The sequence below is a fragment of the Enterobacter sp. Sphag1F genome, assembly GCF_014193275.1.
In the GTDB taxonomy this organism is placed as follows: Bacteria; Pseudomonadota; Gammaproteobacteria; order Enterobacterales; family Enterobacteriaceae; genus Pantoea; species Pantoea symbiotica.
Window position 1 is genome coordinate 57348 of the sequence record NZ_JACHZD010000010.1, and the last position, 57671, is coordinate 115018.

55 protein-coding genes and 1 riboswitch (2 of these 56 cut by a window edge) are annotated in these 57671 nt (G+C 54.7%); of the genes, 27 read left to right on the forward strand and 28 right to left on the reverse strand.

From position 1 onward, the window contains the following. Positions 1–202: the 5' end (the start) of a glycosyltransferase family 9 protein gene (locus tag FHW71_RS22915; protein WP_179453175.1), read on the reverse strand. 908 nt of this gene lie to the left of the window's left edge; 202 of the gene's 1110 nt are visible here — the first part of the coding sequence; its start codon is at positions 200–202; its stop codon lies beyond the left edge, outside the window. Positions 203–244: 42 nt separating this feature from the next. After that, on the reverse strand, positions 245–1369 hold the full coding sequence (locus FHW71_RS22920) for a glycosyltransferase (RefSeq protein ID WP_179453195.1): 1125 nt from the start codon (positions 1367–1369) through the stop codon (positions 245–247). Between the two features lie 319 nt (positions 1370–1688). Between FHW71_RS22920 and FHW71_RS22925 the strand changes: the two genes are divergently transcribed. Then, a complete protein-coding gene (locus tag FHW71_RS22925) occupies positions 1689–2657 on the forward strand; it encodes a deacetylase (RefSeq protein ID WP_179453176.1) in 969 nt (322 codons plus the stop codon). Between the two features lie 15 nt (positions 2658–2672). Here the strand turns inward: FHW71_RS22925 and rfaC are convergent, their stop codons facing one another. From rfaC to rfaD, 3 genes are read right to left on the reverse strand one after another with little or no spacing between them, the layout of a single operon-like run. Next, positions 2673–3641 (reverse strand): lipopolysaccharide heptosyltransferase RfaC, encoded by a 969-nt coding sequence (gene rfaC, locus FHW71_RS22930; RefSeq protein WP_179453177.1) that lies wholly within the window; start codon positions 3639–3641, stop codon positions 2673–2675. Positions 3642–3643: 2 nt separating this feature from the next. Next, the gene (gene rfaF / locus FHW71_RS22935) at positions 3644–4687 is read right to left on the reverse strand and encodes an ADP-heptose--LPS heptosyltransferase RfaF (protein ID WP_179453178.1); all 1044 of its coding nucleotides are present in this window, start codon (positions 4685–4687) and stop codon (positions 3644–3646) included. Between the two features lie 17 nt (positions 4688–4704). Then, the gene (gene rfaD, locus FHW71_RS22940; protein WP_008109718.1) at positions 4705–5637 is read right to left on the reverse strand and encodes an ADP-glyceromanno-heptose 6-epimerase; all 933 of its coding nucleotides are present in this window, start codon (positions 5635–5637) and stop codon (positions 4705–4707) included. Positions 5638–5868: 231 nt separating this feature from the next. Here rfaD and FHW71_RS22945 point away from each other — a divergent pair, with 231 nt between their 5' ends. Further along, positions 5869–7077, forward strand: a complete 1209-nt coding sequence (locus tag FHW71_RS22945) for a glycine C-acetyltransferase (protein ID WP_179453179.1) — start codon at positions 5869–5871, stop codon at positions 7075–7077. Beyond that, positions 7074–8102, forward strand: a complete 1029-nt coding sequence (gene tdh / locus FHW71_RS22950; RefSeq protein WP_008109716.1) for an L-threonine 3-dehydrogenase — start codon at positions 7074–7076, stop codon at positions 8100–8102. Before FHW71_RS22945 ends, tdh begins: the two co-directional genes overlap by 4 nt. 42 nt (positions 8103–8144) lie before the next feature. Here the strand turns inward: tdh and FHW71_RS22955 are convergent, their stop codons facing one another. From FHW71_RS22955 to envC, 3 genes are read right to left on the reverse strand one after another with little or no spacing between them, the layout of a single operon-like run. Next, positions 8145–9365 carry a glycosyltransferase gene (locus tag FHW71_RS22955; protein ID WP_179453180.1) on the reverse strand — a complete coding sequence of 407 codons (1221 nt, stop codon included), beginning with the start codon at positions 9363–9365 and terminating at the stop codon, positions 8145–8147. A 20-nt stretch (positions 9366–9385) separates the two neighbouring features. Continuing rightward, positions 9386–10282, reverse strand: coding sequence for a divergent polysaccharide deacetylase family protein (locus tag FHW71_RS22960; protein ID WP_179453181.1), 897 nt, complete (start codon positions 10280–10282; stop codon positions 9386–9388). Between the two features lie 3 nt (positions 10283–10285). Beyond that, on the reverse strand, positions 10286–11587 hold the full coding sequence (gene envC, locus FHW71_RS22965; RefSeq protein ID WP_179453182.1) for a murein hydrolase activator EnvC: 1302 nt from the start codon (positions 11585–11587) through the stop codon (positions 10286–10288). Between the two features lie 249 nt (positions 11588–11836). Between envC and FHW71_RS22970 the strand changes: the two genes are divergently transcribed. The 5 genes from FHW71_RS22970 (at position 11837) to cysE (ending at position 14950) form a co-directional block, all read left to right on the forward strand. After that, positions 11837–12268, forward strand: coding sequence for a rhodanese-like domain-containing protein (locus FHW71_RS22970; protein ID WP_008109709.1), 432 nt, complete (start codon positions 11837–11839; stop codon positions 12266–12268). An 18-nt stretch (positions 12269–12286) separates the two neighbouring features. After that, positions 12287–12541, forward strand: a complete 255-nt coding sequence (gene grxC, locus FHW71_RS22975; protein ID WP_007885328.1) for a glutaredoxin 3 — start codon at positions 12287–12289, stop codon at positions 12539–12541. 40 nt (positions 12542–12581) lie between these two features. Beyond that, on the forward strand, positions 12582–13046 hold the full coding sequence (secB, locus tag FHW71_RS22980; RefSeq protein WP_007885330.1) for a protein-export chaperone SecB: 465 nt from the start codon (positions 12582–12584) through the stop codon (positions 13044–13046). After that, complete coding sequence (gpsA, locus tag FHW71_RS22985; protein ID WP_179453183.1) at positions 13046–14065, forward strand: NAD(P)H-dependent glycerol-3-phosphate dehydrogenase; 1020 nt, start codon at positions 13046–13048, stop codon at positions 14063–14065. The genes secB and gpsA overlap by 1 nt, the downstream gene beginning before the upstream one ends. A 69-nt stretch (positions 14066–14134) precedes the next feature. Next, the gene (gene cysE, locus FHW71_RS22990) at positions 14135–14950 is read left to right on the forward strand and encodes a serine O-acetyltransferase (RefSeq protein ID WP_008109705.1); all 816 of its coding nucleotides are present in this window, start codon (positions 14135–14137) and stop codon (positions 14948–14950) included. Here cysE and trmL read toward each other — a convergent pair. The 3 genes from trmL to cpxR are packed head-to-tail and all read right to left on the reverse strand — an operon-like array spanning position 14947 to position 17527. Then, entirely contained in the window at positions 14947–15420 is a 474-nt protein-coding gene (gene trmL / locus FHW71_RS22995; protein ID WP_008109703.1) for a tRNA (uridine(34)/cytosine(34)/5-carboxymethylaminomethyluridine(34)-2'-O)-methyltransferase TrmL, read from the reverse strand. The two genes, cysE and trmL, sit on opposite strands and share 4 nt — an antisense overlap. Before the next feature lie 35 nt (positions 15421–15455). Further along, the gene (gene cpxA / locus FHW71_RS23000) at positions 15456–16832 is read right to left on the reverse strand and encodes an envelope stress sensor histidine kinase CpxA (RefSeq protein WP_008109701.1); all 1377 of its coding nucleotides are present in this window, start codon (positions 16830–16832) and stop codon (positions 15456–15458) included. Next, entirely contained in the window at positions 16829–17527 is a 699-nt protein-coding gene (gene cpxR / locus FHW71_RS23005; RefSeq protein WP_007885339.1) for an envelope stress response regulator transcription factor CpxR, read from the reverse strand. The genes cpxA and cpxR overlap by 4 nt, the downstream gene beginning before the upstream one ends. 150 nt (positions 17528–17677) lie before the next feature. On the opposite strand from cpxR, the gene cpxP reads away from it, so the two are divergent. The 5 genes from cpxP (at position 17678) to FHW71_RS23030 (ending at position 22466) form a co-directional block, all read left to right on the forward strand. Further along, positions 17678–18190, forward strand: coding sequence for a cell-envelope stress modulator CpxP (gene cpxP / locus FHW71_RS23010; protein ID WP_008109700.1), 513 nt, complete (start codon positions 17678–17680; stop codon positions 18188–18190). 202 nt (positions 18191–18392) lie between these two features. Further along, the gene (gene fieF, locus FHW71_RS23015; protein WP_179453184.1) at positions 18393–19295 is read left to right on the forward strand and encodes a CDF family cation-efflux transporter FieF; all 903 of its coding nucleotides are present in this window, start codon (positions 18393–18395) and stop codon (positions 19293–19295) included. Positions 19296–19504: 209 nt separating this feature from the next. Beyond that, positions 19505–20467: a 6-phosphofructokinase gene (gene pfkA, locus FHW71_RS23020; protein WP_007885343.1), complete on the forward strand. Its 963-nt coding sequence runs from the start codon at positions 19505–19507 to the stop codon at positions 20465–20467. A 143-nt stretch (positions 20468–20610) separates the two neighbouring features. After that, a complete protein-coding gene (locus tag FHW71_RS23025; protein ID WP_061720313.1) occupies positions 20611–21600 on the forward strand; it encodes a sulfate ABC transporter substrate-binding protein in 990 nt (329 codons plus the stop codon). A gap of 107 nt (positions 21601–21707) precedes the next feature. Beyond that, complete coding sequence (locus tag FHW71_RS23030; protein WP_179453185.1) at positions 21708–22466, forward strand: CDP-diacylglycerol diphosphatase; 759 nt, start codon at positions 21708–21710, stop codon at positions 22464–22466. 143 nt (positions 22467–22609) lie between these two features. Here FHW71_RS23030 and tpiA read toward each other — a convergent pair whose 3' ends face one another. The 3 genes from tpiA to fpr all read right to left on the reverse strand — a co-directional run bounded on the left by tpiA (position 22610) and on the right by fpr (position 24941). After that, positions 22610–23377, reverse strand: a complete 768-nt coding sequence (tpiA, locus tag FHW71_RS23035; RefSeq protein ID WP_008109693.1) for a triose-phosphate isomerase — start codon at positions 23375–23377, stop codon at positions 22610–22612. 120 nt (positions 23378–23497) lie between these two features. Next, positions 23498–24088 (reverse strand): YiiQ family protein, encoded by a 591-nt coding sequence (locus FHW71_RS23040; protein ID WP_179453186.1) that lies wholly within the window; start codon positions 24086–24088, stop codon positions 23498–23500. Positions 24089–24194: 106 nt separating this feature from the next. Beyond that, a complete protein-coding gene (gene fpr, locus FHW71_RS23045; protein WP_179453187.1) occupies positions 24195–24941 on the reverse strand; it encodes a ferredoxin--NADP(+) reductase in 747 nt (248 codons plus the stop codon). Between the two features lie 289 nt (positions 24942–25230). Between fpr and emrD the strand changes: the two genes are divergently transcribed. After that, positions 25231–26427: a multidrug efflux MFS transporter EmrD gene (gene emrD, locus FHW71_RS23050; protein WP_008109687.1), complete on the forward strand. Its 1197-nt coding sequence runs from the start codon at positions 25231–25233 to the stop codon at positions 26425–26427. Here emrD and glpX read toward each other — a convergent pair. From glpX to FHW71_RS23065, 3 genes are all read right to left on the reverse strand, one after another. Then, complete coding sequence (gene glpX / locus FHW71_RS23055; protein WP_008109685.1) at positions 26417–27427, reverse strand: class II fructose-bisphosphatase; 1011 nt, start codon at positions 27425–27427, stop codon at positions 26417–26419. The genes emrD and glpX overlap by 11 nt on opposite strands. A 96-nt stretch (positions 27428–27523) precedes the next feature. Next, positions 27524–29032, reverse strand: coding sequence for a glycerol kinase GlpK (gene glpK, locus FHW71_RS23060; protein WP_179453188.1), 1509 nt, complete (start codon positions 29030–29032; stop codon positions 27524–27526). A gap of 30 nt (positions 29033–29062) precedes the next feature. Next, positions 29063–29911 carry an MIP/aquaporin family protein gene (locus tag FHW71_RS23065; RefSeq protein WP_061720295.1) on the reverse strand — a complete coding sequence of 283 codons (849 nt, stop codon included), beginning with the start codon at positions 29909–29911 and terminating at the stop codon, positions 29063–29065. Between the two features lie 421 nt (positions 29912–30332). On the opposite strand from FHW71_RS23065, the gene zapB reads away from it, so the two are divergent. Next, positions 30333–30572 (forward strand): cell division protein ZapB, encoded by a 240-nt coding sequence (gene zapB, locus FHW71_RS23070; RefSeq protein ID WP_007885384.1) that lies wholly within the window; start codon positions 30333–30335, stop codon positions 30570–30572. A 50-nt stretch (positions 30573–30622) separates the two neighbouring features. On the opposite strand, the gene rraA is transcribed toward zapB, so the two are convergent. The 6 genes from rraA to priA form a co-directional block, all read right to left on the reverse strand. Further along, complete coding sequence (gene rraA, locus FHW71_RS23075; RefSeq protein WP_061720294.1) at positions 30623–31108, reverse strand: ribonuclease E activity regulator RraA; 486 nt, start codon at positions 31106–31108, stop codon at positions 30623–30625. A gap of 154 nt (positions 31109–31262) precedes the next feature. Further along, a complete protein-coding gene (gene hslU, locus FHW71_RS23080; RefSeq protein ID WP_008109676.1) occupies positions 31263–32600 on the reverse strand; it encodes an HslU--HslV peptidase ATPase subunit in 1338 nt (445 codons plus the stop codon). Positions 32601–32605: 5 nt separating this feature from the next. Next, positions 32606–33142: an ATP-dependent protease subunit HslV gene (gene hslV, locus FHW71_RS23085; protein WP_008109674.1), complete on the reverse strand. Its 537-nt coding sequence runs from the start codon at positions 33140–33142 to the stop codon at positions 32606–32608. A gap of 89 nt (positions 33143–33231) precedes the next feature. Next, positions 33232–34146 (reverse strand): cell division protein FtsN, encoded by a 915-nt coding sequence (gene ftsN, locus FHW71_RS23090; protein WP_179453189.1) that lies wholly within the window; start codon positions 34144–34146, stop codon positions 33232–33234. 151 nt (positions 34147–34297) lie between these two features. Further along, complete coding sequence (gene cytR / locus FHW71_RS23095) at positions 34298–35335, reverse strand: DNA-binding transcriptional regulator CytR (protein ID WP_008109670.1); 1038 nt, start codon at positions 35333–35335, stop codon at positions 34298–34300. Positions 35336–35501: 166 nt separating this feature from the next. Continuing rightward, positions 35502–37700, reverse strand: coding sequence for a primosomal protein N' (priA, locus tag FHW71_RS23100; protein ID WP_061720290.1), 2199 nt, complete (start codon positions 37698–37700; stop codon positions 35502–35504). A 210-nt stretch (positions 37701–37910) separates the two neighbouring features. Between priA and rpmE the strand changes: the two genes are divergently transcribed. Continuing rightward, the gene (gene rpmE, locus FHW71_RS23105) at positions 37911–38126 is read left to right on the forward strand and encodes a 50S ribosomal protein L31 (RefSeq protein WP_007885402.1); all 216 of its coding nucleotides are present in this window, start codon (positions 37911–37913) and stop codon (positions 38124–38126) included. 77 nt (positions 38127–38203) lie between these two features. On the opposite strand, the gene metJ is transcribed toward rpmE, so the two are convergent. Beyond that, the gene (gene metJ / locus FHW71_RS23110) at positions 38204–38521 is read right to left on the reverse strand and encodes a met regulon transcriptional regulator MetJ (RefSeq protein ID WP_007885403.1); all 318 of its coding nucleotides are present in this window, start codon (positions 38519–38521) and stop codon (positions 38204–38206) included. Between the two features lie 274 nt (positions 38522–38795). Between metJ and metB the strand changes: the two genes are divergently transcribed. The 3 genes from metB (at position 38796) to metF (ending at position 43506) form a co-directional block, all read left to right on the forward strand. Further along, positions 38796–39956, forward strand: a complete 1161-nt coding sequence (gene metB, locus FHW71_RS23115; RefSeq protein ID WP_179453190.1) for a cystathionine gamma-synthase — start codon at positions 38796–38798, stop codon at positions 39954–39956. Between the two features lie 2 nt (positions 39957–39958). Continuing rightward, positions 39959–42391, forward strand: coding sequence for a bifunctional aspartate kinase/homoserine dehydrogenase II (locus FHW71_RS23120; protein WP_008109663.1), 2433 nt, complete (start codon positions 39959–39961; stop codon positions 42389–42391). Positions 42392–42609: 218 nt separating this feature from the next. After that, on the forward strand, positions 42610–43506 hold the full coding sequence (gene metF / locus FHW71_RS23125; protein ID WP_061720285.1) for a methylenetetrahydrofolate reductase: 897 nt from the start codon (positions 42610–42612) through the stop codon (positions 43504–43506). A gap of 86 nt (positions 43507–43592) precedes the next feature. Here metF and ppc read toward each other — a convergent pair whose 3' ends face one another. Both ppc and argE read right to left on the reverse strand, forming a co-directional pair. Beyond that, a complete protein-coding gene (ppc, locus tag FHW71_RS23130; RefSeq protein ID WP_008109660.1) occupies positions 43593–46244 on the reverse strand; it encodes a phosphoenolpyruvate carboxylase in 2652 nt (883 codons plus the stop codon). 257 nt (positions 46245–46501) lie between these two features. Beyond that, positions 46502–47650, reverse strand: coding sequence for an acetylornithine deacetylase (gene argE, locus FHW71_RS23135; RefSeq protein WP_007885409.1), 1149 nt, complete (start codon positions 47648–47650; stop codon positions 46502–46504). Positions 47651–47817: 167 nt separating this feature from the next. Here argE and argC point away from each other — a divergent pair, with 167 nt between their 5' ends. The 5 genes from argC to oxyR all read left to right on the forward strand — a co-directional run bounded on the left by argC (position 47818) and on the right by oxyR (position 53497). Next, positions 47818–48822, forward strand: a complete 1005-nt coding sequence (argC, locus tag FHW71_RS23140; protein ID WP_110868176.1) for an N-acetyl-gamma-glutamyl-phosphate reductase — start codon at positions 47818–47820, stop codon at positions 48820–48822. A gap of 15 nt (positions 48823–48837) precedes the next feature. Then, positions 48838–49611 carry an acetylglutamate kinase gene (gene argB, locus FHW71_RS23145; RefSeq protein WP_007885411.1) on the forward strand — a complete coding sequence of 258 codons (774 nt, stop codon included), beginning with the start codon at positions 48838–48840 and terminating at the stop codon, positions 49609–49611. Between the two features lie 14 nt (positions 49612–49625). After that, a complete protein-coding gene (locus FHW71_RS23150; RefSeq protein WP_179453191.1) occupies positions 49626–50843 on the forward strand; it encodes an argininosuccinate synthase in 1218 nt (405 codons plus the stop codon). A 75-nt stretch (positions 50844–50918) separates the two neighbouring features. Then, positions 50919–52292 carry an argininosuccinate lyase gene (gene argH, locus FHW71_RS23155; RefSeq protein ID WP_179453192.1) on the forward strand — a complete coding sequence of 458 codons (1374 nt, stop codon included), beginning with the start codon at positions 50919–50921 and terminating at the stop codon, positions 52290–52292. 287 nt (positions 52293–52579) lie between these two features. Beyond that, the gene (oxyR, locus tag FHW71_RS23160) at positions 52580–53497 is read left to right on the forward strand and encodes a DNA-binding transcriptional regulator OxyR (protein ID WP_008109652.1); all 918 of its coding nucleotides are present in this window, start codon (positions 52580–52582) and stop codon (positions 53495–53497) included. On the opposite strand, the gene sthA is transcribed toward oxyR, so the two are convergent. Next, positions 53480–54880 carry a Si-specific NAD(P)(+) transhydrogenase gene (gene sthA / locus FHW71_RS23165; protein ID WP_008109650.1) on the reverse strand — a complete coding sequence of 467 codons (1401 nt, stop codon included), beginning with the start codon at positions 54878–54880 and terminating at the stop codon, positions 53480–53482. The two genes, oxyR and sthA, sit on opposite strands and share 18 nt — an antisense overlap. A gap of 194 nt (positions 54881–55074) precedes the next feature. Here sthA and fabR point away from each other — a divergent pair, with 194 nt between their 5' ends. Both fabR and FHW71_RS23175 read left to right on the forward strand, forming a co-directional pair. Next, positions 55075–55719, forward strand: coding sequence for an HTH-type transcriptional repressor FabR (gene fabR, locus FHW71_RS23170; RefSeq protein WP_008109648.1), 645 nt, complete (start codon positions 55075–55077; stop codon positions 55717–55719). A gap of 18 nt (positions 55720–55737) precedes the next feature. Then, positions 55738–56091 (forward strand): YijD family membrane protein, encoded by a 354-nt coding sequence (locus tag FHW71_RS23175; RefSeq protein ID WP_008109647.1) that lies wholly within the window; start codon positions 55738–55740, stop codon positions 56089–56091. Between the two features lie 101 nt (positions 56092–56192). On the opposite strand, the gene trmA is transcribed toward FHW71_RS23175, so the two are convergent. Beyond that, positions 56193–57296 (reverse strand): tRNA (uridine(54)-C5)-methyltransferase TrmA, encoded by a 1104-nt coding sequence (gene trmA, locus FHW71_RS23180; protein ID WP_179453193.1) that lies wholly within the window; start codon positions 57294–57296, stop codon positions 56193–56195. 112 nt (positions 57297–57408) lie between these two features. Beyond that, positions 57409–57590, forward strand: a riboswitch (cobalamin riboswitch). A gap of 68 nt (positions 57591–57658) precedes the next feature. On the opposite strand from trmA, the gene btuB reads away from it, so the two are divergent. Continuing rightward, on the forward strand, positions 57659–57671 hold the start of the coding sequence (gene btuB, locus FHW71_RS23185; RefSeq protein WP_154194976.1) for a TonB-dependent vitamin B12 receptor BtuB. 1874 nt of this gene lie beyond the right edge of the window; the window shows 13 of its 1887 coding nt (coding positions 1–13); its start codon is at positions 57659–57661; its stop codon lies beyond the right edge, outside the window.

The following is a 57671-nucleotide window of genomic DNA, read 5'->3' on the forward strand; positions in this document are numbered from 1 at the left end:
TGTTATCGCGCGTGGCAAGAGCGGCAACGCTATTGCTCAATAGCGCATCGCTTTTTCCAAGATGGGTTAATAGCGGGGTGATATTAATGAAATCACCGATCTTGGCTGTTTGAATGACCAGATTTTTACCGGTTCGGCCGTGGAAGATTTTCATCACCCATTTGACCGGTAAAAAAAGTATAAAGAGTATTACATACGTCAACGATCTATCCCCATGATACGGCCACACCGACATGGGGACCTATTAACCTGAAACGTGCTGAGTGCCTGAAAATAGAGGTTCTTCCACTTCTGCCAGTTGCAAATACTGCTGACAAATAACGTTGAGACTATAAATGCTTAAGTCCAGATGTTGCAACTCAGGTGGATTAACATAGATTTCATGCATTTTTTGCGCCAGTGACTCAACATTCAACTCTGCAAGTCCACGCGCCAGATCGCCGCGCAAAATTGAAGATGGCGCGCCGGGGCAGCGTGTACTGACCACCGAGGTGCCACAGCTTAAGGCTTCGACCAGCACATTGCCAAATCCTTCGCTGTCTGAACTGACCACTAACAGGCGAGCATGGCGAATCCACGGGTAAGGATTTTTATGAAAACCTTCAAAGCGCACGCGCTCCGCGATGCCTAAATCAGTGGCTTGCTGGCGTAATCTTTCCGTGATTTTTTCGCTTCCCTGACCTAATAACACCAACGGAGCCGTGATGCCACTTTGCGCATAGGCGGCCAGCAAGCGATCGTGACGCTTGGTTTCATGAAAACGGCCAACATGAAGCACAAAATTACTCCCTGCTAACGGGCAAGGTTCTGCTGCCAGGCGGGAAATAAGATCGAAATCAAACGGGTTAAAGATCACCTGCGCTTTGGCAGGCTTCACGCCGATATTTTGGATAACATCATCAATCACATATTGTGAGACGCCAATAAGCTGCTTGCCGTGGTAAGTATCACGAATTTTCAGCCGCTTAAGCCATAAAGAGAAACCTGATTTGCGAGCAAGATAGGAAGCTGAAAAAACGCCATGCAAACAATACCAGGTTTTACTCGCATCCAGAGTACGCGCATGGCGGACAATGCGATCGGTTTTGTGCAGATTAGACAAAACCAAATCGAATTTTCCGTGCAGCGCTTCGCTTTGAAGCACGGCTTCATCTAGCAAATGTGCACGACGATGGGTTTCAGTCAGCTTGCGCCACGGACGTGAACTTTTATCAATCACGGTCTGATAATCCACACCCGCAGGAATAGGGTACTCACATACTTTGCGTAAGGAGAAAAGCGACACCCGATGTCCCTGACTGATAAAACCTTCAGCCAGTGTCAGGACGACTTTTTCGGCACCGCCGCCCGGCAGGCCATCAATCACCATCAGAATGCGCTTCGACAAATTCTTTTGCTCCTAATCGCCAGTCTGTTTTGTATGACAATGCAGCTATCATCCCCTGATAAAACAGAGCTGAATATAAGATAAATCAATTTATTAGGTATGTTTGGCTTCAGACATTACGCATTGATCTTAAGATGAACATTCTGCGTATTCGTGCCGTTGTGTAGTCTAATTTACTCTAGTTTAACCACACTTATACTGCTAACAACATCTGCGCGAACACGGCAGATGAAATGTTTGCCCTCATTCATTGGCTTGCGTACCATAACGACGAGGAATTGCTCATTTTATCGGATAAGTTATGGATAAGCCTGCGTTTTTAATCACTCTCGATACTGAAGGCGATAATCTTTGGCGCAATCGCAGCGGCAAGGTTACCACGCGAAATGTTCAGTTTCTGCCGCGTTTTCAGTCGCTGTGTGAGAAATACAATTTTAAACCGACATGGCTAACCAATTACGAAATGGCGAGCGATCCTGCCTATGTTGAATTTGGTCACGATCTGCTGGCGCGCGGGCAAGGTGAAATCGGTATGCATCTTCATGCATGGTATAGCCCGCCGGAATACGCGTTGACCGATGATGACTGGCGTTATCAGCCTTATTTGATTGAATTTCCGGAAAATATTTTGCGCGACAAGGTCGCATACATGACCGATTTGTTGGAAAGCGCTTTTCAGCAGAAGATGACCAGTCATCGTGCCGGACGCTGGGCTTTTGATGAAGTTTACGCCCGAGCATTGATCGACAACGGTTATTTGGTAGATTGCTCCGTCACACCGCGCGTGGATTGGCGTAATTCATCTGGCGCGCCGCAAGGCAAAGGCGGCACCGATTACAGCCTTTTCCCCGATCATGCTTATTACCTTGATATTAACGACATCTCCCGCGCGGGTGACAGCCCGTTGTTAGAGTTGCCGATGAGCATTCAATATCGCTATGGCGCTTTCACTAATCAGCTGAAAAAAGTGTGGAATGACGTGCGCGGCAAGAAACGTGGTCCCTCTGTTAATTGGCTACGTCCGGTTGGGGGCAATGTGGAGCAGATGAAGCTGGTGGTTGAGCAAACACTTAGCCAGGGGAATGATTACGTCGAGTTCATGCTGCATTCATCAGAATTCATGCCTGATGGCAGCCCCACATTTAAAAATAAAGCTGACATTGAGCGCCTTTATGATGATTTAGAGCAGCTTTTCAGTTGGCTACAATCACGTACTCAGGGTATGACGCTGACGGAATATGCGCTGCAGAAGAGAAACAGCGCTATCTAGCGAAGCGGTATAAATTTATACCGCAATTTCTTTCATCATCGTTGCAACATCTGTGGCTTGAATATCCGCCATGCTGTGTCCTTGAGCAGGACGCAGCACATACTGATTCTTACCATAACCGCCAATCAGCCCCGGATCGGTTGGACCGTAAAGTGTGATATTCGGACGGTCCAGCGCCGCAGTAAGATGACTCAAACCGGTATCCACCGACACCACCGCGCGCGCGCCGGCTAACTGCTGCGCTACCTGCTCCAGCGTTAGCTTTGGCAGCACCTCAACATGGTCAAAGCCTTCCGCCAAACGTTGTGCGCGTTGATGTTCATGCTCAGCGCCCCACGGCAACTTCACGCGCAAACCTGTTGGCTGCACTAACTCAATCAGCGCGCGCCAGTGGGATTCGGGCCAGTGTTTGTTATCACGCGTGGTGGCGTGCAGAAACACCAGATAAGGCTGAGCATCATCGGTCTGCGTTGACTGGAAATGGCCAGCAATCGCGTAGTCGCCCTGCGATGCAGGCTTTTCATAGCCGAGGCTTTTGGCAAACAGCTCGCGCGTACGTTCCACCGCATGCTGCTGCTTGTTGATTTCATGGCGTTTGTCATACCACCAGCTGGCGAAAGGTTCGCGCGCGCTGCGGCTGTCTTGTCCGTGCTTCTCGCCTTTTGCCAGGCGCGTAACCAGCGCGGCGCTTTTGATTAGGCCTTGCGCATCCAGCACCACATCATACTGACGCGATTGCAGCTCACGCTTAAATTGCACACGCTCTTCACGCTGCTGACTGCCGAACCAATGCTTACGCCAGCGGCGAATCGCCACCGGTAGCACTTTATCGACCGCCGGATGCCAGGCTGGGATTTGAGCGAAGTTCTCTTCAACCACCCAATCAAACCTGATGCCAGGAATCGCCTGCATCGCATCTGTCAGCGCCGGTAAGGTATGCAGCACGTCTCCCATTGAGGAAGTTTTAACAATCAAAACGTGCATCTTTACTCCTGCACCGGATGCAACAGCGCGCTCAGTTCCTGATGAACACGCGCTGGCTGAATATCAATCAGGCTCTGATGATAACCTTGCTCGGCATCACCTTTGCGGACTTTGTGATAGCCGGTGATCAAACGAATAATGCGCGCTTGTTGGGACAACGGCGGCGTGAAGTCCGGACTACTTGGGCCATACAGCGCCACCAGCGGACGATTAAGCGCTGCGGCGATATGCATCAGGCCGGAATCGTTACTGACAACCGCCGCGCAGTTCGCCAACAGAATCACCGCTTGCTCGAGTTGCGTATCACCGGCCAGATTTTTGCAGTGCGCACGCGCCGCTTTGGACAGCGTCTGCACAATGGTGTCGCCGGTTTCGCGGTCTTTCGCTGAACCGAACAGCACCACCTGATAACCTTCGCCAATCAGCTGCTCTGCCAGCGCGGCATAATGATAGTGCGGCCAGCGCTTCGCCGGGCCAAACTCCGCGCCTGGGCAAAAGCCGATCACCGGACGATCGGCCGACAGCGCAAACTGCGCCGCCGTCATCTGCTTTTCATCGTCATCAACGCGTAATTGCGGCCACAGCAATGGCTGCGGCAGCTGCTGCGAGGAAGCAACTGGCTTGTCGTAGCCAAGCGCCACATAGCGCTCAACCATCAACGGAAAGGCCGCTTTATCCAGCGTGCGCACATCATTCAACACGCCATAGCGCATCTCGCCGCGCCAGCCGGTACGACGTTTGATCCCGGCGAAAAACGGCACCAGCGCAGATTTGAAGGAGTTCGGCAGCACATAGGCGCGGTCATAGCCGCTGGCCTGCAGGGTTTTCCCCAAACGACGACGTTCGCCCAGCGCTAATGCGCCATGGCCGAGCGGCATCGCCAGCGCCTGATTCACTTCCGGCATACGCGACAGCAATGGGCGGCACCAGGCCGGCGCCATCACGTCGATCACCGCTTCAGGATGCTCAGCCTTGAGCGTGCGATAGAGACTTTGCGACATCATCATATCGCCGACCCATGATGGGCCAATAACCAGAATTTTCATCGCTGCTGCCGATTTCCTTATGCGTTACGGTTCAGCCAGGCCATGTATTCGCCCACGCCTTGCGCGACGGTTTTGAAGGGCTTGTCGTAACCCGCCGCACGCAAATTGGTGAGGTCAGCTTGGGTAAACGCCTGATAACGGCCTTTCAGCTTGTCCGGGAACGGAATGTATTCAATCTGGCCTTTCTGATGGAAGTTCAGCACCGCATCCGCCACTTCCTGGAAAGATTCCGCACGACCGGTACCGCAGTTGTAGATACCGGAAACACCGTTTTCCCAGCACCACAGATTTACCGCCACCACGTCATCAACGTGGATGAAGTCGCGGCGAAAATCGTCGCTGCCTTCGAACAGTTTTGGATTTTCACCGTTGCTGATTTGCGTGTTGAGGTGGAACGCCACGCTCGCCATGCCGCCTTTGTGGCCTTCACGCGGACCGTACACGTTGAAGTAACGGAAGCCGCACACCGGCGATTCAGCTTCAGGCAGAATCTGGCGCACATAGTGATCGAACAGCATTTTCGAGTAGCCGTATACGTTCAGCGGCTGCTCGTACTGGCGCTCTTCGATGAAGTTCTCATTGCGGCCGCCATAAGTGGCAGCGGAAGAGGCGTAGAGGAACGGGATTTCACGCTCAAGGCAGAAGTGCAGCAGATCTTTCGAGTACTGATAGTTGTTATCCATCATGTACTTGCCATCCCACTCGGTGGTTGCGGAACACGCACCTTCGTGGAAAACCGCTTCGATGGGGCCGAGATCTTCGCCAGACATGATGTAGCTGAGGAATTCCTCTTTATCCATGTAATCGGCGATGTCGAGATCCGCTAGATTCACGAACTTGGTGCCATCCTTCAGATTATCCACCACCAAAATGTCGGTCAGACCGCGGTCGTTCAGCGCTTTAACAATGTTACTGCCAATCATGCCAGCGCCACCGGTTACGATAATCATATGCTTTGCCTTTAAAGAGTTGGGGGGAAACAGGAGGTTTCACCCACGAATGCCTATTATCATAACATTTCAGCCCGACGCAGGCAGCCAGATGACTCCGTAAGCGCTGCACAAATCCTGTCCGCAGCGTGAACTATGCTGCAAAACCGAGATATTGATGGCTGAAATGTCGTTGATTCGCTTTTCGATCAGTAATATGTGCCAAATATTTGCTATCTGAGGAGCATAATCATGTCCAATCAGTTTTATTCGCAAATCCGTCAACAGCTTGAGACAACACGGCAGGACGGATTGTTCAAACAAGAACGCACCATTACGTCGGCGCAGCAGGCAGAAATCGACGTTGCCAATAGCCCGCCCGTTATCAACTTTTGCGCCAATAACTATTTGGGTTTAGCTAATCATCCGGCATTGATCCAGGCGGCGAAAGACGGCATGGATTCGCACGGTTTTGGCATGGCCTCGGTGCGCTTTATCTGCGGCACGCAGGACATCCATCAGCAGCTGGAACACAAACTGGCTGAATTCCTTGGCATGGAAGACGCGATTCTGTTTTCGTCCTGCTTTGATGCCAACGGCGGCCTGTTTGAAACGCTGCTTAGTGCCGAAGACGCGGTTATTTCCGACGCCCTCAATCACGCCTCGATTATTGATGGCGTGCGTCTGTGTAAAGCGCAGCGCTATCGTTACGCCAACAACGACATGAGCGAGCTGCGTGCGCGTTTACAGGAAGCACGCGACAAAGGCGCACGCCACATTCTTATTGCCACCGACGGCGTGTTCTCGATGGATGGCGTGATCGCCAATCTGCAGGGCATTTGCGATCTGGCCGATGAGTTCGATGCGCTGGTGATGGTCGATGATTCTCATGCGGTGGGTTTTGTCGGTTCTGCCGGACGCGGCACGCACGAATATTGTGACGTGATGAATCGCGTCGACATTCTGACCGGCACGCTGGGCAAAGCGCTGGGTGGTGCATCGGGCGGCTACGTGGCAGCGAAGAAAGAAGTGGTTGAGTGGCTGCGTCAGCGTTCACGTCCGTATCTGTTCTCCAACTCGCTGGCACCGGCAATTGTTGCCGCCTCGCTGCGTGTGCTGGAGTTACTGAGTGAAGGCGACGGTTTACGCCAGCGCCTGTGGGAAAACGCCCGCTTCTTCCGCGAACAGATGACTGCCGCAGGCTTCACGCTGGCCGGCGCCGATCACGCCATCATCCCGGTAATGCTGGGCGATGCGAAAGTGGCGCAGCAGTTTGCCAGCCTGTTGCAGCAGGAAGGTATCTACGTCACAGGCTTCTTCTATCCGGTGGTACCGCAAGGTCAGGCGCGTATCCGTACGCAGATCTCTGCCGGACATACGCAGGCGCAGCTGGAAAACGCTGTGGCTGCCTTTACCCGTATTGGTCAACAGCTGGGCGTTATTTCAGGAGCAGGGAAATGAAAGCACTCGCCAAATTAAAAGCCGAAGAAGGTATTTGGATGGTTAAGGACGCGCCGATTCCCGAACCTGGCCATAACGACCTGCTGATTAAGATTCGTAAAACTGCTATCTGCGGCACCGACGTGCACATCTATAACTGGGATGACTGGTCGCGCAAAACCATTCCAGTGCCGATGATCACTGGCCACGAATATGTGGGTGAAGTGGTAGGAATGGGTCAGGAAGTTAAGGGTTTTGCTGTAGGCGATCGCGTTTCCGGTGAAGGCCATATCACCTGCGGCCATTGCCGCAACTGCCGCGCCGGACGCACGCATCTGTGCCGCAATACAGTAGGCGTTGGCGTCAATCGTCAGGGCTGCTTCGCCGAATATCTGGTGATCCCGGCGTTTAACGCCTTCAAAATCCCTGACAACATTTCTGACGAACTGGCGGCGATTTTCGATCCCTTCGGCAATGCGGTGCACACCGCGCTGTCGTTCGATTTGGTAGGCGAAGATGTGCTGATCTCTGGCGCCGGGCCGATTGGCATTATGGCGGCGGCGGTGTGTAAGCACGTCGGTGCGCGCCATGTGGTGATCACCGATATCAACGACTATCGCCTTGAACTGGCGCGCAAAATGGGTGTAACGCGTGCCGTGAACGTGGCGCAGGAGAATCTGCGTGACGTGATGAATGAGCTCGGCATGACCGAAGGTTTTGATGTGGGCCTGGAGATGTCCGGCGCGCCACCAGCGTTTCGCACTTTGCTGGAAGTGATGAACCACGGCGGCCGCATCGCGCTGCTCGGCATTCCGCCGGGCGAGATGTCCATCGACTGGAATCAGGTAATCTTCAAAGGCTTGTTCATCAAAGGCATCTACGGCCGTGAGATGTTCGAAACCTGGTACAAGATGGCAGCGCTGATTCAGTCCGGCCTCGATCTCACGCCGATCATTACCCATCGCTATCACATTGATGAGTTCCAGCAGGGCTTTGATGAGATGCGCTCAGGTCGATCCGGCAAAGTGGTGTTGAGCTGGGATTAACTTTTCTCCGGCCTGATGGCCGGAGAATTTTGATTAGTGAACTTATATGGCTAATCGCTTTTCAATACTCTTGTCCAGAATCATTTCGACACCCGCGACATAGTTTTCAATCGCGTAGCATTCGCGCACGCGTGATTCCGCAGTATCAATCAGACGCTGGCGCAAGCTTGCGTCTTGCCATAAAGCGGCAAGATGAACGCTTAATTGGTTAACATCGCCGTATTCAAAAATTAATCCAGTCTCATTGTGGTTAATTAACTCTGAGGTGCCCACGACATTCGAACCAATAACGGCCGTTTTCACCAGCATGGCTTCCAGCACTACGCGCGGTAAGCCTTCACTGCGCGAGGCGAGAATAAAGGCATCAAACGCTGTGAGGTAATCCAGCGGGTTGTTTTGAAAACCGGTAAAAACAACATTCGTTTCAATGTTTTCTTTACGTGCCAGCTGAACCAGATTTTCATGTTCCGGCCCGGAACCCACCACCACCATTTTCCATTTAGCTTCAGGATGCATGCGTTTAAATTGGCCTAGCGCCTGGAAAATATGATGATTCGCTTTACGTGTAATAAGGGATCCGATCGAGCCAAAAATAAAAGTATCGGGCGAATAAGCAAAGCGCTCGCGCACTTCCTCGCGATGCGGTAGCGCCTGATGAATATCAATCGCGTTTGACACGGTGAAGCAACGTTGCGCATCAACTCCGCTCTGGCGCAGAGTAAGGTTTACGCCATGCGAAACCGCGATAACGGCATCAACACGTTCATTAACCATCTCGACCAGCGCAGAGTTCATTTGCGGCTCAATGCGGCAGTGTTGAATCAGCGCAACCGGCATATCCTGCACAGCGCGATAGCCTTCAACATTGGTGCTGGGCTGATTATTCATATACAGCGCGTGATATTGCTCAGTCTGCAAAATTGATGAAATTTGTTGGGCGTTTGGCAACACACGCCATTTTTCATCAACCTGGTCAATCATCTGCTTCTTCAGCGAACGGTTAAAAATGAATAGCGCGCGTAACAGCTCTTTAGCGATTTTCGCCCATTTCGGCTGACGACGCTGGGCGATAAAAACCACCGGAATGCCAATCGAATTGAGAATTGACTCAATGGTTTCACTGTTGCCGCGAGAATAGTTGTTGTAGAAACAGCAGGTGATATCGAACCTCTGCCGATCAATGCGCTTGAGCAACTCGAGCATACTGTTGGTACCGCCGCCCCATTCGCGGCCGGTATCCAACAGCAGAATTTTTCTTCTCATTGAATTTCCTTTTCCCGATCTCAGAAGAGCTGCTTTATTGACTGAACCAATGGGCTTTGCACAATGCTTTCACTGATCAACTCAACGGCGTGGCTCTGCGGCACCGGCGGCAGCGGCTTGCCCGGTTTACACACGCCTGGCGCGCGGAAGCGTGGAGGCTGCGTTTTGGATGGCGGCGGAGTCGTGTCCTGATGCAGCGGCTCATTCAGTAACTGGCTTGGCCGCACTAACGTGATATCGGGTGGTAATGTCGGCAGCATCTGCTGCAGGACGCGCACCGTCGTAGGATGCGGATGACCAATGGCGATGGCATAACCATCGCGCTGCGCCAGTTTCACCGCGCGGGTAAACTGCGTGCGGATTGAAGCCTCATCCTGGCTATCGTCAAGGAATACGCGACGTTTCAGTACTTTAACGTTAGTGCCTTGCGCGGCCGGGATAGACTGACTGTTGCCAATCGTCATGCTATCGAGAAAGTAATAGTTGTAGTGATTGAGCACCTGCATCACTTTCTGCATGCCGGGCAAACTGGACGTCATTTTGCTGCCCATATGGTTATTCAGCCCGACGGCGTAAGGCACTTTGCCACTGGCTTCACGAATAATCCGTTCGATTTCCGTGCTGCTCATCTCTGGCGTCAGCGTGTCTTTCTCCAGCGGCTGTTTGCTCAGCGGCGCCATCGGCAGGTGAATCAGCACTTCGCGACCGCCCTGATGCGCTTTCGTCGCCATCTCACGCGCATGTGGCGCATTCGGCAGGACCGCAACGGAAATCGCGGTGGGCATCTGCAGTACTTTATTCTCTTCTTTTGGCCGATAACCGAAGTCGTCGATCACGATGGAGAGTTTTCCCGCATGGGCGGAAAGTGATAGAAACAGGCCGCACAGGGCGGCCGAGAGCTTAGAGGGTTGAAACAAAACTTATCTTCCTAACCACGGTAGTGGATTGACGGCCTGTCCCTGGCGTCGGATTTCAAAGTAGAGCGAAGGCGTGCCGCGGCCGCCGCTGGTGCCCACAAGGGCGATAGGCTGTCCTGCCTTCACCTGAGCACCCACGCTCACCAGTGCGCTTTGGTTGTAGCCATAAAGGCTCATATCACCTTTACCGTGTTCCAGAACCACAACCAGACCATAGCCTTGCAGCCAGTCGGCCATCAGTACGCGTCCATCTGCGATGGCTTTCACTTCGGTGCCTTCTGGCGCATCAACCACCAGACCTTTCCAGCGCAATTCGCCCTGCATCGATTCACCGAAGCGATGTTCAATGCGTCCACGTACCGGCCAAACCGCTTGCCCGCCGGGCTTGCCTAATCCTCCGGTACGCGCCATCAGCTCGCGCTCACTCTGCGTTGGCTGATAGCTTGATCCTTTGGCTTTCGCCTGTGCCTGACGTTGACGCACTTTTTCCGCCTCGCGCGCTTCCCGTTCGGCACGTTCACGCGCTTCACGCTCAGCCTTGGCGATTTTGCTCTGCAGTCGGCTTTCGTTCTCACGCATCTCAACCAGGTCAGCCTGATCTTTCTCCAGCGAGCTTTCCAGTACGGTGAGCGTTTTCTTACGCGCCGCGCTGGCCACTTCCAGCTTGCTTTGCTGCGTCTGTTGTTGAGTTAACAACGATTTTTGCTGGTCCTGTTTACCCCGCAATGATTGGCGCTGTTCCGCTAATTGCTGTTGGGTTTGCTTGAGATCGTCGATGTTTTTCTGGCGAGCGGCATTGAGATAGCCGAAATAGGCAAGAATACGCTCACTGCGCTGGGCTTCTTCGCCACCAAGCAGCAACTGTAGACCATTGTGCTGTCCCTGACGAAAGGCGGCATCAAGCTGTTGTGCCAGCAATTTTTCCTGCTGCGCTTGCTGCTTTTCTAACCGAGAAATAGAGGAGGTGACCTGCGCGATTTCACCCTCGAGCGTGCTGAGGCTGTTACGCGTTTCGCGTAGCTGACGGCTGGCCTGCGCAATCACTTTTTCCTGACTTTGCAGTTGATCCAACAGCTTACTGCGCTGCACTTTCTGTGCTTTAACGCTTTTCTCTTTCTCAGCGATATCCTGCTGAATGGACTTCAACTGCGTTTTACTGTCATCCGCACTGCGAGCGGCAGCAGGAAGTAATAATGTGCCTGCCAGAAGCAGACTCAGGGAGATTTCGGACCAGCGGAATGACAACGGAAGCGCAGTGCCGTTGTGACGGGTCCTTGTGTGTGTAACGGTCGCTTTTCCCTTCATAGTCGATAATTATTCCACGATGAACAGCCGCTTACCAGTTAGCCCGGCCGGGTTTTACTTTGTTAAAAATGTCTGTACCGAGCTTACCGGCATAAACTTTGTCTTAATTTTGGGATTAGAACACTTTTTTTGGAAAATGACGCACAAATCGTAACTCTGTCCCCTTAGCGACTGTACATGCGAAGTGGCGCAGGTATACTCAGAACCCTTGTTTTAGCTTATCAGCCCGGTTTGGAGTCGTTACCCCTCATGCAAGAAATTATGCAGTTTGCAAGCAATCACCCCATCCTCAGTCTGGCATGGGTCGCTTTACTCGTTCTCGTGATTGTGACCACCGTTAAAGGTATGTTCTCTAAAGTAAAAACCATCAGTCGTGGTGAAGCAACCCACCTGATTAACAAAGAGGACGCGGTGGTGGTAGACGTTCGTTCACGTGACGATTACCGCAAAGGACACATTTCTGGGGCTATCAACGTAGCGGCAGCAGACATCAAAAAAGAGAGCTTTGGCGAGCTGGAAAAGCACAAGTCACAGCACATAATTGTAGTTTGCGCGACCGGTCAAAGTGCGGGTGAATCTGCGGCGAAATTGAGCGCAGCGGGCTTCGAGAAAGTCTCCGTACTGAAAGATGGCGTGAGCGGCTGGAGTGGTGAGAATCTGCCACTGGTGCGCGGCAAATAACTTCTTTGAGGTAACCGTATGGCGAATGTAGAGATCTACACCAAAGTCACTTGTCCTTATTGCCACCGTGCAAAGGCGTTGTTGGATCAGAAAGGCGTGTCGTTCCAGGAGATTCCCATTGACGGGAACGCGGCGAAACGTGAAGAGATGATTCAACGCAGCGGCCGCACGACGGTGCCACAGATTTTTATTGATGCGCAGCACATTGGCGGCTGTGACGATCTTTACGCGCTGGATGGGCGTCAGGGACTTGATCCTCTACTCCAGGCATAACTTTTCGGTCAGACAATTTTAACTCACAGGATTTAGACACATGTCAGAGCAAAGCAACAGCGAAATGCAGTTCCAGATTCAACGTGTTTACACCAAAGATGTTTCTTACGAAGCGCCAAACGCACCGCAGGTATTCCAGAAAGAGTGGGAACCGGAAGTGAAGCTGGACCTGGACACCGCCTCTTCTCAGCTGGCTGATGGCGTTTTTGAAGTCGTTCTGCGTGTTACCGTAACCGCAACCGTTGGCGAAGAAACCGCATTCCTGTGCGAAGTGCAGCAGGCGGGTATTTTCACCATCAGCGGTATCGAAGGTACGCAGATGGCACATTGCCTCGGCGCGTACTGCCCGAACATTCTTTTCCCGTATGCACGCGAATGCGTAACCAGCCTTGTGTCTCGTGGTACTTTCCCGCAGCTCAACCTGGCGCCAGTTAACTTTGATGCGCTGTTCATGAACTATCTGCAGCAGCAAGGTGAAGGCGAAGCGCCACATCAGGATGCCTGATGACTACACTCAACGCTTCAATTAGCGTCATCGGTGCCGGCTCGTACGGCACCGCATTGGCCATTACGCTGGCCCGTAATGGCCATCCGGTTCTGCTCTGGGGCCACAATCCTCAAAGCGTGGCGCAGCTGCAAGCTGACCGCTGCAATGCCGCTTTCCTGCCCGATGTTCCTTTCCCTGATAATCTCGTTCCTGAAGCCGATCTGGCTAACGCTGTTAACGCCAGTCGCGATCTACTGGTCGTGGTGCCGAGCCATGTATTTGGCGACGTGCTGACGCAGCTTAAGCCGCATCTACGTGCCGATTCACGGATTGTCTGGGCGACCAAAGGACTGGAAAAAGAGACCGGCCGTTTGCTGCAGGATGTGGCGCGTGAAATCCTCGGCGATGCAATTCCGTTAGCGGTGATTTCCGGACCAACCTTTGCCAAAGAGCTGGCTGCTGGCATGCCTACGGCTATCGCACTGGCATCGACTGATGCGGAGTTCGCTGAAGACCTGCAGCAGAAGCTGCACTGCGGTAAAAGTTTCCGCGTCTACAACAATCAGGATTTCATCGGCGTGCAGTTAGGCGGCGCGGTGAAGAACGTGATTGCGATTGGTGCGGGGATTTCTGACGGCATTGGCTTTGGTGCCAACGCGCGTACCGCCTTAATCACGCGTGGCCTGACGGAAATGAGCCGTCTCGGCGCAGCGCTGGGAGCCGATGCCACCACCTTTATGGGCATGGCCGGTTTAGGCGATTTGGTGCTGACCTGTACCGATAATCAGTCGCGCAACCGTCGTTTCGGCATGATGCTGGGGCAAGGCGAGAGCGTAGACGATGCGCAACGCATTATCGGACAAGTTGTAGAAGGCTACAGAAACACCAAAGAAGTCAAAGCATTGGCCGCGCGTGTTGGCGTAGAAATGCCAATTACCGAGCAGATTTATCAGGTGCTCTATTGCGGAAAATCAGCGCGAGAGGCAGCATTGACTTTACTTGGCCGTGCAAGGAAGGACGAAAACAGCCAAAGCTGAAGCAGGATGCGCCAGCGTCACCACCTGTAGCGCCCCATCAGGCGCTTTTTTTATCGGGAGCAAACAGCAATGTCGTCTGAAGAGTTAGAACTGGTCTGGAACCATATCAAAGCCGAAGCCAGAGCCCTGGCCGACTGTGAACCGATGCTGGCCAGCTTTTACCATGCGACATTGCTTAAACACGAAAACCTCGGCAGTGCGCTCAGCTATATGCTCGCCAACAAGCTGGCGAACCCGATCATGCCAGCTATCGCCATCCGCGAAATCGTGGAAGAAGCCTACCGTGAAGACCCAGAGATGATTGTCTCCGCGGCCTACGATATTCAGGCTGTGCGTCAGCGTGACCCCGCCGTTGATAAATATTCCACGCCGCTGCTTTACCTCAAAGGCTTCCACGCCCTGCAGGCTTATCGCATTGGCAACTGGTTATGGAGAGAAGGTCGCCGCGCACTGGCGGTTTATCTGCAGAACGAAATCTCCGTCTCGTTTGCCGTGGATATTCACCCGGCGGCGCGCATTGGTCGCGGCATCATGCTTGACCACGCCACCGGCATTGTTATCGGCGAAACGGCCATCATCGAAAATGATGTTTCGATCCTGCAATCGGTGACGCTCGGCGGTACCGGTAAAACCAGCGGCGATCGCCATCCGAAAATCCGTGAAGGTGTGATGATTGGCGCGGGTGCCAAGATTTTGGGCAACATTGAAGTGGGGCGCGGTGCGAAAATCGGTGCTGGTTCCGTTGTCCTGCAGCCCGTACCGCCGCATACCACGGCGGCCGGCGTGCCAGCGCGCATTGTCGGTAAACCGACCAGCGATAAACCGTCGATGGATATGGATCAGCACTTCAACGGCGCGGGCTTTGAGTACGGCGACGGCATCTAGCCTTTGATCAGTGCGCCAGCATAATCGAGCTGGCGCCACGCTTCATACACGACCACAGAAACCGCATTAGACAAATTCATGCTGCGGCTTTCCGCCATCATCGGAATACGGATTTTCTGCTCAGCGGGTAGCGCGTTGAGGATATCTGCGGGTAAACCACGACTCTCCGGACCAAACACCAAATAATCACCCTTTTGATAACTCACTGCGCTGTGCGCAGGCGTTCCTTTGGTGGTGAGCGCGAACATGCGCTGAGGCGCTTCCGTCGCCAGAAATGCCGCGTAATTGGCGTGTTTTTTTAAGGCGGTATATTCGTGGTAATCCAGCCCGGCGCGGCGCAGGCGCTTATCATCCCAGGCAAAGCCCAGCGGTTCAATCAGGTGTAACTGGAAACCGGTATTTGCGCACAAGCGAATGATGTTGCCGGTATTTGGCGGAATTTCAGGTTCAAATAAGACAATGTTTAGCATAAGGCCCCCAGAAACGAGGGCCGAAGCATAACAAATTATTGACGGGCGGAGTACAGCGGCAGCCACAGCGTAAGGCGTAAACCCCCGAGAGGGCTGTCATCGGCTTTGACCCAGCCGCGATGCTGCTGGATGGCCGTTTCGACGATCGCCAGGCCCAATCCGGTGCCGCCTGATTCACGATCGCGCGCCTCATCGGTGCGGTAAAACGGGCGGAAAATCTGCTCGCGATCTTCTGGGCTGACGCCCGGACCATCATCATCGACGTGGATGGTAATGCCTTCGATATCCACCGAGAAGCTGACGCTGATATGCGAATTCGAATAGCGCAGCGCATTACGCACGATATTCTCCAGCGCACTCTCCAGCGCATGTGGATTACCGTACAGCGGCCACGGGCCAGGCGGATAAGGCACTTCCATTAGTTTGCCCATCTGCTCGGCTTCAAATTTGGCATCTTCCAGCACGCCGTTCCACAGCTGGTTGGCCTTCATTGCCTCGCTAACCAGCGCGTTATTGTGCTGAGTGCGCGACAGCACCAGCAAATCGTTAATCATGCCATCAAGACGCTGCGCTTCCGTTTCGATGCGCTGCAGCTCTTTGCCTTCACCATTACGGCGACGCAGTAACGCGGTTGCCAGCTGCAAGCGAGTCAACGGTGTACGCAGTTCATGGCTGATATCTGATAGCAAACGCTGTTGCGCTGTCATCATGCGTTCGAGCGCGCTCACCATTTGGTTGAAACTCGAACCCGCGGCCAGAAACTCTTGTGGCCCCGATTCCAGTTCCGGATGCTGACGTAAATTGCCGCTTGCCACTTCATCCGCCGCATATTTAAGTTTGCGGGCGGGACGAGCCAGGCTCCACGCCAGCCACAGCAACAGTGGCGAGCTGATCAGCATGGTGACAATGAGCAGCAGTAGCGGGCGGTCAAACAGCAGATTGACGAAATCCAGCTGTGAGCTGGTGGCAGGACGAATCAGGTAGAGCTGATAGTTGTCTTCGCCATCGCGAACCGCGAAAGGCCCAACCATTTCAACGCGACCATACTTTTTCTTTTGTGGGTGGTCGGCGTTATCCGACTGCCCAATAAAGTTGCGGATGATCTGCATTTCATTGTGCTGCGCGCCAATCACCCGGCCTTCGCTGGTAACCAATAACAAGCGCTGGCCGGGCGGCGCCCATTTGTCGATGGAGCGGAACAGGCGACGCCACCACATTAAGTCGTTTGGCGGATCCTGTGATAGCTCCGCTTCAACGTGCTGTTCAATCATGGTGCCCTGACGCTGCTCGCTTTCCAGTAATGCGGTCATCTGGCGCGAATCGAGTTTGGGCACCATTAAAACCAGCATCAACACCAACGCTAGCGTGAGCCAGAAGATGGCGAAGATGCGGGTGGTTAAACTTCCAATCATGATGCCGAAACCATCAGATAGCCGCGTCCGCGCAGGGTTTTAAACCACGGATGACCATCACGACGTTCCGGCAATTTACGACGCAGATTAGAAATGTGCATATCAATAGCGCGGTCAAACGGCGTCAGTCGTTTGCCTAAAACTTCCTGACTAAGGTGTTCACGCGATACCACCTGACCCAGATGCTGTGCCAGCAAATAGAGCAGGGTGAATTCGGTACCGGTGAGATCCAAAGTCTCGCTATCAAAGCTGGCTTCCTGACGACCCGGATTCAGGCGCAGGCAGTCGACTTCCAGCGTCGGTGAGCTGTTATCGTGCTGCTGTTGCTGCTCGCTCCAGTTTGAACGGCGCAAAATGGCACGAATACGCGCCACCAGTTCGCGATCGTTAAACGGTTTAGGCAGATAGTCATCTGCGCCCAATTCAAGGCCCAGAACGCGGTCCAGTTCGCTGCCACGTGCAGTCAGCATAATGACCGGAGTTTGGTGCTGTTGGCGTAGTTCTTTCAACGTGTCGATACCGTTCTTCTTCGGCATCATTACATCAAGCAATAACAAGTCCACGGTGTTGTCTAGCAGGTTAAGCGCCTGCTCACCATCGCTTGCCACAATGACTTCAAAACCTTCCATCTCAAGCAGTTCTTTAAGCAGCGAAGTTAATTCGCGGTCGTCATCAACCAACAGGATTTTATTCATTTTTTATTGCCCTCCGCAGGCAAAATACCGTGTTCCTTGACTTGCAATCCAACGCTTTACGTAGTTTTACACCCCCTGACGGATGTTTGCAGCCACCGCCGTACACTGGCTCTCGTTGAATCGCAAAACGGAACGAACTGGGAGTTAACGATGCGCTACTTAACCGCCGTCGTCATTGCCTCAGCGATGGTTCTCAGTCACGCCAGCGCCGAAGCAGCAGACACGACGACGATTGACGAGATGCATCCGAACAGCGGATTGACGACAGGCAGTATGACGCAAAATCCGCAAAGCTACATGTTCGATGGCATTGAGCTGACTGAACAACAGCGGCAACAGATGCGAGACCTGATGCAGCAAGCGCGACACGAACGCCCAACAATCAGCGTTCAAGATATAGAAACTATGCATGACCTTGTGATTGCAGACAAATTTAACGAATCGGCTATTCGACAGCAGGCAGAGAAACAAGCCCGCGCAGCGATAGAACAGCAAGTCGAGATGGCTCGGGTTCGTAATCAGATGTACCACCTGCTAACGCCTGCACAGCAAGCGACATTGCAGAAAAATTATGAGCGACGATTGGCTGAAGTTCGTCGACTCTCAGGATTGCAGCCATCATCACCGCTGCAAGCAGTGAGTAGTACCAGCAGTAACCAGTAACATAGTATCCCTGTTTTCCTTGCCATAGACACCATCCCTGTCTTCCCCCGCATGATGCGGGGGTTTTTTTTGCCTGTCATTTCTCTCTAACATCATTGTCTTAAAATTCAATCACGCAGCACGCTTCTGCCGATGATAAACTTTAGCCATCTTGAGACCTAAAGGCCGCACCCATAAAGCGTGCGACCCGGCGAGGCATAGCATGGATTCTTCCTATGCAAAGTTAGTCAATCGGGCGGCGTTAGCGGCGACTACGCTGGCGACGCTACTGTTAATCGTGAAAATTTTTGCCTGGTGGCACACCGGTTCAGTCAGCATGTTGGCGGCGTTAGTGGATTCATTGGTCGATATCGCCGCTTCTCTCACCAACTTGCTGGTGGTGCGCTATTCATTGCAGCCGGCCGATGACGATCACACCTTCGGCCATGGTAAAGCCGAATCACTGGCCGCGCTGGCGCAAAGCATGTTTATCTCCGGCTCGGCGCTGTTTCTGTTTCTCACCGGTATTCAGCATCTGGCATCGCCTGAAACCTTACATGCGCCGCTGGTGGGCATTGTGGTTACGGTGATTGCGCTGTTTTCAACCCTGACATTGGTTGCCTTCCAGCGCTGGGTGGTGCGTCGCACGCGCAGCCAGGCGATTCGGGCGGACATGCTGCACTATCAATCTGATGTGGTGATGAACGGCGCAATATTGGTCGCCCTCGGTTTGAGCAGCTATGGTTTTGTACGGGCGGATGCATTGTTTGCGCTCGGCATCGGCGTTTACATTCTCTATAACGCGTTGCGGATGGGCTATGACGCGGTACAGGCGCTGCTAGACCGCGTACTGCCCGAGCATGAAACGCAGGAGATTATCCGTGTGGTGACCAACTGGCCGGGTGTACGTGGCGCACATGCATTGCGCACACGGCAATCGGGCCCTACGCGTTTTATCCAGCTGCATCTGGAGATGGAAGATCAGTTGCCGTTGGTGCAGGCGCATCAGGTGGCCGATCAAATTGAGCAGGCATTACTAAAGAAGTTTCCCGGCTCAGACGTGATCATCCATCAAGATCCCTGCTCTGTTGTGCCGAGCAATCAACACGGCTTTTTTCAAGGTTAGCGATTTAAAATCATGCAATTACACAAAAAAAGTGACGTAACGCTAACAACTCTGTAAAAAATTAGCGAAAACTTGTCTGACCTGAATCAATTCAGCATCAAGCCTTTGATATACTATTCTGCAACTATTAAGCCATGCGATCGCGAGCTGGTCCACGCCGGACACATGGCAGGAATAATCCTTAGTTTTTGAACAATCCAGAGGTTGTCATGATCAAAAAAATCGGAGTACTGACCAGCGGCGGCGACGCCCCAGGCATGAACGCAGCCATTCGCGGAGTTGTACGTTCCGCGCTGAGTGAAGGACTGGAAGTTTTTGGTATTTACGACGGCTATCTGGGATTGTACGAAGATCGCATGATCAACCTCGACCGCTACAGCGTGTCAGACATGATCAACCGTGGCGGCACCTTCCTCGGTTCCGCACGTTTCCCAGAATTCCGCAACGATGAAGTGCGCCAGACCGCGATTGATAACATGAAAAAGCGCGGCATTGATGCGCTGGTGGTTATCGGCGGTGATGGTTCTTACATGGGTGCGAAGCGCCTGACCGAAATGGGCTTCCCATGCATCGGCTTGCCGGGCACCATCGATAACGACGTAGCAGGCACCGATTACACCATTGGCTACTTCACTGCGTTGGAAACTGTAGTTGAAGCGATTGACCGTCTGCGCGACACCTCATCTTCTCACCAGCGCATCTCCATCGTAGAAGTGATGGGCCGTTACTGCGGCGATTTAACGCTGGCGGCAGCGATTGCCGGCGGTTGTGAGTTCATCGTGCTGCCTGAAATCCCCTATACCCGTGAAGAGCTGGTTTCAGAGATCAAAGCGGGCATCGCCAAAGGTAAAAAACACGCCATCGTGGCGATTACCGAGCACATCTGCGATATCGACGATCTGGCGCACTTCATCGAAGCTGAAACCAAACGCGAAACCCGCGCCACCGTTCTTGGTCACATTCAGCGTGGCGGCGCACCTTGTGCCTATGACCGCATCCTGGCATCGCGCATGGGTTCTTACTCCATTGAGCTGCTGCTGCAAGGTTATGGCGGCCGCTGCGTCGGTATTCAGAATGAGAAGATGGTGCATCACGACATCATCGACGCGATTGAAAATATGAAGCGTCCATTCAAACGCGACTGGCTGGATACCGCGAAAAAACTTTACTAATTCCCTATCGAGGCGCGACGCAATTCGCGCCTTTTTAATGCCTGCTCATATTCCCTCCAGTTATAACAGCTTATTTTTAATTCTTTAATCCGTGGATAACTTTGTGTCAGTCTTGTTCTATAACGACCTCGGGAGAGCAAGCAATGAATAAGTGGAGTATTGGTGTCACCCTGTTACTGGCTTCAACCAGTGTTCTGGCAAAAGATATTCAGCTGTTAAACGTCTCTTACGATCCAACCCGTGAGCTGTACGAACAGTACAACAAAGCGTTTAGCGCGCATTACAAGCAGGAAACCGGCGACAACGTGGTAATTCGCCAGTCGCACGGCGGTTCCGGTAAACAAGCGACCTCAGTGATCAATGGCATCCGTGCTGATGTGGTTACGCTGGCGCTGCAATCTGATGTCGATGCTATTGCTGACCGTGGTCGTATCAATAAAGATTGGATTAAACGTCTGCCGGACAACTCCGCGCCATACACCTCGACCATCGTGTTCCTGGTGCGTAAAGGCAACCCGAAAGGCATTCATGATTGGCCGGATCTGATCAAACCGGGCGTTTCCGTCATCACGCCAAACCCGAAAACCTCGGGCGGCGCACGTTGGAACTATCTGGCTGCATGGGGCTGGGCGCTGGATCAGAACCATGGCGATCAGGCCAAAGCGCTGGCTTACGTCAAATCGCTGTTTAAGAACGTAGAAGTACAGGATTCCGGTGCACGCGGTGCGACTAACACCTTCGTAGAACGCGGCATTGGCGATGTGCTGATTGCGTGGGAAAACGAAGCCTATCTGGCGGTAGATAAGCTGGGTAAAGACAAGTTTGAAATCGTCACCCCAAGTGAATCGATTCTGGCGGAGCCAACGGTTTCAGTGGTTGATAAAGTGGTTGACGAGCAGGGCACCCGTAAAGTGGCCGAAGATTACCTCAAATACCTCTACTCGCCGGAAGGTCAGACCATCGCGGCAGAAAATTTCTACCGTCCACGTGATGAAGCCGTTGCGAAGAAATTTGCCAATAAATTCGCGCCGGTAAAACTGTTCACTATCGACAGCAAGTTTGGTGGCTGGACGCAAGCCCAGAAAACCCACTTCGCTGATGGCGGCAGCTACGATCAGGTGATGAAGCCATAACGAATGAAAAACGGCCAGCGAGAATGCTGGCCGTTTTGTTTTAGTCCGTGACTTTCATCATCTGCCAGGCGAGGATGCTGGCAGGTGATGAGCAGAGGAATCGGGCTATGCAGGGCAGTCGTCGTACCCTGAAGTTACTTACCGCATTATTGGTGCTGTTGATTGTCGGACTGATCGCCGGCGCCATCCATTTCCATAAAAACTCCAACGCCTTGTGGCAGATTATCAGCGAAAAATGCGTGCCGAATGTGGCGGCGACGGGTAAACCCGCGCCATGCCAGCAGGTGAACAGCGAGCAGGGTTACGTCACGTTGAAAGATCTCAACGGTCCGTTGCAGTATCTGCTGATGCCGATCGAAAAAATCACCGGCATGGAAAGTCCGATCCTTCTTGAACCCGCGACGCCGAATCTATTTGCCGAGGCCTGGCAACAGCGCGCATTACTGGCGCAAAGGCACGGCGCGCCGATTCCAGATAGCGCGCTGTCGCTGGCCATCAATGCGCAATACGGGCGTACGCAAAATCAGCTGCATATTCATATTTCCTGTCTGCGGCCGGATGTGCGTCAGCAGCTGGATGCGCTGGCACCGAGGCTGAACGTGAAGTGGCAGAGTGAAACGCTGCGTAAGCATCGTTATCTGGTGCGGTCGATTTCTAAGGAAGAACTGGCGCAGCAGAGTGCGTTTATCCGTCTGGCGGATGAAGTGCCGCATGCGCGCACCGAGATGGGGAAATACGGGTTGGCTCTGGCACAATTGCCGGATGGCCGTTTAGCGCTGTTGGCGCTGGAGCGTAACTGGCTGAAACTGAACAGCGGCTCGGCGGAAGAGTTGCAGGATCATAAATGCAGCATATTGCCGCAATAATCGTTGAGGCGATAACCAGGTGCGCATGAATGCGCACCCTACAAAACCGACGTACGGCTCCATTTGTCGTAGGGTCGCCATTGATGGCGACCAATAAAAAAGGCGGCTAATCAGCCGCCTTTTTCTGCATCGAAAACGAGAACTTACGCGTTTTTCGCTGCTGCTGCCGCTTTCACGATCACCGCAAAAGCATCCGCTTTCAGTGAAGCACCGCCAACCAGCGCGCCATCGATATCTGGCTGGGTGAACAGCTCAGCGGCGTTTTTGTCGTTGACCGAGCCGCCGTACTGAATGATCACTTGCTGTGCGATAGCTGCATCTTTCTTCGCGATATGGTCACGAATGAATTTGTGCACCGCCTGAGCCTGCGCTGGAGTGGCTGATTTGCCGGTACCGATAGCCCAAACTGGCTCGTAAGCGATCACTGCGCCTTCGAACGCTGCAGCGCCCTGAGTTTCCAGCACGGCGTCGATCTGGCGTGCGCACACTTCTTCGGTTTTGCCCGCTTCGTTTTCTGCATCAGTTTCACCGATGCACAGAACCGGCACCAGGCCAGCTTCTTTCACTACGGCAAATTTCTTCGCGATGAACTCGTCGCTCTCTTTGTGGTAGGTGCGGCGCTCAGAGTGGCCGATGATGATGTATTTCGCGCCAACGTCTTTCAACATGTCTGCGGAAGTTTCGCCAGTGAATGCGCCAGACAGATTAACGTCAACGTTCTGAGCACCCAGAGCAATGTGGCTACCGGAAATGGCGTGCTTCGCCAGGTCCAGATAGATGGCTGGCGGTGCAATCGCGACGCCACAGCCATCAACACCAGACAGCTCTTTGCGCAGGCCTTCAATCAGCTCTTTAGTGATCTGCTTGCTACCGTTCAGTTTCCAGTTACCCATAACCAGTGGATGTCGCATTCTTTCCTCCGCATAACGCGATTCATGAAATAGCGCTGCCATCGGGCAGCGATGTCTGCGAGACAGTATAGAGATCAAATGCGTTGCTGGCTTTGCTTTTCGTCATTTTTGCCGGTGCGATCAGGGCGTCGCGAGCGCCAGTTTTATCGGCTCAACGGCGAAGGTCAAACCCTTGTCGCCATTGTCCGCCACCACGAAACGCAAGGCACCTTCGGTGCGGGCAAAATAGCGTGCACCTTTACCGGCGCTCAGCAGGGAATCGAGTTTTTTACGCCCATCTTCGGACGATAAGCCGGGGATGAAGAAGCGCAGCAGGGCGGTCATGTAATCCATGGCGCGTGCCTGCGCGGCTTTCATATCGGGGCCGGGAACCGGCAGCCAGGTGATTTGCAGAGTTTTGATTTTGCCGGTGCCTTGCTCCAGCGCCGTTGAGGCATACAGCGTTTCGCTGATTTTGCTGGCGGCACGCGTCAGGTTGCTTTTATCGCCGCGATTATCAATAGCGCGATATTCCTGCAGCAGTTCATTGGGATTGGCCGCGTTGTACTTCTCACGGAACTGAGCAACGGTCATATCGAAGGTCGGCGCACCCGCGAGCAGATAGGGCGCAGCAGGCAGATGATCGCTACGATCTAACGTGGGGGCATCCTCCGCCCAGACGGGAAATGTCAGTGCGAGGCCAAGCAGCAGCGCGACTGGCAGGTTGTTCATTGCTTCGGCCCTAAATCATTCACTTAGCCCACGATTAGAACGGTTTTTACCGGGCAAAGTCAAAACCCACACTGGGAAAAATCTCACATTCTTTGTGCCGCGCCGATTACCAGTAATGCTCGCTGGTCATATGGCCGGGTTTACGTTTGAAATGTTTACGCATCTCACGCGTGTCTTTCAGTAATTGCTGGGTATCGCGCACCATTTGTGGATTGCCGCACAGCATCACATGGCTGGTTTCTGCCGTCAGCGGCAAGCCGACGGCTCGCTCCAGTTCTCCGCTTTCAATCAATTGCGGTACGCGACCGTGTAGCGAACCGGCGATCTCTTCGCGGCTGACTACCGTTTGAATGTGCAATTTGCCCTGATAGCGCTGCTGCAGCTCTTGCATCAAAGGCAGGAAGCTCAGGTCATCGGCGAAACGCGCGGCGTGCACCAGTACAATATTGTCGAAACGATCCAGATCTTCGCCCTGTTGCAGAATCGATAAATAGGGGCCGATCGCCGTGCCGGTCGCCAGCATCCACAGCGTTTGGCAGTCTGGAATTTCGTCGAGTACAAAGAAACCCGCCGCCTCTTTGGTGATCATCACCTGCTCGCCAGGCTGCAACGCCTGCAAACGCGGACTCAGTTTGCCTTCCGGCACCGTGACCAGATAAAACTCCAGCAGCGAATCCTGCGGCGCATTGACGTAAGAATAGGCGCGCTGCACGCGCTCACCGTCAATTTCCAGTGCCAGCTTGGCAAACTGTCCCGCAGTAAAGGTATCAATCGGTGCTTCGACGCGCAGGCTGAACAGTGCATCGGTCCAGTTTTTTACTTCTTTAACTTCAGCATTGATCCACTCAGCCATGCTAACTCCTTAGTGTTGAATATTCAGGCACATGATTATCATCGTTATCCATCCGGAAAATTTCCAGCCCTGCGCCCAGCAAAGGGCTCTCAGCGACAAACGCAGCGCACAGATCAGCAACTGTAGCGGGCAGTTTACAATCTGGACTATCAACTTGACGGCTTAAGACATACAGCTTTGTCCGCGCCTCTCGATTTGTCACTGAATCCTGATATTTTTGCCGCCATAAATCCGAGGCGGCTTGTTTTGTGCTGCTTATTCTTTGTTTCTCAGGCAGACATTTTGTTCCATGTTGATAAGTAAAACGCAAAATCGCTTTCTGTTATTCATGCTGATCGTGCTGGTGGCGGTCGGGCAGATGGCGCAAACCATCTATGTGCCAGCGATGGCCAACATGGCCGAAACGCTCAATGTGCGCAGCGGCGCGATCCAGCAGGTGATGGCCGCCTATCTGATGACCTACGGTGGATCGCAGTTGATCTACGGTCCGCTCTCGGACAGTTTTGGCCGCCGTCCGGTGATCCTGATTGGCATGACGATCTTTGCCGTCGGCGCGTTGATCGCCATGTTCGCGCCCTCGCTCGATATTCTGGTGCTCGGCAGTGCGGTGCAAGGTTTAGGGACCGGCGTCGCGGGCGTGATGGCGCGCACCATGCCGCGCGATCTCTATTCCGGCATCGCCCTGCGTCAGGCGAACAGCCTGCTGAATATGGGCATTCTGGTGAGTCCGCTGCTGGCGCCGGTGATTGGTGCACTGCTGACGCATCTTTTTGGCTGGCACGCCTGTTTCGCCTTCCTGCTGCTGCTGTGCGTCGGCGTCACCGCCTCGATGGCGCGCTGGCTGCCGGAAACGCGCCCTGTTGATACGCCCGCCACGCCGTTCCTGCGCCGTTATGCCACTTTGCTGAGCGACGGCAACTTCGTACGTTATCTGCTGCTGCTGATTGGCGCGCTGGCCGGTATCGCGGTGTTTGAAGCCAGCTGCGGCGTGCTGATGGGCGGCGTACTGGGGCTGGATGGATTAACCGTCAGCATCCTGTTTATCCTGCCGATTCCGGCGGCGTTCTTTGGCGCCTGGTTTGCTGGACGCGAGCAGAAATCCTGGCACACGCTGATGTGGTACGGCGTGAACAGCTGCCTGTTGGCTGGATTATTGATGTGGGTTCCCGCCTGGTTTGGCGTGATGAACATCTGGACGCTGCTGGTGCCGGCTGCGCTGTTCTTCTTCGGCGCGGGCATGCTGTTTCCGTTGGCAACCTCGGGTGCGATGGAGCCGTATGCGTGGCTGGCGGGCAGCGCAGGTGCGTTAATCGGAGGCTTACAGAATCTCGGTTCCGGCGTGGTGGCGTGGCTTTCTGCACTGTTGCCACAGCACGATCAATCCAGCCTTGGCATGCTGATGTTCGTGACGTCGCTGGTGATGTTACTGTGCTGGTGGCCGCTCTCTCGTCATCCGGAGAGCGGCAAGCAGGCGATTACAGGATAAATTGATGCAGCGCCGCGTCTTTGCGATCCAGATAGTGGATTGACTGGATGCGGCGAATGGTGCGCGATTTGCCGCGCACCAGCAGGGTTTCGCTGGTGGCGATGTTGCCGTTACGCGTGATGCCTTTCAGCAAATCGCCGGTGGTGATGCCGGTGGCAGCGAAGATAACGTTGTCGTTGCGCGCCATCTGATCCAGCTTCAGCACCTGACCGGCTTCAATGCCCATCTCGGCGCAGCGTTGCAGTTCATTCTCGCCGAGGCGACGATTCTCTTCGCTATCGCCTTTCACTTCGTGACGCGCCAATAAACGCGCCTGCATGTCGCCGTCCATCGCGCGAATGACTGCCGCCGACACCACACCTTCCGGTGCGCCGCCGATACCGTACATCACATCCACTTCGCTATCCGGCATACAGGTCAGAATCGAGGCCGCGACATCGCCATCCGGGAAGGAGAACACGCGCACGCCGAGCTGCTGCAGTTGGGCAATCACCGCATCGTGACGTGGCTTGGCCAGAATCGATACCGTTAACTGGCTGAGCGGTTTGCCCAATGCCAGCGCGATGTTTTTCAGGTTGATATCAAGCGGCAGATTGAGGTCGATGGCGCCACGTGCGCCCGGTCCAACAATCAGCTTTTCCATGTACATATCAGGTGCGTGCAGGAAGCTGCCTTTGTCTCCCACCGCCAGCACCGCCAGCGCATTGGCCTGGCCCATCGCCGTCATGCGCGTGCCTTCGATCGGATCGACCGCGATATCCACGGCATCGCCACGGCCGGTACCGACTTTTTCACCGATATACAGCATCGGCGCTTCGTCGATTTCGCCTTCGCCAATCACAATCTGACCGTCGATATCGATGGTGTTGAGCATAATGCGCATGGCGTGAACGGCTGCGCCGTCGGCCGCATTTTTATCGCCGCGTCCTAACCAGTGATAGCCCGCCAGAGCGGCGGCTTCGGTCACGCGGGAAAATTCAATCGCGAGTTCTCGTTTCATGGTGGCACCTGATAAAAAACAGGCAGGCAGTTTAACACAGCGGGGAAACGTGGCAGGGGAAAAACCCGCGGCAGGGCGCCGCGGGTTAGCAGGATTTTACTCTTCGTCTTCCCACGCTTTGGCGCGAGCGACCGCTTTCTTCCAGCCGGCGTAACGGACGTTACGTTCGGTGGTTTCGATGCTTGGGCGGAACTCACGCTCAATCACCGCTTTAGCGCGAACTTCTTCCAGATCGTTCCAGAAGCCAACCGCTAAGCCCGCCAGATAAGCCGCACCCAGCGCCGTGACTTCACGCACTTCCGGACGCTCAACGCGCGTGCCGAGAATGTCAGACTGGAACTGCATCAGGAAGTTGTTGGCAACCGCACCACCATCCACGCGCAGTGATTGCAGGCGGGTGCCAGCATCGTTCTGCATCGCTTCCAGTACGTCGCGCGTCTGATAAGCAATCGACTCCAGCGTGGCACGGATGATGTGGTTGGCGTTAGCACCGCGCGTCAGGCCGAAAATCGCGCCACGTGCATACGGATCCCAATACGGCGCACCCAAACCGGTGAAGGCAGGCACCATATACACGCCGTTGGTGTCTTTCACTTTCAACGCGAAGTATTCAGAGTCGGTTGAATCGCTGATCAGCTTCATCTCATCACGCAGCCACTGAATCGACGCGCCACCGATAAACACCGCACCTTCCAGCGCATAGTTCACTTCGCCGCGTGGGCCGCAAGCGATGGTGGTCAGCAGGCCATGCGTTGAAGTCACAGCTTCGGTGCCGGTGTTCATCAGCATGAAGCAGCCGGTGCCGTAAGTGTTTTTCGCCATACCCGGCTGTACGCACAGCTGGCCATACAGCGCCGCTTGCTGGTCACCCGCGATACCGGCGATTGGAATACGCGTACCGCCTTTACCACCAATGTTGGTCTGGCCGTACACTTCAGAAGAGCCTTTCACTTCTGGCAGCATTTCACGCGGGATATCGAGGATCTCCAGCATGCGATCATCCCACTCCAGCTTGTGGATGTTGTACATCATGGTACGTGAGGCGTTGGTGTGATCGGTGACGTGCACACGTCCCTGCGTCATTTTCCAAATCAGCCAGGTATCAACGGTACCGAACAGCAGTTCGCCGCGTTTGGCACGGTCACGCGCGCCTTCCACGTTATCCAGAATCCACTTCACCTTGGTGCCTGAGAAGTACGGGTTAATCACCAAACCGGTGGTGTGCTGGATATACTCTTCCAGGCCCTCTTTCTTCAGCTTGTTACAGTAATCTGCGGTGCGTGGATCCTGCCAGACGATGGCGTTGTAAACCGGTTTGCCGGTCTCTTTATCCCAGACGATGGCGGTTTCACGCTGGTTGGTGATACCAATCGCCGCGATTTGATCGGAGTTAATGTCGGCGTGTGCCAGCACTTCAACCAGCGTTGAGCTTTGTGACGCCCAGATATCCATTGGGTCATGTTCAACCCAACCCGCTTTCGGGTAGATCTGGGTAAATTCGCGCTGAGAAACCGCGACGATGTTGGCATCATGATCAAGCACCACGGCGCGTGAGCTGGTTGTGCCCTGATCGAGTGCAACTATATATTTTTTATCAGTAGTCATTGTGCTTTCCTGATGTGGTATCGATGAAACTTACGCTTTACGCTGCTGAGCGCGCGCAACCGGTTTTTCTGCTGTGCTGGCTTCCGCGACGTTAACTGGCAGATGGCGGCCAATCAGCGAACGGTAACCAAAGGCTCCGAGGCAAGCACCGACCAGCGGGCCAAAAATCGGAACCAGGAAGTAAGGAATATCTTTGCCACCGGTGAAGGCAACGTTGCCCCAGCCAGCGAAGAAGGCGAACAGTTTTGGACCGAAGTCACGCGCCGGGTTGAGTGCGAAGCCGGTCAGTGGACCCATTGAGCCACCGATTACCGCGACCAGCAAACCAATCAACAGCGGAGCCAGTGGACCACGCGGTACACCGTTGCCGTCATCGGTCAGCGCCATGATCACCGCCATTAATACCGCTGTAATCACCATCTCAACCAGGAACGCCTGAGCGACGCTGATGTGCGGGTTCGGGTAGGTAGAGAAGATACCGGCCAGATCGAGGCTTTCAACGCTGCCGCGCACCATTTGATGGCCCGCTTCATAATCAAAGAACAGATTGTAGTAGAGACCGTAAACCAACGCGGCAGCGCAGAACGCGCCGGCAACCTGCGCCAGAATATAGGGAACAACTTTACGACCTTCGAAATTAGCGAACAGGCACAGCGCGACGGTAACGGCTGGGTTAAGATGCGCACCAGAAACGCCTGCGCTTAGATAGACTGCCATGGAGACGGCTAAACCCCAGATAATACAAATTTCCCACTGACCGAATGACGCACCGGCCAGTTTCAGTGCAGCTACACAGCCTGCACCAAAGAAGATAATCAAACCTGTACCGAGAAATTCAGCGATGCACTGACCTTTTAGTGTGTTAGTTGTCTGACTCATAATGGCATTCCTGAAGCGAGGTTAAATTTTATCAGTTTTTGTTCTCATCCATGAGTCGCCCAGCTATCAATGTAGGGTTGATGTGAATTTATCGTTAACGAGCATAAACGAGAAATAGCGAAATTGAAAACTGTGTACTCCATCATAAAAATGCGCGTTTTCGCGTCTTTTGCGTTGCTTTAAGACCCATTTTTCCCGCTTTGCTGGTCGATGCTGATGTGATCGCGCACACAGATGCGCGAAGATGCGCATTTTTTTTAGGCATAGACTGAAAAGTGTTACAGACTGCCCTCGCAAGCCTTGTGCCACTGGACTTGCTGGGTTCGGCTACATACAATCGAGTCATCGTGGCTGAGCGCACCATAATAAGGCATGCACTAGCCCCATCAACGCCTTGCAAGATTTAGGAGAGGTCAGAAAGATGTCATTTGAAGTGTTCGAGAAACTGGAAGCGAAAGTACAGCAGGCGATTGATACCATCACTCTGCTGCAGATGGAAATTGAAGAGCTGAAAGAGCAAAACAATACGCTGAAAAACGAAGTCAGCCAGGCTTCAGGCAACCAGGATGCGCTGGTGCGTGAAAATCAGCATCTGAAAGAAGAGCAGCATGTCTGGCAGGATCGTCTGCGGGCACTGCTGGGAAAAATGGAAGAAGTTTAAGCGTCGATGCTTAAACCAACGGGTGCCGCGGCACCCGTTTTTGTTGCGGCTTACTCGATGTCGAGTGCGTCTTCAGACAAGATGATGCCGGTATTGTCGGCATACAGATGGTCACCAGAGAAGAAGGTCACGCCGCCGAAGTTAACGCGCACGTCACTTTCGCCAATGCCTTCACCCGCTGCACCCACCGGAATCGCCGCAATCGCCTGAATGCCGATTTCCAGCTCTTCAAGGTCGTCTACCTGACGCACCGAGCCGTAAACCACAATGCCTTCCCACTCATTTTGCGCCGCCAGACTCGCCAGCTGAGCATCGACCAGTGCGCGACGGACCGAACCGCCGCCATCCACCAGCAATACGCGACCCCGACCGTTCTCTTCCAGCAAATCGTAGAGTAAGCCGTTATCTTCGAAACATTTCACTGTGGTGATTTGACCACCGAATGAGCTGCGCCCACCAAAGTTCGAAAAAAGCGGTTCAACAACATTCACAGCTTCGTGGTAGATGTCACAGAGTTCAGATGTATCGTATTTCATGAGGGTTTTCGTCTGTTTGCCACAGGAGCGCTAAGTATATCGCTATCTGGCGATTGTTGGCAAAATCATCAACCGCCAAAAAAAGCGTTGCATCAATATCCTGCGTAAAAAAAAGCCCGGCACAGTGGCCGGGCAGCGATTTCGCGGGTAAAGCTTACAGAATGAAGCGGCTGAGATCTTCGTCGGCCACCAGCTCATCCAGATGCTTACCAACGTACTCGGCATCGATAGTGATCGATTCACCGTTACGATCGCTGGCGTCATAGGAGATATCTTCCATCAGACGTTCCAGCACGGTATGCAGACGACGCGCACCGATGTTCTCGGTGGTTTCGTTCACCTGCCATGCGGCTTCGGCGATACGACGCACGGCGTCATCGGTGAAGTCGATATTGACCCCTTCGGTGCCCATCAATGCTTTGTACTGCACGGTAACCGAGGCGTTTGGCTCGGTCAGGATGCGCTCGAAGTCATTGACGGTCAGCGCCTGCAGCTCAACGCGAATCGGCAGACGACCTTGCAGTTCTGGGATCAGATCTGACGGGCTAGCGACCTGGAACGCGCCGGAAGCGATAAACAGAATGTGGTCGGTTTTCACCATGCCGTGCTTAGTGGAAACGGTGCAACCTTCTACCAGCGGCAGCAGGTCGCGCTGTACGCCTTCACGTGACACGTCTGGACCGCCCGCATTCTGGCCGCCGCGCTTACAGATTTTGTCGATTTCGTCGATGAACACGATACCGTGCTGCTCAACCGCATCGATGGCATCCTGCTTCAGCTCTTCCGGGTTCACCAGCTTGGCCGCTTCTTCTTCAATCAGCAGCTTCATGGCTTCTTTGATTTTCAGCTTACGCGGTTTTTGCTTCTGGCCACCGAGGTTCTGGAACATCGATTGCAGCTGGCTGGTCATCTCTTCCATGCCTGGAGGCGCCATGATTTCAACGCCAGCCGATGAAGCGGCCAGATCGATCTCAATCTCTTTGTCATCCAGCTGGCCTTCGCGCAGTTTCTTGCGGAATGACTGACGCGCTGTTGATGGCTCAGCCGCTTGTTCAGCCTGGCCCCAGTTGTTTTTCGCGGGTGGGATCAGCACATCGAGGATGCGCTCTTCCGCCATCTCTTCCGCGCGGTATTTGTTCTTCTCGATCGCCTGGCTGCGCACCATCTTGATGGCAGAATCGGTCAGATCGCGAATGATGGAATCCACCTCTTTACCGACATAACCGACTTCGGTGAATTTGGTGGCTTCCACTTTGATGAACGGTGCGTTAGCCAGTTTGGCTAAGCGACGGGCGATTTCGGTTTTACCGACGCCGGTTGGACCAATCATCAGAATGTTTTTCGGCGTCACTTCGTGGCGCAGCTCTTCGTCGAGCTGCATGCGGCGCCAGCGGTTACGCAGGGCGATCGCGACCGCCTTCTTTGCGCCGTCCTGGCCGATAATAAAGCGATTAAGCTCGCTGACAATCTCGCGTGGAGTCATCTCAGACATGATGTTTAGTCCTTAGCCTTAGACGGTAATGCTTCGAAGTTAATATTGTGGTTGGTGTAGATACAGATATCGCCTGCGATGTTCAGCGCTTTCTCCACGATATCGTGCGCACCAATGTCGGTGTTTTCCAGCAGCGCGCGTGCCGCTGCCTGGGCGTAAGGCCCACCAGAACCAATTGCAATCAGGTCATTTTCCGGCTGGATAACGTCGCCGTTGCCGCTGATGATTAATGAGGAGTTTTCGTCGGCCACCGCCAGCAGCGCTTCGAGGCGACGCAGCATGCGATCGGTACGCCAATCTTTAGCCAGTTCGACCGCCGCTTTCACCAGATGGCCCTGGTGCATTTCCAGCTTGCGCTCAAACAGTTCAAACAGGGTGAAGGCATCTGCGGTACCGCCAGCAAAACCGGCGATCACTTTATCGTTGTAAAGACGACGGACTTTTTTAACGTTGCCTTTCATTACGGTATTGCCGAGCGTAGCCTGGCCATCACCGCCAATCACTACCTGGCCGTTGCGTCGTACACTTACTATTGTTGTCACGGGCAGACCCCTTGTTGCAGTAGAAAAGGAACTCCGCGCACTCAGCGCGGAGTATCATGCAACCAGATATGGGGTAGCTTTGAAGGGTTTCAACCCCCGATAGCGAGGGGAATACAACTTCCGTGGCCGGAACTGTGTAAGCGTTTGACTGTGCTGTCGGCGCTGCTGCGATCTTTGAACGGCCCGATCACCACGCGATTCCAGCCACCGCCGGTCGTAATGCGGCTCTCGAATCCTTCAAATGCCAGACCGGCGCGTACTGATTCCGCCTGATCGGTACCTTTGAACGATCCACACTGCACCATCCAGCGCTGTGAAGAGGCTTTCTCTTCGGTTTTCGCCTTGGCCGTTTCCTGCGGTTTGGTCTGCTGCGTTGGCTCACGCGTGATAGGCGCAGCTTGCTGTTGTTGCTGCTGACGCGCGGCCTGTTGTTGCTGCAACTGTTGCTGACGCTGCTGCTGTTGTAACTGTTGCTGCTGACGCTGCAACTGCTGCTGTTGTTGCTGTTGAACCTGCTGCTGCTGTTGCTGCACTTGCTGACGCTGCAGCGTTTGCTGGCGCTGCGCCGGGGTTTGTTCGTTCCACGGCACTTCGTTCAACTGCGTCGGCTGCTGGCGCATATCGGCCTGCATCTGCTCCAGCAACTGGCGCTGTTCATCGGTCAGCTGAGTTTGTGATTGCACGCCACCGGCCGAAGGCTCAGTCGGCGACGGAACGGTAATTTGGCGATTTTCCAGCTCTTTGATGTACTTCCAGCGCTCTTCCGGCTTCGGCGGCAGGCCGTTACCGTTGGCTTTGTGGTTTGGAATGACCTCAATCTCTTCTTTCTTATGATGCGAGATGAACCATAAACCACCGGCAAAGGTGACCAGCACGGCCACGGCCAGTACCATCATGAGCTTTGAAGTGCCTGATCCGCCTTTGCTTTTCTTGCTGCGGCTGGCGGGTTTTTTGCGACGCGTCCCTGTTGAACGCCCGCGGCCTACATAATCTTTCTGTGCCACTTTCGTTCTGCTACCCTTCAAAAAAATGCCAATGGGCATGTAAATGTGCTGTTAATTGCCCGGCAATGAATGCGCCATGTTACGCAAGGGCTGGAACTTTGACCAGCACAGTCTGCCTTCAGAATCCGCTGAAAATGCAGGCTTCTACGCGCTATTTTTCCCGTTTTGCCGCCGGTGCCGTACTGCCGCGCACGCGCAACTCTGCATCCAGCAGGCGCGAACCGTTATTCACGCGTTTGCCCTGCAGCTCATCAAGTAATAGCAGCATCGCTTCACGACCAATGGCAAAGCGCGGCTGCGCCACGGTGGTCAGCGGTGGATCGTAGTACTGCGCCAGTTCGATATCATCAAAGCCCACTACCGACAAATCCTGTGGAATGCGCATGCCCAATTTGCGTGCCTGATTCATCGCGCCCAGCGCCATTAAATCGCTATGGCAGAAGATCGCTTTCGGGGGCTGCGGCAAACTCATCAACTGCTTAAGCGCATTTGCACCGGCTTCAAAGGTGAAGTCGCCGTGCACAATCATTGTCGGATCGATGGCGATGTTGCTGCGACGCAGCGCCTGAATGTAGCCCTGCAAACGATATTGGCTCAGCGGAATATGTTCTGGCCCGGTGATGCAGGCGATTTGGCGATGACCAAGCTGCAGCAGGTGATTTACTGCTTCAAAAGCGGCGGTCAGGTTATCGATATGCACCGTTGGCAACGCCATTTCCGGCGCAAATTCGTTGCCCATCACCATTGGCGGCAGGTTGCGCTGATCTTCAATGCCCGCCTCAAACGGCAGCTGTGAACCTAGCAGCACCATGCCGTCGATCTGGCGCGTCAGCATTAAGTTCAGGAAGGTTTTTTCCTGTTTGTTCTGATGCGCGCAATCGCCAATCAGTACCAGATAACCTTCATGCGCAGCGGTAACTTCCACGCCGCGAATGATCTCACTGAAGAAGGGATCGCAGATGTCCGGCACAATCACCAGAATGGTTTGCGTTTCACCGCGTTTGGCATTGCGCGCCAAACCGTGCGGCGCATAACCCACGGCAATCACCGCTTTTTCGACCTTGAGCCGGGTCGCAGCAGAGACTTTTTCTGGATTCATCAACGCACGTGAAACCGTGGCGGTTGAAACGCCTGCTTTCTCGGCCACATCTTTCATGGTGGCGGCGGTGGAGGGTTGCTTCTGGTCCAACGTATAACTCCTGACGCGGTACAGCGCATTGATTTTCTGACATTACCGGGCTTCAACCGGGTCGGCACTATTGTTAACCCAAGGTCGCGCCGGGTTGTTACTTAATTTGCATAAAAATTGTGACTTGTGCGACTTTTTTCGATCTGGCTCGCAGATGTGGCGCGGCTTAGCTCTCAGTGGGATCGATATCCAGCGTCCATTTCACTTTGCGCGACGCAGGCAAGGTGGCGATCAGCGGTAGCGATCCGCTCAGCAGCTGTTGCAGACGTTTGCGTGATGGATGCTGCAACAGCAGCTGCCAGCGCCAGCGTCCGCTGCGTTTCGGTGCCAATGCCGGAACCGGCCCCATCAGCCACATCGCCTCATCTTTTAGCGGACTGGCTTCCAGCAAATTGCGCAGCTGAGTAAGGAATTCCGCCGCCTGTTGGTTATCCATATCTTCAGCGCGGAACAGCGCATGGCTGGTCCACGGCGGCAGCTGAACCGACTGACGCTCCAGCAGCGTTTGATCGGCAAAAGCGAAATAGCCGCGATGCAGCAAGGTTTGCAGCAGCGGATGTTCCGGATGATGGGTTTGCAGCAACACTTCGCCCTGTTTGCCGGCACGACCGGCGCGGCCCGCGACCTGCGTATAGAGCTGAGCGAAGCGCTCGGCGGCACGGAAATCGGCGGAGAACAGGGCGCCATCGACATCCAGCAGTGACACCAGCGTGACATCCGGGAAGTGATGGCCTTTCGCCAGCATTTGCGTGCCCACCAGAATACGCGCGCCGCCGCGATGCACATCGGCCAGATGCTGCTCCAGCGCGCCTTTGCGGCTGGTGGTGTCGCGATCGATGCGCGATACCGGCACGCCGGGGAACAGCGTGCCCAGCTGCTGTTCCAGCTGTTCGGTGCCGACGCCAACCGGCATCAAATGCGTCGAACCACAACTTGGGCACTGATTCGGCAGCGGGCGCTGGCTATCACAATGGTGGCAGCGCAGCTGGCGATGATTCTGATGCAGCGTGTAATAGCTATCGCAGCGCTGACATTCCGCCAGCCAACCGCAATCGTGGCACATCAGCGCCGGTGAGAAGCCGCGGCGATTGAGGAATAGCAGAACCTGATTGTCGGCCTGTAGATGTTGACGCATTTTGCCGAGCAGCGCCGGTGCCAGCCCGCCTTTCAGCTGCTGGCCTTTAAGATCGATCAGCTGCTGCAACGCCGGTTTAGCATTGCCCGCGCGTTTGGTGAGATTGAGCTGGCGATATTTGCCGACTCGCACGTTGTGCAGCGTTTCCAGCGCCGGCGTGGCCGAACCCATCACAATCGGAATGTCTTCTTCATGCGCGCGGAACACCGCCAGATCGCGTGCCTGATAGCGCCAGCCTTCCTGCTGTTTGTACGAGCTGTCGTGCTCTTCATCAATAATGATCACGCCGGGACGCGCCAGCGGCGTGAACAGCGCCGAGCGTGTGCCGATAACAATCGCCGTTTCGCCGCTGCGCGCGCGCAGCCAGACGGCCAGGCGTTCGCTGTCATTCAGCGCTGAGTGCAGCACATCAATCGGCGCATCAAAGCGCTCGCGGAAGCGGGCGATGGTTTGCGGTGTCAGGCCGATTTCTGGCACCAGCACCAAAGCCTGTTTGCCGCGTGCCAGCACGTTCTCCAGCACGCTGAGATACACCTCGGTTTTGCCCGAACCGGTAATGCCGGCCAGTAGCCACGGCGCATAGTGATCGTCTTCACTGCGCATCGCGCCCACCGCCATCGCCTGATCGGTATTCAGGCGCAAGCGATCACCTTTGACGGCAAAGCTGGTGCGCCAGTCGTGCATCTGCGGCGTATGTTCACGCAAATCGCACAAGCCTTTGGCGCGCAACGCTTGCAGCGCGGCATCGGTAAAATCGTGTTCACTGACCTGATGACGATAGAGCGGTCGCTGACGCAGCATCGCCAGCGCTTGCTGCTGTTTCGGCGCGCGCTTCAGACTTTCCATCGCCACTTCACGGCCAGCATCATTTATCACCCATTGCCACAGCGGCGCTTCCTGCGCCGGTTTGCCCTGACGCAGCAGCACCGGCAGCGCATGGCTCAGCACTTCACCGAGCGGAGAATGATAATAGGTGGCGGCCCAATGCAAAATGCGCCACAGGGCGGGCGAGAACAGACTTTGATCGTCGAGCACGCTTTCTATTTGCTTGAGCTGCGTCAGTGGCAGATCGCTGGTCTCGCGCGTGCCGACCACAATGCCGATCATTTTGCGATTGCCGAATGGCACATTCACGCGTGCGCCCGCCACCGGCTGCGGCGCATCGGCAGGCAGCAAGTAGTCAAACAGGCGAGGTAGCGGAACGGGCAGGGCAACCTGAACAACGGGCATCTGAATCTCTATCCAGTTCTGAATTAAGGAGAAGTAGTGTACACGCCTAATTAGGAAGCGGCTATTTGCTAAAACCGGTTAATTTCTGTATACTATGCCGCCTTCGATGAGATCGCTTGTCGGAGCATACACTTAATGTTCAACCGCGTGTGGTGCTGTGCAGGCTGAGCCTGGCACGGAGAGCGACACGGCCTTTTATGAGGTTCTCCCATGAAACAAGGTATTCACCCTAAGTACGAAGCAGTAACCATGACTTGCTCTTGCGGTAACGTGATCAACACCCGTTCAACCATGGCTTCTGGTCTGAACCTGGACGTGTGCGGCAAATGCCACCCGTTCTACACTGGTAAGCAGCGTATTGCTGACACCGGTGGCCGTGTAGATCGCTTCAACAAGCGTTTCAGCGTGCCAGCAAGCAAGAAATAAGATTTTTGGCCGTCGAATCTTCGCGATTCGGCAGCAAGAAAAAACCCAGCCTCGGCTGGGTTTTTTTATTTCTGGCTTCAGTATTCCCAGCTATCGGGATCGATGCCCATTTCACGCATAATCTGTTTCGCTTCTTCCGGAATCTCATCGCTGCGTTCTTTACGCAAATCGACATCGTTCGGCAGAGGCTGCCCGGTGAAAGCATGCAAAAAGGCTTCACACAGCAGTTCGCTGTTGGTGGCGTGACGCAGGTTATTCACCTGACGGCGGGTGCGCTCATCCGTTAAAATCTTCAGCACTTTCAGCGGGATAGAAACTGTGATTTTCTTAACCTGCTCGCTCTTCTTGCCATGTTCAGCGTAAGGGCTGATATATTCGCCGTTCCATTCAGCCATGGGTTACCTTAATCAATAAAAGTTGAATATGGGGAAATCCGTTGATTATGCCCGATTTTTCGATGCCTGACCCCTTAAACCGCAGGTTTTATGCTTGAGCACCGCTTCTGCAAAGGAAAGCGCGCTGAACACCAGGCGATGACGGACAATTTTAGCGGTTATTGATGATTTGCTCAATCTATACGCAAAGACATTTAGATGTCCAGATGTATTGACGTCTATGTGCGGAATGTTATTCTGTTGCTCTTCTTTTTCTTCAGGAACAGTAAGCACCATGACGCGTAAACAGGCAACCATCGCAGTACGTAGCGGTTTGAATGATGACGAGCAATATGGCTGCGTTGTCCCACCGATTCATCTCTCCAGCACCTATAACTTCCTCGACTTCAATGAGCCGCGTGCGCATGACTATTCACGTCGTGGTAACCCAACGCGTGATGTGGTGCAGCGCGCGTTGGCAGAGCTGGAAGGTGGTGCAGGCGCGGTATTAACCAATACCGGCATGTCGGCGATTCATCTGGTGACAACCGTGTTCCTGAAGCCGGGCGATCTGCTGGTTGCGCCACACGACTGTTACGGCGGCAGCTATCGTCTGTTCGATAGCCTGAGCAAGCGCGGTGCGTATCGCGTGAAGTTTGTCGATCAAGGCGATAAAGCGGCACTGGATGCGGCATTAGCCGAAAAACCGAAACTGGTGCTGGTGGAAAGCCCAAGCAATCCATTGCTGCGTGTGGTCGATATCGCCAGCATTTGTGCCGCCGCGCGTGAAGCGGGCGCCATTAGCGTGGTGGACAACACCTTCCTCAGCCCGGCGTTACAAAACCCGCTGGCGCTGGGTGCCGATCTGGTTGTTCACTCCTGCACCAAATACCTGAATGGTCACTCTGATGTGGTGGCGGGCGCGGTGATTTCGAAAGATCCGGCGATGGCCACCGATCTGGCTTGGTGGGCGAATAATATTGGTGTAACCGGCGCCGCGTTTGATAGCTACCTGCTGCTGCGCGGTTTGCGCACGCTGTCACCGCGTATCGCCGCAGCACAACGTAATGCATTGGCGATTGTTGATTACCTGAAGCAACAACCGCTGGTGAAAAAACTGTATCATCCGTCTCTGCCGGAAAATGCCGGTCATGAGTTTGCGGTACGTCAGCAGCGTGGCTTTGGTGCCATGCTGAGTTTCGAAATCGATGCCGATGAGGCTCGCCTGCGCCGCTTCCTGAAAGCGCTGCAGCTGTTCACGCTGGCCGAATCGCTCGGTGGCGTAGAGAGTTTGATTTCGCATACCGCAACCATGACGCATGCCGGCATGTCTGCAGAAGCGCGCGCGGCAGCGGGAATTTCGGAAACACTGCTGCGTATTTCTGTTGGGATTGAAGATCACGAAGATTTAATCGCCGATCTGGATAATGCATTCCGGATCGCAGCCGAGGAGTAATCATGACGAGTTCAGTGGGCGCGGGAACGCCGATCAAGCAGTTGCATAAATTTGGTGGCAGTAGCCTGGCAGACGCACGTTGCTATCAGCGTGTGGCCAGCATCATGGCGGATTACAGCCAGCCAGGCGACTTAATGGTGGTCTCTGCCGCAGGCAGCACCACTAACCAGTTGATCAGCTGGCTGAAATTGAGCCAAAGCGATCGCTTATCTGCCCATCAGGTGCAACAGGCTTTAAGGCGTTTTCACAGCGAGTTAATTGCTGCGCTGCTGCCTGCTGAATATGCCGAAACCCTGACGTCTTCCTTTATACGCGATCTGGAAAGACTGGCGGCGCTGCTCGATGGCACCATCACCGATGCGGTGTATGCGGAAGTGGTGGGGCACGGTGAAATCTGGTCGGCACGCTTGATGGCTGCAGTGCTGAGCCAGCGCGAGATCGAAGCCGCCTGGCTGGATGCGCGTGACTTCCTGCGTGCTGAACGTGCCGCGCAGCCGCAGGTTGATGAAGGCAAATCCTGGCCGCTGTTGCAGGAGCTGTTAACACAGCATCCGCATAAGCGTTTGGTAGTGACCGGATTTATCAGCCGCAGTGAAGCGGGTGAAACCGTACTGCTCGGTCGTAACGGCTCGGATTACTCGGCTACGCAAATTGGTGCGCTGGCGGGCGTCGGTCGCGTGACCATCTGGAGCGATGTGGCGGGCGTTTACAGCGCCGATCCGCGTAAAGTCTCTGATGCGTGTCTGCTGCCGCTGCTGCGTCTTGATGAAGCCAGCGAGTTGGCGCGTCTGGCTGCGCCGGTGCTGCACACTCGTACCTTGCAGCCGGTTTCCAACAGCGACATCGATTTGCAGCTGCGTTGCAGCTATCAACCGGAGCAAGGCTCGACGCGTATTGAACGCGTGCTGGCCTCCGGCACCGGCGCGCGTATCGTCACCAGCCACGATGATGTGTGTCTGGTGGAGATTCAAATCCCCGACAATCACGATTTCAAAACGCAGCAGAAAGAGATCGATCTGCTGCTGAAGCGCGCGCAGCTGCGTCCGCTGGCGATCGGCGTGCATCCCGATCGTCGCCTGCTGCAGCTGTGTTACACCTCGGAAGTGGTGAACAGCGCCTTCAACCTGTTGCAGGATGCCGCACTGCCGGGCCATCTGCAGCTGCGCGACGGCTTAGCGCTGGTGGCGCTGGTGGGCGCAGGCGTGACGCGTAATCCGCTGCACAGCCACCGCTTCTGGCAGCAGATCAAAGATCAGCCGGTGGAGTTTGTCTGGCAATCCGAAGATCACATCAGCATCGTGGCGGTACTGCGCGTCGGCCCGACTCAGCACCTGATTCAGGGACTGCATCAGTCGCTGTTCCGCGCAGAAAAACGCATCGGTTTGATGCTATTCGGCAAAGGCAACATCGGTTCACGCTGGCTGGAGCTGTTTGCCCGCGAGCAGGAAACATTGTCGGCGCGTACGGGATTTGAGTATGTGCTGGCGGGCGTCGCAGACAGCAGCCGCAGTTTGCTGAGCTACGATGGTCTGGAAGCCAGCCGCGCGTTGGCATTCTTTGATGATGAAGCGGTCGAGCGTGATGAAGAGTCGCTGTTCCTGTGGATGCGTGCGCACCCGTTCGATGATTTAGTGGTGCTGGACGTCACCGCCAGCGAGCAGTTGGCGCAGCAGTATCACGATTTCGCCAGCCACGGCTTCCACGTTATCAGCGCCAACAAGGTTGCCGGTGCGTCGAGCGGACAGAGCTGGCGTCAGGTGCGCGATGCTTTCGCCAAAACCGGTCGTCACTGGCTGTATAACGCCACCGTCGGAGCCGGTTTGCCGGTCAATCACACGGTGCGCGATCTGCGCGAAAGCGGCGATAGCATTCTGGCGATCAGCGGCATTTTCTCCGGCACGCTCTCCTGGCTGTTCCTGCAATTTGACGGCACGGTGCCATTTAGCGAGCTGGTCGATCAGGCGTGGCAGCAAGGCCTGACCGAACCGGACCCGCGGGTTGATTTGTCCGGGCAGGACGTGATGCGCAAGCTGGTGATTCTGGCGCGTGAAGCGGGCTACGACATCGAGCCGGATCAGGTGCGTGTTGAATCGCTGGTGCCGGCGATTTGCGACGGTGAATCGATTGATCACTTCTTCGAAAACGCCGACGAGCTGAATGACCAGATGCTGCAGCGTCTGGAAGCGGCGCAAGAGATGGGCTTAGTGCTGCGTTACGTGGCGCGTTTCGATGCCAATGGCAAAGCGCGCGTCGGCGTGGAAGCGGTACGTCCCGAGCATCCGCTGGCCGCGTTGCTGCCGTGCGATAACGTGTTTGCCATCGAAAGCCGCTGGTATCGCGATAATCCGCTGGTGATTCGCGGACCGGGCGCAGGCCGGGATGTTACAGCGGGCGCGCTGCAATCCGATATCAACCGCCTCGCACAGCTGCTGTAATCTGCCTCACTCTGCAGACGGCATCGTCCGTCTGCAATCTTCACCTTCTCCCGCGCATCATGAAACGCTTTCACCTTGATTGAAGATTTGTCACGCCCGTACATTAATTTTCTGTTGACGCTGGCGCGCGAATCGTTCATTTTGTGCATCTGGACGTCTAAACGTATGGATGTTCGAAGGCCGCAAAATAATCGATATGTGATGACGAGGTAATTAGGATGAGTTTCTTTCACGCCAATCAACGCGAAGCGTTGAACCAAAGCCTGGCTGAGCTGAACGGGCAAATTAATGTCTCTTTCGAATTTTTCCCGCCACGCACCAGTGAAATGGAAGAAACTCTGTGGAGCTCAATCGATCGACTGAGCAGCCTGAAACCGAAATTCGTCTCCGTCACCTACGGTGCCAACTCGGGCGAGCGCGACCGTACGCACAGCATCATTAAAGGCATTAAAGATCGTACCGGTCTGGAAGCGGCACCGCATCTGACCTGTATCGATGCCACGCGTGATGAGCTGCGCGCTATCGCACGTGATTACTGGGATAGCGGCATTCGTCATATCGTGGCACTGCGCGGTGATTTGCCGCCGGGCAGCGGCAAGCCGGAAATGTACGGTTCGGATTTGGTTGAACTGCTGAAAGATGTCGGCGATTTCGATATCTCGGTGGCGGCCTATCCGGAAGTGCATCCTGAAGCGAAAAGTGCGCAGGCTGATTTGATCAACCTGAAACGTAAAATTGATGCCGGTGCCAATCGCGCCATCACCCAGTTCTTCTTCGATGTGGAAAGCTACCTGCGCTTCCGCGATCGCTGTGTCGCAACCGGTATCGATGTGGAAATCGTGCCGGGTATTTTGCCGGTATCTAACTTTAAACAGCTACAACGCTTCGCCACCATGACCAATGTGCGTGTGCCTGGCTGGATGAGTGCGATGTTTGAAGGTCTGGATAACGATCCGGAAACGCGCAAAATGGTGGGTGCCAGCGTTGCCATGGACATGGTGAAAATCCTGTCGCGAGAAGGGGTGAAGGATTTCCATTTCTATACGCTGAACCGTGCTGAGTTGAGTTACGCGATTTGTCACACGTTGGGCGTGCGTCCGGCGATTGGTGGTTAAGATTGGCGGTCGCCATGAATGGCGACCCTACAAAATCCAATAAAAAAAGGAGCCAGTTGGCTCCTTTTTCACATCATTTCACTCGGTTAACCGGTATTACGCATTCCCGCCGCGACACCCGCGATCGTCACCATCAGCGCTTGCTCAACGCGCGCATCTGGCTCATCACCGCGCTCTTCTTGCGCACGTGAACGATGCAGCAGTTCAGCCTGCAACACGTTCAGCGGATCGGTATAGACGTTACGCAGCGCGATAGATTCAGCAATCCACGGTTGGTCGGCCATCAAATGCGCATCGTTGGCGATGGTCAGCACCGCTTTGATATCCGCATCCAGTTGATCGCGCAGCTGCTTGCCGAGTGGCCACAGTGATTTATCCACCAGGCGCTGATCGTAATATTCCGCCAGCCACAGATCGGCTTTCGAGAACACCATCTCCAGCATGCCCAGACGTGTGGCGAAGAACGGCCACTCGCGGCACATGTTCTCCAGCTCATCCTGATGACCTTCATCCATCGCTTTCTGCAACGCGGCACCCGCGCCCAGCCAGGCTGGCAGCATCAGGCGGTTCTGCGTCCAGGCAAAGATCCACGGAATAGCACGCAGCGATTCCACACCGCCGGTTGGGCGACGTTTAGCCGGACGTGAACCCAGCGGCAATTTGCCCAGTTCCTGCTCTGGCGTGGCTGAACGGAAATAGGGCACGAAGTCCGGGTTTTCACGCACATAACCGCGATACATCGCACAGGAGTGCGCCGACAGACCATTCATGATCTCCTGCCATTCGCGCTTTGGTTCCGGCGGTGGCAGCAGGTTGGCTTCCAGAATCGCACCGGTATACAGCGACAGGCTGGCGATGGTGACTTCTGGCAAACCGTATTTGAAGCGAATCATCTCGCCCTGTTCGGTCACGCGCAGGCCACCTTTCAGGCTGCCCGGCGGTTGTGACAACAGCGCAGCATGGGCTGGCGCGCCGCCACGACCGATTGAGCCGCCGCGTCCGTGGAACAGCGTCAGCGTAATGCCCGCGCTCTCACAGGTTTTGATTAGCGCATCCTGCGCCTGATATTGCGCCCAGCTGGCGGCCATCACACCGGCATCTTTCGCCGAGTCGGAATAGCCAATCATCACCATCTGTTTGCCGTTGATAAAGCCGCGATACCAGTCGATGTTCAGCAACTGCGTCATCACATCGTTGGCGTTGTTCAGGTCATCAAGGGTTTCGAACAGTGGCGCAACTGGCATGGCGTAAGGAATGCCGGCTTCTTTCAGCAGCAGATGCACGGCCAGCACGTCCGACGGGGTTTTCGCCATGGAGATCACGTAGGAAGCAATCGAACCCTGCGGCGCTTCAGCCACCACTTTGCAGGTATCCAGCACTTCACGCGTCTCATCGCCCGGTTCCCACTGATGCGGCAGCAGCGGACGCTTAGAATTCAGTTCGCGGATCAGGAAGGCTTGTTTATCGGCTTCTGACCAGCTTTCGTAATCACCGAGGCCGAGATAGCGCGTCACTTCGGCAATCGCCTGGGTATGGCGGGTGCTCTCCTGACGGATATCGATACGTACCAGCGGCACGCCGAAACACTTCACGCGGCGCAGCGTGTCCAGCAGTTGGCCGTTGGCGATGATGCCCATGCCGCACTGTTGCAGAGATTGGTAGATAGCGAACAGCGGTTCCCATAGCTGATCGTTGGAGACCAGCAGATCGGCTGGACGCGGCAGGCGCTCGCCTTTCAGACGGCGGCCAAGATAGGCCTGCGTGGTCATCAGCTGGCTACGAATGCGCTTCAGCACCATACGGTACGGCTCGAGCGCTTCCGGATCGCCGCACAGCTCGCGCACTTCGTCGCTGCATTCGGACATCGACAGCTCAGAAACCAGCACGCCGATATCGCGCAGGAACAGGTCCGCGGCTTTCCAGCGGCTCAGCTGCATTGCGTGGCGGGTAATCGGTGCGGTGACGTTCGGGTTGCCGTCACGATCGCCGCCCATCCACGAGGTAAATTTGATCGGTACGAAATCGACCGGCAGCTTAATGCCAAAGGTCTCTTCAACTTGCTCGTTCAGCTCACGCAGGAAGGCGGGCACGCCTTGCCACAGGCTGTTTTCCACCACGGCAAAGCCCCATTTGGCTTCATCGATTGGCGTTGGACGGTATTTGCGGATTTCGTCGGTGTGCCACGCTTGCGCCACCAGCTGGCGCAGACGGCGCATCACCTGCGTGCGCTCGTAATCGGAAATGTCGCTGTGATCGAGTTGCTGCAAACAGCTGTTCACTTCGCCCAGCATATGGATCAGCGTGCGGCGGGTAATTTCGGTAGGGTGCGCAGTCAGCACCAGCTCCAGCGACAGCTCTTCAATCGACTGACGGATCGCCGCTTCGCTGATGTCGCCTTGCTGTTTCAGGCGCTCGAAAGTCTTTTTCAGCAGTTCAGGATGGTTCGCACCATCACCGCTACGGGAAATGGTTTGATACTGTTCAGCGACGTTGGTGAGATTAAGGAACTGGCTAAAGGCACGCGCCACCGGCAGCAGCTCGTCATTCGACAGATTTTGCAGCGTGGTCAGCAGTTCCTGACGATGGGTGTCATTTCCCGCACGGGATGACTTAGAGAGTTTACGGATGGTCTCCACCTGGTCGAGGATGTTCTCTCCTAGTGCATCCTTAATCGTATCCCCGAGCAGTTTGCCGAGCATACTGACATTACTTCGCATTGCGGAATATTGTTCGTTCATTGGACCCTGACACCCTCATCATCTTTTTAAATATCCCCACGGGAATTATTTACCCACGGGCATAACATCGTCTTTTATCTAGCCACGTATCTTCCTGCACGTCAATTGCCTTAAATCTACGTAAATGTGCTGCTAAATGGCGGAAATTCAAAGAATTTGCTTGCAGCGAAGCGAGATAAGTTATTCTTATTATCAAATCCCGAACAATGACGGGGCAATTTGCTGTTTTAACAGTGAAATGCCCCATCCGTTGTTCATCAATGACAAAAATGCTGCACGACTTGAGTGATAAGCGCATGAGTCGGCTTGATAAATGCGGTATCAATAAACTCATCAGGTTGGTGGGCTTGATTGATAGATCCGGGGCCTAAAACCAGCGTTGGACACAATTGCTGGATAAAAGGCGCTTCAGTGCAATAGTTCACCACTTCGGTTGGCACGCCCAGCAGCTTCTCCACCACTTGCACCAGCTCATGATCGGCCGGGCATTCGTAGCCTGGAATCGGCGGATGCAGTTCGCCCACGGTTAAACGTCCCGGCCAGCGCGCACTAACCGGTGCCAGCGCGTCATTCAGCAGACCATCTAAATCGCTCAGGGTTAAGCCCGGCAGCGGACGTATATCCATATGCAATTCACAGCAGGCGCAAATGCGGTTAGCGGCGTCGCCACCATGTATATGGCCGAAGTTCATGGTTGGATAAGGAATGGCAAACCCATCGTGGTTGTAACGCTCTTTCAGCGTGTTACGCAGCTGCATCAGTTGGGTAATGGATTCATGCATCAGCTCAATGGCGTTGACGCCGCGTGACGGATCGCTGGAGTGGCCCGATTGTCCCTGAATACGAATCACATTCGACAGATGACCTTTATGCGCGCGCACCGGCTTGAGTGAGGTTGGCTCGCCGATGATGGCGCAATCCGGACGAAGTTGCGTTGATTCAGAGAAATACTTCGCGCCCGCCATGGTGGTCTCTTCATCGGCGGTGGCGAGGATGTAGAGCGGCTTGCTGAGTTTGGTCACGTCAACGTCACGCAGCGCATCCAGAATAAAGGCGAAGAAGCCTTTCATATCGGCGGTGCCCAGGCCGTAAAGCTTGTTGTCGTGCTCGGTCAGCGTGAAGGGATCGCGCGTCCAGCGGCCATCATCGTAGGGAACGGTGTCGGTATGACCGGCCAGTAACAGGCCGCCTGCGCCCAATCCGCTGCGCGCCAGCATGTTGAATTTATGCCGCGTGCCAGGCACCGGCTGCACTTCTACACTGAAGCCAATATCGCGGAACCAGCCGGCCAGCAAATTGATTAAAGTTTCATTACTCTGATCCAGTGCGCTATCGGTTGCGCTGATTGATGGCGTGGCAATCAACTGGCGGTAGAGTTCGATAAAAGGTGGTAATTTTGTCTTCACTGTTGACGGTCCTTGGGTTAGGATGTATCAATATTCATGCATTAATAGTGAATAAAAATACAATAACGTCGCTTGCATGTGAAGCATCAAATCTTCTGCAAACGGCATTCTGGGCAACGGGGCAAGGCCGCGACCCGATACGTGACTGTAATAAGGTATACAGCCTGATGTTGAATACGCTGATCGTTGGTGCCAGTGGTTACGCTGGCGTAGAGCTTGCCACCTACCTGAATCGCCATCCGCATATGAACATAACCGCTTTGGCGGTTTCAGCGCAAAGCCCGGATGCTGGAAAGTTATTATCGGATTTGCATCCGCAACTCAAAGGCATTGTCGATTTGCCGCTGCAGCCGCTGAGCGATGCCGCTGAATGGGCCGACAAAGTGGATGTGGTGTTCCTCGCCACCGCCCATGAAGTCAGCCACGATCTGGCACCTGAATTCCTCAAAGCCGGTTGCGTGGTGTTCGATCTCTCCGGCGCATTCCGCGTAAACGACGACGCTTTCTATACCCAATATTACGGTTTCAGCCATCAGCATCAGGATTGGCTGGATAAGGCGGTTTACGGCCTGGCCGAATGGCAGCACGACAAAATCAAAGATGCGGAGCTGGTTGCGGTGCCGGGTTGCTACCCAACCGCAGCCCAGCTTTCGCTGAAACCGCTGATCGCAGCGGGCTTGCTTAACGATGCACAGTGGCCGGTGATCAATGCCACCAGCGGCGTGAGCGGCGCAGGGCGCAAAGCCAACGTTGGCACCAGCTTCTGTGAAGTGAGCTTGCAGCCGTACGGCCTGTTTAATCACCGTCATCATCCGGAAATCGTGGCACATCTCGGTACGCCGGTGATCTTCACGCCACATCTGGGCAGCTTCCCGCGCGGTATTCTGTCGACCACTACCTGCCGCCTGAAAGCGGGCGTGACGCAGCAGGATGTGGCGGATGCCTTCCATAATGCGTACCACGACAAACCGCTGGTGCGCGTCTATGACAAAGGCGTACCGGCGCTGAAAGCGGTGGTCGGTTTGCCGTTCTGCGACATTGGCTTCGCCATGCAAGGCGAGCACCTGATTGTGGTGGCTGCCGAAGATAACCTGCTGAAAGGCGCCTCATCGCAGGCGGTTCAGTGTTTGAACATTCGTTTCGGCTTCCCCGAAACGCTGTCTTTGATTTAACGAACGGATAACGCAATGAATCCATTGATCATTAAACTGGGTGGCGTGCTGCTGGATAGCGAAGAAGCGCTGGCCCGTCTGTTTGATGCCCTGCTGGCGTACCGCAATGAACATCAGCGTCCGCTGATCATTGTGCACGGCGGTGGTTGCGTGGTGGACGAGCTGATGAAGAAGCTCGCGCTGCCGGTGAAAAAGAAGAACGGTTTGCGCGTGACGCCAGCCGATCAGATTGACATTATTACCGGTGCGTTAGCCGGTACCGCCAACAAAACGCTGCTGGCGTGGGCGAAGAAATATGGCATCGGCGCAGTCGGTTTGTGCCTCGGCGACGCCGGTTTGGTTAATGTGGCGCAGTTCGATGAAGAGCTGGGACACGTTGGCAACGCAACGCCGGGCAACCCGGCGCTGGTGAACACGCTGCTGGCGGCGGGCTACATGCCGGTAATCAGCTCAATTGGCATCACCGACGGCGGCGAGTTGATGAACGTCAACGCTGACCAGGCGGCCACTGCGCTGGCGGCGACCATTGGTGCCGATTTAGTGCTGTTGTCTGACGTTAGCGGCATTCTCGATGGCAAAGGTCAGCGCATCGAAGAGATGACCGCCGCGAAAGCGGAACAGCTGATTGCGCAGGGCATCATCACCGATGGCATGATCGTGAAAGTGAACGCGGCGCTCGATGCCGCTCGCACGCTCGGTCGCCCGGTCGATATCGCCAGCTGGCGTCATGCTGAACAACTGCCAACCCTTTTCAACGGCGTGTCGATTGGCACCCGGATTCTCGCATAATCAAGGATTAAGACATGAGCACGCAAAACATCAAAAAAATCGTTCTGGCCTACTCAGGCGGTCTGGATACTTCAGCCATCATTCCATGGTTGAAAGAGAACTACGGCGGCTGTGAAGTGGTGGCGTTCGTGGCGAACATTGGCCAGGATCCGGCAGATTTAGAAGGCGTTGAGAAGAAAGCGCTGCAGTCAGGTGCGTCTGAGTGCCACGTGGCCGATCTGCGTGAAGAGTTCATCAGCGAATACGTTTATCCGGTGCTGCAAACTGGCGCACTGTACGAAGGTACTTACCTGCTGGGTACCTCGATGGCGCGTCCGATTATCGCCAAAGCGCAGGTTGAGCTGGCACTGAAAGTCGGTGCAGATGCGCTGTGCCACGGCGCAACCGGTAAAGGTAACGATCAGGTGCGCTTCGAAACCACCTACACCGCGCTGGCACCACAGCTGAAAGTGGTTGCGCCATGGCGTGAATGGGACCTGCGTTCACGTGAGGCGCTGCTGGATTACCTGAAAGAGCGCAATATCCCGACCACCGCGTCGCTGGAAAAAATCTACAGCCGTGATGAGAACGCATGGCACATCTCTACCGAAGGTGGCGTGCTGGAAAGCCCAGCCAATGCTCCGAACAAAGATTGCTGGGTATGGACCGTTGATCCGCTGGAAGCGCCAGATCAGCCAGAAAACGTCACCGTTACCGTCGAGAAAGGTCGCGTTGTCGCAGTGAACGGCGAGAAGCTGAGCCCGTTCCAGTGCCTGGAAAAACTCAACGTGCTGGGTGCGAAACACGGCGTGGGTCGTATCGATATCGTGGAAAACCGTCTGGTAGGCATCAAGTCTCGCGGCTGCTACGAAACCCCGGGCGGCACCATCATGGTGAATGCGCTGCGTGCGGTTGAACAGCTGGTGCTGGATCGCGATAGCTTCAAATGGCGTGAGCAGCTGGGCCATGAAATGTCTTACGTGGTTTACGATGGCCGCTGGTTCGCGCCGCTGCGTAAATCCATCCAGGCCGCTGCTGAATCTCTGGCAGAAGAGGTGAACGGCGAAGTGGTGCTACAGCTGTACAAAGGCCAGGCTACGGCGATTCAGAAAACCTCTGCTAACAGCCTGTATTCAGAAGAGTTCGCTACCTTTGGCGAAGACGAAGTTTACGATCACCGTCACGCGGGCGGCTTTATCCGCTTGTTCTCACTCTCTTCACGCATTCGCGCGCTGAACGAGCAGAAGAAGTAATACCGCGGCAATCGACATAATTTGCAAGGGCGGCTTCGGGCCGCCTTTTCTATAACGGATTCAGGAGTAATTCAGATGGCACTTTGGGGCGGACGTTTTTCGCAGGCAGCAGACCAACGGTTCAAACAGTTCAACGACTCACTGCGTTTTGACTATCGCCTGGCCGAGCAGGACATTACCGGCTCAATTGCCTGGTCAAAAGCGCTGGTAACGGTCAACGTGCTGACCAATGAAGAGCAGCAACAGCTGGAAAGCGCGTTGAATGAACTGCTGGCCGAGGTACGCGCCAATCCTGAGCAGATTCTGCAAAGCGATGCGGAAGATATTCACAGCTGGGTGGAAGGCAAGCTGATCGATAAAGTCGGCGCGCTGGGCAAGAAATTGCACACTGGCCGTAGCCGTAACGATCAGGTCGCGACCGATCTGAAACTGTGGTGCAAAGAGCAGGTTGCCGTGCTGCTGGAGGCGACGCGCGAACTGCAATCAGCGCTGGTCGCCACGGCAGAAGCCAATCAGGACGCGGTGATGCCAGGTTATACGCACCTGCAGCGTGCGCAGCCGGTGACTTTCGCGCATTGGTGCCTGGCGTACGTTGAAATGCTGGCGCGTGACGAGAGCCGTTTGCAGGATGCACTGAAGCGTATGGATGTCAGTCCGCTGGGTTGCGGCGCGCTGGCCGGTACCGCTTACGAGATCGATCGTCAGCAGCTGGCCGGCTGGTTAGGTTTTGCTTCTGCCACGCGTAACAGCCTCGATACCGTTTCCGATCGCGATCACGTGCTGGAGCTGCTGTCCGACGCCTCGATTGGTATGGTGCATCTGTCACGCTTTGCCGAAGACCTGATCTTCTTCAACACCGGTGAAGCGGGCTTCCTTGAGCTCTCTGATAAAGTCACTTCCGGCTCTTCGCTGATGCCGCAGAAGAAAAACCCGGATGCGCTGGAACTGATCCGTGGCAAATGTGGCCGTGTGCAGGGCGCATTGACCGGCATGATGATGACGCTGAAAGGTCTGCCGCTGGCGTACAACAAAGATATGCAGGAAGACAAAGAAGGGCTGTTCGATGCGCTTGATACCTGGCTCGACTGCCTGCATATGTCGGTGCTGGTGCTGGATGGCATTCAGGTAAAACGTCCGCGTTGCCAGGAAGCCGCTGAGCAGGGCTACGCCAACTCTACCGAGCTGGCCGATTATCTGGTGGCAAAAGGCGTTCCGTTCCGCGAAGCGCACCACATTGTCGGTGAAACCGTGGTGGAAGCGATCAAGCAAGGCGTGGCGCTGGAAGCGCTGACTTTGGCGCAGTTGCAGCAGTTCAGCGCGGTGATTGAGGATGACGTGTATCCGATTCTGTCGCTGCAATCCTGTCTCGATAAGCGTAATGCGCAGGGTGGCGTGTCGCCTCAGCAGGTCGCCTTCGCCATCGGCGAAGCGCAGAAGCGTTTAGGTTAATCTCTTCGTAGAGTCGCCATTCATGGCGACCAATAAATCCAACGCAAAAAAAAGCGGGCACCTCTTCGGTAGCCCGCCAACCTCTAGCTTCGGAATTACATTTTGTTATAGGCACATCATCAAGGGCAGGCCACTCCCGGCCAGCACAGTGATTTGTTTTAAGCAGTTTGCAGGTTCTGCTCCAGATCATTTGATGCGCGCATTATTCCCGCTCACGCCTTGATAGGGCCAATCGTTCATTGCTATTCTATCTATCGCCACGGGCTATCGTGGTTTGGAGGATTTCAATGAATATTCGTGATCTCGAATACCTGGTTTCACTTGCGGAGCATCGCCATTTCCGGCGTGCAGCTGACGCATGTCATGTCAGCCAACCCACCTTAAGTGGACAGATTCGTAAGCTGGAAGATGAACTTGGTGTGATGCTGCTGGAGCGTACCAGCCGTAAGGTGTTGTTTACTCAGGCTGGACTGTTGCTGGTGGATCAAGCGCGAACCGTGCTGCGCGAAGTGAAAGTGCTGAAGGAGATGGCGAGCCAACAAGGCGAAGCGATGTCTGGACCGCTGCACATTGGTTTGATTCCAACCACCGGGCCGTATCTGCTGCCGCACATCATTCCGATGCTGCATAAAACCTTCCCCAAACTCGAAATGTACCTGCATGAAGCGCAGACGCAGCAACTGCTGGCACAGCTCGACAGCGGCAAGCTGGACTGCGCCATCGTGGCGTTGGTGAAAGAGAGTGAAGCCTTTATTGAGGTGCCGCTGTTTGATGAGCCAATGACGCTGGCGGTGTATGCCGATCATCCGTGGCGCGATCGCGATCGTGTGCCGATGTCGGATCTGGCCGGTGAGAAATTGCTGATGCTGGAAGATGGGCACTGCCTGCGCGATCAGGCGATGGGCTTCTGCTTCGAAGCCGGTGCCGATGAAGACACGCATTTCCGCGCTACCAGTTTAGAAACGCTGCGTAACATGGTTGCCGCCGGTAGCGGCATTACCTTGCTGCCTGCGCTGTCCGTGCCGAATGAGCGCGAACGTGATGGCGTCTGCTATTTGCCGTGCTACAAGCCTGTTCCACAGCGCACCATTGCGTTGGTCTATCGTCCAGGATCGCCTCTGCGCAGCCGCTATGAGCAGTTGGCAGAAGCAATCAAAACCCACATGAAGGGTTATCTGGATACTTCGTTAAAACAGGCGGTTTAAGCCGTTTAACGCTGCCACACGATAGGCTTCGGCCATGGTGGGATAGTTGAAGGTGGTATTCACGAAGTACTCAATCGTGTTGCCGCCGTTCTTCTGTTCCATGATGGCCTGGCCGATGTGAATGATCTCCGCAGCACGCTCGCCAAAGCAGTGAATCCCTAAAATCTCTTTGGTTTCGCGGTGGAACAGAATTTTCAGGCTGCCGACGTGCATACCAACAATCTGCGCACGCGCCAGATGTTTGAACTGCGCACGACCCACTTCATACGGCACTTTCATCGCTGTCAGTTGCTGTTCGGTTTTACCTACTGAGCTGATCTCCGGAATGGTGTAAATCCCGGTTGGAATATCCTCGATCAGATGCGCGGTGGCTTCACCTTTGATGATTGCCTGCGCGGCGATGCGGCCCTGATCGTAGGCTGCAGAAGCCAGGCTTGGATAACCAATCACGTCACCGACCGCGTAAATATGCGGCAGCGCGGTTTGGTACATGCTGTTCACTTTCAGCAGGCCACGGCCATCCGCTTCCAGTCCCACGTTCTCCAGCGCCAGCGAATCGGTGTTACCGGTTCGACCGTTTGCGTACAACAGGCAATCGGCTTTCACTTTTTTGCCCGATTTAAGGTGAATAATCACCCCGTCATCGACGCCTTCAATCTTCTCGAACTCTTCGTTGTGACGAATCACCACGCCGCTGTTCCAGAAGTGATAGGAGAGGGAATCTGACATCTCCTGATCGAGGAACGCCAGCAGGCGGTCGCGGGTGTTAATCAGGTCAACCTTGACGTTCAGGCCGCGAAAAATCGAGGCATATTCACAGCCAATCACGCCGGCGCCGTAAATGATCACGTGGCCAGGTTCATGGTGCAGGTTGAGGATGGAGTCGGAATCGTAAACGCGTGGATGGGTAAAATCGACATCCGCTGGATGATACGGACGAGAACCGCAGGCAATAACGAATTTCTCGGCGGTTAAGCGCTCGCGGGTGCCGTCGGGTTGTTCCACTTCGATGGTGTTGGCATCAACAAATCGGGCATCGCCCTGATAAAGTTCACAGCGGTTGCGCTCGTAAAAGCCCTGACGCATCGCGGTTTGCTGACTGATCACGTTCTCGGTGTGGTTGAGAATGTCGGCGAATGAGGAGCGCAGGAGTCGAGTGTGATCGCTGTAAAGTGGGTTTTGATTGAACTCGATGATACGGCTGACAGCGTGACGCAAGGCTTTGGAAGGGATGGTTCCCCAGTGAGTACAACCGCCGCCGATGTTGTGGTAGCGTTCGATCACTGCAATACGCGCTCCCTGCTTCACCAGCCCCATCGCCGCACCTTCGCCGCCCGGACCGGAGCCAATCACAATGGCATCGTAATCGTAAGACTTTTGCATACCAGTACGTCCTATTTTTTTATCACATTTTTACAACGAGATTCTAACATCTCGCCGCGCACATCTGAATTCTAACAGCGTAAATTGCTGAAGTTTGACAAAGCGTGAGGTTCACAGGCGTTCACAAAGTTTGCACCGCTGTACGCTGAAAAGTTTGTTATAGTGCCTGCCAAATCACCTAAAAGGCCGGGAAAATGGGCGTCAGAGCGCTACAAAAAGAACGTACACGACGTTCACTGATTGAAGCTGCCTTCAGTCAGTTAAGTGCAGAAAGGAGTTTTGCCAGCCTGAGTTTGCGCGAAGTTGCACGCGAAGCGGGGATTGCGCCGACCTCATTTTATCGTCACTTTCGCGATGTCGACGAGCTGGGCTTGACCATGGTGGACGAAAGCGGCTTGATGCTGCGCCAGTTAATGCGTCAGGCGCGCCAGCGTATTGCCAAGGGCGGCAGCATCATCAAAACCTCGGTGGCAACTTTTATGGAGTTCATCGGGAACAATCCCAACGCTTTTCGGCTCTTACTACGCGAGCGCTCCGGAACCTCGGCAGCATTTCGTGCCGCCGTTGCCCGGGAGATTCAGCACTTCATCGCCGAACTGGCCGATTACCTTGAGCTGGAAAATCGCATGCCGCGCAGCTTCACCGAAGCGCAGGCCGAAGCGATGGTAACGATTGTGTTTAGCGCGGGTGCCGAAGCGCTGGATGTTGATATTGAGCAGCGCCGCAAGCTGGAGGATCGATTAGTGCTGCAGTTGCGCATGATCGCCAAAGGCGCTTATTACTGGTATCGCCGGGAGCAAGAGCGGCTGGCGGTTACCCTGGAAAAACCCGAAGAGTAATGTGATAAGGATAATGAAATGATTGAGCAAAACCCACGCGATAAAGGAACGCTTTTATTGGCTTTTATCACCGGTTTAGCGATCAACGGCTCCTTTTCGGTGCTGTTCAGCACGTTTGTTCCCTTTTCGATATTCCCGCTGATTGCGCTTGGCCTCGCGGCCTGGTGTCTGCATCAGCGTTATCTCAACCGCAATATGCCAGACGGCATGCCTTCACTGGCGGCGGCGTTCTTCCTGCTGGGTATTTTGGTTTATAGCGCGCTGGTGCGGGCCGAATATCCGGATATCGGTTCCAACTTCATCCCAACCATTCTGATGGTGGCACTGGTGTTCTGGATTGGTATGCGTTTCCGCCGTAAAAACCGTAACTAAGACTTCGACTGCTGTTCGGTGCGCATGAATGCGCACCCTACAAAACCTGCACCTGTCGCACGAAATGTATCGTAGGGTCGCCATTCATGGCGACCGATTCATCAGGCCTTGCGCGTCAGCAGCACGCCGCATTCCATATGATGGGTATACGGGAACTGATCGAACAGCGCCAGACGCGTGACATCATGCGTTTCTCCCAGCACCGCAAGGTTGTCGCACAGCGTTTGCGGGTTGCAGGAGATATAAAGGATGCGCGAATACGCCTGCACCATCTTCACGGTTTCCTCATCCAGCCCGCTGCGCGGCGGATCGACAAAAATGGTTTCGCACTGATAGCTCTTCAGGTCGATGCCTTCTAAACGATTGAAGCTGCGCACACCCGTCATCGCCTGGGTAAACTCTTCAGCGGCCATACGAATAATCTGCACGTTATCAATCTGGTTGGCGGCAATGTTGTATTGCGCTGACGCGACCGACGGCTTGGCAATCTCGGTGGCCAGCACGCGGCGGAAGTTACGCGCCAGCGCCAGCGAGAAGTTGCCGTTACCGCAATAGAGTTCCAGCAGATCGCCACGCGAATCCTGCGTCACGTCCAGCGCCCACTCCAGCATCTGAATATTCATCGCCGCGTTTGGCTGGGTGAAGCTGTTCTCCACCTGACGATAAATCATCTCTTTTCCGGCGACCGGCAGGCGCTCATCAACGTAATCGCGATCGAGGCAGATTTTGGTTTTGGTGGCGCGACCAATCAGCTGCACGTCAAAGCCTTCGGCACGCAGGCTTTCGCGCAGGGCGCTGGCGGCGGCGGTCCACTCCTCTTCCAGCTTACGGTGATAGAGCAGCGAGATGACGATCTGGTTGCTCATCGTCGACAGGTAATCGATCTGGAACAGCTTAAAACGCAGCGCGCGGTTGTCGCGGATCGCCGCGATCAGTTTTGGCATCAGCTGGTTGATCAATTCACTGGCCGCCGGGAATTGATCGACGCGGATTCGTTGCTTGGTCTGTTGATCAAAGATGATGTGGTAGAGATCGTCTCCGTCGTGCCAGATGCGGAATTCGGCACGCATCCGATAGTGGCTGACCGGCGAACGGAACACCTCCACGTCGGGCGCAGCAAAGGGCACCATCATCGCCTGTAAGCGGCTGACTTTTTCCGCCAGTTGCGCGTCGTATTGTTCAATCGGGAGCTGTTCGGGTGTCATCTTTAATCCTGGTAATAAGCTGGCTTGCCGGGCGATTGTAGGCATTCAACTGCTGATGTCCAGCCTTGCGGAAAACAAGATGGCTGGAAGTCTGGATTTCCGGCCTTCCTGGCCGTAGACTGCGCCTGCCGGCCTCCTTGAGTTAAAAGGGAATCCAGTGTGAATCTGGAGCTGACGCGCAGCGGTAAAGAATGTCGTGGTGATGGCACTTACAAACACTGTCCAGCCGGATGGGAAGTTTTTCACCATTTATGATTCTCAGCCCGAAGACCTGCCGGTGTGACGTCGCAATACATACGACCATCGCGAGCTATTGGTTGTAGTCGTGCGGCATCCTGCTTCGTCTTTTGGATGCTATAACAATGAAAAAAACAC

Bases quoted from the DNA above. Each gene is read 5' to 3' on its own strand.
- fieF (WP_179453184.1), top strand. From the start codon at position 18,393: ATGGATTCTTCCTATGCAAAGTTAGTCAATCGGGCGGCGTTAGCGGCG.
- FHW71_RS22925 (WP_179453176.1), top strand. From the start codon at position 1,689: ATGGATAAGCCTGCGTTTTTAATCACTCTCGATACTGAAGGCGATAAT.
- cpxP (WP_008109700.1), top strand. From the start codon at position 17,678: ATGCGCTACTTAACCGCCGTCGTCATTGCCTCAGCGATGGTTCTCAGT.
- envC (WP_179453182.1), bottom strand. From the start codon at position 11,587: ATGAAGGGAAAAGCGACCGTTACACACACAAGGACCCGTCACAACGGC.
- rpmE (WP_007885402.1), top strand. From the start codon at position 37,911: ATGAAACAAGGTATTCACCCTAAGTACGAAGCAGTAACCATGACTTGC.
- FHW71_RS22920 (WP_179453195.1), bottom strand. From the start codon at position 1,369: ATGGTGATTGATGGCCTGCCGGGCGGCGGTGCCGAAAAAGTCGTCCTG.
- FHW71_RS23025 (WP_061720313.1), top strand. From the start codon at position 20,611: ATGAATAAGTGGAGTATTGGTGTCACCCTGTTACTGGCTTCAACCAGT.
- rfaF (WP_179453178.1), bottom strand. From the start codon at position 4,687: ATGAAAATTCTGGTTATTGGCCCATCATGGGTCGGCGATATGATGATG.
- trmA (WP_179453193.1), bottom strand. From the start codon at position 57,296: ATGACACCCGAACAGCTCCCGATTGAACAATACGACGCGCAACTGGCG.
- tpiA (WP_008109693.1), bottom strand. From the start codon at position 23,377: ATGCGACATCCACTGGTTATGGGTAACTGGAAACTGAACGGTAGCAAG.
- argC (WP_110868176.1), top strand. From the start codon at position 47,818: ATGTTGAATACGCTGATCGTTGGTGCCAGTGGTTACGCTGGCGTAGAG.
- glpX (WP_008109685.1), bottom strand. From the start codon at position 27,427: ATGAAACGAGAACTCGCGATTGAATTTTCCCGCGTGACCGAAGCCGCC.
- metJ (WP_007885403.1), bottom strand. From the start codon at position 38,521: ATGGCTGAATGGAACGGCGAATATATCAGCCCTTACGCTGAACATGGC.
- grxC (WP_007885328.1), top strand. From the start codon at position 12,287: ATGGCGAATGTAGAGATCTACACCAAAGTCACTTGTCCTTATTGCCAC.
- rfaD (WP_008109718.1), bottom strand. From the start codon at position 5,637: ATGATTATCGTAACCGGTGGCGCTGGCATGATTGGCAGTAACATTGTT.
- FHW71_RS22970 (WP_008109709.1), top strand. From the start codon at position 11,837: ATGCAAGAAATTATGCAGTTTGCAAGCAATCACCCCATCCTCAGTCTG.
- sthA (WP_008109650.1), bottom strand. From the start codon at position 54,880: ATGCAAAAGTCTTACGATTACGATGCCATTGTGATTGGCTCCGGTCCG.
- argB (WP_007885411.1), top strand. From the start codon at position 48,838: ATGAATCCATTGATCATTAAACTGGGTGGCGTGCTGCTGGATAGCGAA.
- fpr (WP_179453187.1), bottom strand. From the start codon at position 24,941: ATGGCTGAGTGGATCAATGCTGAAGTTAAAGAAGTAAAAAACTGGACC.
- FHW71_RS23030 (WP_179453185.1), top strand. From the start codon at position 21,708: ATGCAGGGCAGTCGTCGTACCCTGAAGTTACTTACCGCATTATTGGTG.
- hslU (WP_008109676.1), bottom strand. From the start codon at position 32,600: ATGTCTGAGATGACTCCACGCGAGATTGTCAGCGAGCTTAATCGCTTT.
- pfkA (WP_007885343.1), top strand. From the start codon at position 19,505: ATGATCAAAAAAATCGGAGTACTGACCAGCGGCGGCGACGCCCCAGGC.
- cysE (WP_008109705.1), top strand. From the start codon at position 14,135: ATGTCGTCTGAAGAGTTAGAACTGGTCTGGAACCATATCAAAGCCGAA.
- gpsA (WP_179453183.1), top strand. From the start codon at position 13,046: ATGACTACACTCAACGCTTCAATTAGCGTCATCGGTGCCGGCTCGTAC.
- rfaC (WP_179453177.1), bottom strand. From the start codon at position 3,641: ATGCACGTTTTGATTGTTAAAACTTCCTCAATGGGAGACGTGCTGCAT.
- glpK (WP_179453188.1), bottom strand. From the start codon at position 29,032: ATGACTACTGATAAAAAATATATAGTTGCACTCGATCAGGGCACAACC.
- cpxA (WP_008109701.1), bottom strand. From the start codon at position 16,832: ATGATTGGAAGTTTAACCACCCGCATCTTCGCCATCTTCTGGCTCACG.
- FHW71_RS23175 (WP_008109647.1), top strand. From the start codon at position 55,738: ATGATTGAGCAAAACCCACGCGATAAAGGAACGCTTTTATTGGCTTTT.
- FHW71_RS23120 (WP_008109663.1), top strand. From the start codon at position 39,959: ATGACGAGTTCAGTGGGCGCGGGAACGCCGATCAAGCAGTTGCATAAA.
- emrD (WP_008109687.1), top strand. From the start codon at position 25,231: ATGTTGATAAGTAAAACGCAAAATCGCTTTCTGTTATTCATGCTGATC.
- oxyR (WP_008109652.1), top strand. From the start codon at position 52,580: ATGAATATTCGTGATCTCGAATACCTGGTTTCACTTGCGGAGCATCGC.
- priA (WP_061720290.1), bottom strand. From the start codon at position 37,700: ATGCCCGTTGTTCAGGTTGCCCTGCCCGTTCCGCTACCTCGCCTGTTT.
- tdh (WP_008109716.1), top strand. From the start codon at position 7,074: ATGAAAGCACTCGCCAAATTAAAAGCCGAAGAAGGTATTTGGATGGTT.
- cpxR (WP_007885339.1), bottom strand. From the start codon at position 17,527: ATGAATAAAATCCTGTTGGTTGATGACGACCGCGAATTAACTTCGCTG.
- metF (WP_061720285.1), top strand. From the start codon at position 42,610: ATGAGTTTCTTTCACGCCAATCAACGCGAAGCGTTGAACCAAAGCCTG.
- zapB (WP_007885384.1), top strand. From the start codon at position 30,333: ATGTCATTTGAAGTGTTCGAGAAACTGGAAGCGAAAGTACAGCAGGCG.
- ppc (WP_008109660.1), bottom strand. From the start codon at position 46,244: ATGAACGAACAATATTCCGCAATGCGAAGTAATGTCAGTATGCTCGGC.
- rraA (WP_061720294.1), bottom strand. From the start codon at position 31,108: ATGAAATACGATACATCTGAACTCTGTGACATCTACCACGAAGCTGTG.
- fabR (WP_008109648.1), top strand. From the start codon at position 55,075: ATGGGCGTCAGAGCGCTACAAAAAGAACGTACACGACGTTCACTGATT.
- argH (WP_179453192.1), top strand. From the start codon at position 50,919: ATGGCACTTTGGGGCGGACGTTTTTCGCAGGCAGCAGACCAACGGTTC.
- FHW71_RS23065 (WP_061720295.1), bottom strand. From the start codon at position 29,911: ATGAGTCAGACAACTAACACACTAAAAGGTCAGTGCATCGCTGAATTT.
- FHW71_RS23150 (WP_179453191.1), top strand. From the start codon at position 49,626: ATGAGCACGCAAAACATCAAAAAAATCGTTCTGGCCTACTCAGGCGGT.
- FHW71_RS23040 (WP_179453186.1), bottom strand. From the start codon at position 24,088: ATGAACAACCTGCCAGTCGCGCTGCTGCTTGGCCTCGCACTGACATTT.
- trmL (WP_008109703.1), bottom strand. From the start codon at position 15,420: ATGCTAAACATTGTCTTATTTGAACCTGAAATTCCGCCAAATACCGGC.
- metB (WP_179453190.1), top strand. From the start codon at position 38,796: ATGACGCGTAAACAGGCAACCATCGCAGTACGTAGCGGTTTGAATGAT.
- secB (WP_007885330.1), top strand. From the start codon at position 12,582: ATGTCAGAGCAAAGCAACAGCGAAATGCAGTTCCAGATTCAACGTGTT.
- FHW71_RS22955 (WP_179453180.1), bottom strand. From the start codon at position 9,365: ATGAGAAGAAAAATTCTGCTGTTGGATACCGGCCGCGAATGGGGCGGC.
- FHW71_RS22945 (WP_179453179.1), top strand. From the start codon at position 5,869: ATGTCCAATCAGTTTTATTCGCAAATCCGTCAACAGCTTGAGACAACA.